This window comes from Capnocytophaga sp. oral taxon 329 str. F0087, from assembly GCF_000213295.2.
GTDB classification, from domain to species: domain Bacteria; phylum Bacteroidota; class Bacteroidia; order Flavobacteriales; family Flavobacteriaceae; genus Capnocytophaga; species Capnocytophaga leadbetteri_A.
In genome coordinates this window covers 4,824-62,494 of record NZ_KN389989.1, presented here as the reverse complement: position 1 = coordinate 62,494, position 57,671 = coordinate 4,824, and the positions used below count along the sequence as shown (strand labels likewise).

General features: G+C 38.6%; 57 protein-coding genes and 1 pseudogene (1 of these 58 only partly in view). 22 read left to right on the top strand and 36 right to left on the bottom strand.

The window, feature by feature from the left end; translation table 11 throughout:
• On the top strand, positions 1–120 hold the 3' portion of the coding sequence (locus HMPREF9074_RS02880; protein ID WP_034539620.1) for an MFS transporter. Its footprint begins 1,005 nt before the window's first position; 120 of the gene's 1,125 nt are visible here — the last part of the coding sequence; the start codon falls outside the window, past its left edge; it ends in the stop codon at positions 118–120.
• Here HMPREF9074_RS02880 and HMPREF9074_RS02875 read toward each other — a convergent pair.
• The 8 genes from HMPREF9074_RS02875 to HMPREF9074_RS02840 form a co-directional block, all read right to left on the bottom strand.
• Positions 79–867: a lysophospholipid acyltransferase family protein gene (locus HMPREF9074_RS02875; protein ID WP_009389814.1), complete on the bottom strand. Its 789-nt coding sequence runs from the start codon at positions 865–867 to the stop codon at positions 79–81. The genes HMPREF9074_RS02880 and HMPREF9074_RS02875 overlap by 42 nt on opposite strands.
• 86 nt (positions 868–953) lie before the next feature.
• Positions 954–1,472 (bottom strand): inorganic diphosphatase, encoded by a 519-nt coding sequence (locus HMPREF9074_RS02870; protein ID WP_009389813.1) that lies wholly within the window; start codon positions 1,470–1,472, stop codon positions 954–956.
• A gap of 70 nt (positions 1,473–1,542) precedes the next feature.
• Positions 1,543–2,922: a cell envelope integrity protein CreD gene (gene creD, locus HMPREF9074_RS02865; protein WP_052141361.1), complete on the bottom strand. Its 1,380-nt coding sequence runs from the start codon at positions 2,920–2,922 to the stop codon at positions 1,543–1,545.
• Between the two features lie 108 nt (positions 2,923–3,030).
• Complete coding sequence (locus HMPREF9074_RS02860) at positions 3,031–3,336, bottom strand: winged helix-turn-helix domain-containing protein (RefSeq protein WP_009389811.1); 306 nt, start codon at positions 3,334–3,336, stop codon at positions 3,031–3,033.
• A gap of 23 nt (positions 3,337–3,359) precedes the next feature.
• Positions 3,360–3,833 carry a hypothetical protein gene (locus tag HMPREF9074_RS02855; protein ID WP_009389810.1) on the bottom strand — a complete coding sequence of 158 codons (474 nt, stop codon included), beginning with the start codon at positions 3,831–3,833 and terminating at the stop codon, positions 3,360–3,362.
• A gap of 14 nt (positions 3,834–3,847) precedes the next feature.
• The gene (locus HMPREF9074_RS02850) at positions 3,848–4,462 is read right to left on the bottom strand and encodes a hypothetical protein (protein ID WP_009389809.1); all 615 of its coding nucleotides are present in this window, start codon (positions 4,460–4,462) and stop codon (positions 3,848–3,850) included.
• Positions 4,463–4,547: 85 nt separating this feature from the next.
• The gene (locus HMPREF9074_RS02845) at positions 4,548–5,279 is read right to left on the bottom strand and encodes a lysophospholipid acyltransferase family protein (protein ID WP_009389808.1); all 732 of its coding nucleotides are present in this window, start codon (positions 5,277–5,279) and stop codon (positions 4,548–4,550) included.
• 70 nt (positions 5,280–5,349) lie between these two features.
• Positions 5,350–5,760: a BrxA/BrxB family bacilliredoxin gene (locus tag HMPREF9074_RS02840; protein WP_009389807.1), complete on the bottom strand. Its 411-nt coding sequence runs from the start codon at positions 5,758–5,760 to the stop codon at positions 5,350–5,352.
• 117 nt (positions 5,761–5,877) lie between these two features.
• Between HMPREF9074_RS02840 and HMPREF9074_RS02835 the strand changes: the two genes are divergently transcribed.
• On the top strand, positions 5,878–7,152 hold the full coding sequence (locus tag HMPREF9074_RS02835; protein WP_009389806.1) for an acetyl-CoA hydrolase/transferase family protein: 1,275 nt from the start codon (positions 5,878–5,880) through the stop codon (positions 7,150–7,152).
• Positions 7,153–7,233: 81 nt separating this feature from the next.
• Here HMPREF9074_RS02835 and HMPREF9074_RS02830 read toward each other — a convergent pair whose 3' ends face one another.
• Positions 7,234–7,830 carry a 50S ribosomal protein L25/general stress protein Ctc gene (locus tag HMPREF9074_RS02830; protein ID WP_009389805.1) on the bottom strand — a complete coding sequence of 199 codons (597 nt, stop codon included), beginning with the start codon at positions 7,828–7,830 and terminating at the stop codon, positions 7,234–7,236.
• An 18-nt stretch (positions 7,831–7,848) separates the two neighbouring features.
• Positions 7,849–8,796: a ribose-phosphate pyrophosphokinase gene (locus tag HMPREF9074_RS02825; RefSeq protein ID WP_009389804.1), complete on the bottom strand. Its 948-nt coding sequence runs from the start codon at positions 8,794–8,796 to the stop codon at positions 7,849–7,851.
• 350 nt (positions 8,797–9,146) lie between these two features.
• Between HMPREF9074_RS02825 and HMPREF9074_RS02820 the strand changes: the two genes are divergently transcribed.
• Both HMPREF9074_RS02820 and HMPREF9074_RS02815 read left to right on the top strand, forming a co-directional pair.
• Positions 9,147–10,280: a trans-sulfuration enzyme family protein gene (locus tag HMPREF9074_RS02820; RefSeq protein ID WP_009389802.1), complete on the top strand. Its 1,134-nt coding sequence runs from the start codon at positions 9,147–9,149 to the stop codon at positions 10,278–10,280.
• Positions 10,281–10,318: 38 nt separating this feature from the next.
• Complete coding sequence (locus HMPREF9074_RS02815) at positions 10,319–11,308, top strand: aspartate-semialdehyde dehydrogenase (protein ID WP_009389801.1); 990 nt, start codon at positions 10,319–10,321, stop codon at positions 11,306–11,308.
• 78 nt (positions 11,309–11,386) lie between these two features.
• On the opposite strand, the gene HMPREF9074_RS02810 is transcribed toward HMPREF9074_RS02815, so the two are convergent.
• The 6 genes from HMPREF9074_RS02810 to HMPREF9074_RS02785 all read right to left on the bottom strand — a co-directional run bounded on the left by HMPREF9074_RS02810 (position 11,387) and on the right by HMPREF9074_RS02785 (position 15,674).
• On the bottom strand, positions 11,387–12,259 hold the full coding sequence (locus HMPREF9074_RS02810; protein ID WP_009389799.1) for an outer membrane beta-barrel protein: 873 nt from the start codon (positions 12,257–12,259) through the stop codon (positions 11,387–11,389).
• Positions 12,260–12,297: 38 nt separating this feature from the next.
• Positions 12,298–12,612, bottom strand: a complete 315-nt coding sequence (gene arsC, locus HMPREF9074_RS02805; protein ID WP_009389797.1) for an arsenate reductase (glutaredoxin) — start codon at positions 12,610–12,612, stop codon at positions 12,298–12,300.
• Positions 12,613–12,642: 30 nt separating this feature from the next.
• Complete coding sequence (locus HMPREF9074_RS02800; RefSeq protein ID WP_009389795.1) at positions 12,643–13,407, bottom strand: DeoR/GlpR family DNA-binding transcription regulator; 765 nt, start codon at positions 13,405–13,407, stop codon at positions 12,643–12,645.
• Between the two features lie 50 nt (positions 13,408–13,457).
• The gene (locus HMPREF9074_RS02795; RefSeq protein WP_034539617.1) at positions 13,458–13,883 is read right to left on the bottom strand and encodes a hypothetical protein; all 426 of its coding nucleotides are present in this window, start codon (positions 13,881–13,883) and stop codon (positions 13,458–13,460) included.
• A 152-nt stretch (positions 13,884–14,035) separates the two neighbouring features.
• Positions 14,036–15,124 (bottom strand): DNA polymerase III subunit gamma/tau, encoded by a 1,089-nt coding sequence (dnaX, locus tag HMPREF9074_RS02790; RefSeq protein ID WP_009389791.1) that lies wholly within the window; start codon positions 15,122–15,124, stop codon positions 14,036–14,038.
• 34 nt (positions 15,125–15,158) lie between these two features.
• Positions 15,159–15,674 carry a hypothetical protein gene (locus tag HMPREF9074_RS02785; RefSeq protein WP_009389788.1) on the bottom strand — a complete coding sequence of 172 codons (516 nt, stop codon included), beginning with the start codon at positions 15,672–15,674 and terminating at the stop codon, positions 15,159–15,161.
• A 258-nt stretch (positions 15,675–15,932) separates the two neighbouring features.
• Here HMPREF9074_RS02785 and HMPREF9074_RS02780 point away from each other — a divergent pair, with 258 nt between their 5' ends.
• Positions 15,933–18,428 carry a TonB-dependent receptor gene (locus tag HMPREF9074_RS02780; RefSeq protein WP_009389786.1) on the top strand — a complete coding sequence of 832 codons (2,496 nt, stop codon included), beginning with the start codon at positions 15,933–15,935 and terminating at the stop codon, positions 18,426–18,428.
• Here the strand turns inward: HMPREF9074_RS02780 and HMPREF9074_RS02775 are convergent.
• Positions 18,425–20,779, bottom strand: coding sequence for a hypothetical protein (locus HMPREF9074_RS02775; protein ID WP_009389785.1), 2,355 nt, complete (start codon positions 20,777–20,779; stop codon positions 18,425–18,427). The two genes, HMPREF9074_RS02780 and HMPREF9074_RS02775, sit on opposite strands and share 4 nt — an antisense overlap.
• Before the next feature lie 104 nt (positions 20,780–20,883).
• Positions 20,884–23,397, bottom strand: coding sequence for a DNA gyrase subunit A (gene gyrA, locus HMPREF9074_RS02770; RefSeq protein WP_009389784.1), 2,514 nt, complete (start codon positions 23,395–23,397; stop codon positions 20,884–20,886).
• 391 nt (positions 23,398–23,788) lie between these two features.
• Here gyrA and HMPREF9074_RS02765 point away from each other — a divergent pair, with 391 nt between their 5' ends.
• From HMPREF9074_RS02765 to HMPREF9074_RS02745, 5 genes are all read left to right on the top strand, one after another.
• Entirely contained in the window at positions 23,789–25,273 is a 1,485-nt protein-coding gene (locus tag HMPREF9074_RS02765; protein WP_009389783.1) for a cellulose synthase family protein, read from the top strand.
• Between the two features lie 231 nt (positions 25,274–25,504).
• Entirely contained in the window at positions 25,505–26,815 is a 1,311-nt protein-coding gene (locus HMPREF9074_RS02760) for a GDSL-type esterase/lipase family protein (protein WP_009389782.1), read from the top strand.
• Between the two features lie 34 nt (positions 26,816–26,849).
• Positions 26,850–28,343 carry a LysM peptidoglycan-binding domain-containing protein gene (locus HMPREF9074_RS02755; RefSeq protein WP_009389781.1) on the top strand — a complete coding sequence of 498 codons (1,494 nt, stop codon included), beginning with the start codon at positions 26,850–26,852 and terminating at the stop codon, positions 28,341–28,343.
• A gap of 6 nt (positions 28,344–28,349) precedes the next feature.
• Positions 28,350–30,035, top strand: coding sequence for an MBOAT family O-acyltransferase (locus HMPREF9074_RS02750; protein WP_009389780.1), 1,686 nt, complete (start codon positions 28,350–28,352; stop codon positions 30,033–30,035).
• 9 nt (positions 30,036–30,044) lie between these two features.
• Entirely contained in the window at positions 30,045–30,782 is a 738-nt protein-coding gene (locus HMPREF9074_RS02745; protein ID WP_009389778.1) for a biotin--[acetyl-CoA-carboxylase] ligase, read from the top strand.
• 4 nt (positions 30,783–30,786) lie between these two features.
• On the opposite strand, the gene HMPREF9074_RS02740 is transcribed toward HMPREF9074_RS02745, so the two are convergent.
• Positions 30,787–31,095 carry a hypothetical protein gene (locus tag HMPREF9074_RS02740; RefSeq protein WP_009389777.1) on the bottom strand — a complete coding sequence of 103 codons (309 nt, stop codon included), beginning with the start codon at positions 31,093–31,095 and terminating at the stop codon, positions 30,787–30,789.
• A 2-nt stretch (positions 31,096–31,097) separates the two neighbouring features.
• Positions 31,098–31,709 (bottom strand): uridine kinase, encoded by a 612-nt coding sequence (gene udk, locus HMPREF9074_RS02735; protein WP_034539628.1) that lies wholly within the window; start codon positions 31,707–31,709, stop codon positions 31,098–31,100.
• Positions 31,710–31,836: 127 nt separating this feature from the next.
• On the opposite strand from udk, the gene HMPREF9074_RS02730 reads away from it, so the two are divergent.
• From HMPREF9074_RS02730 to HMPREF9074_RS02715, 4 genes are read left to right on the top strand one after another with little or no spacing between them, the layout of a single operon-like run.
• The gene (locus HMPREF9074_RS02730; RefSeq protein ID WP_009389774.1) at positions 31,837–32,649 is read left to right on the top strand and encodes a M48 family metallopeptidase; all 813 of its coding nucleotides are present in this window, start codon (positions 31,837–31,839) and stop codon (positions 32,647–32,649) included.
• A 31-nt stretch (positions 32,650–32,680) separates the two neighbouring features.
• Positions 32,681–33,538, top strand: coding sequence for a glycoside hydrolase family 25 protein (locus HMPREF9074_RS02725; RefSeq protein ID WP_009389767.1), 858 nt, complete (start codon positions 32,681–32,683; stop codon positions 33,536–33,538).
• 2 nt (positions 33,539–33,540) lie between these two features.
• Positions 33,541–34,122: a 5-formyltetrahydrofolate cyclo-ligase gene (locus HMPREF9074_RS02720; protein WP_009389765.1), complete on the top strand. Its 582-nt coding sequence runs from the start codon at positions 33,541–33,543 to the stop codon at positions 34,120–34,122.
• A 48-nt stretch (positions 34,123–34,170) separates the two neighbouring features.
• Positions 34,171–35,007, top strand: coding sequence for a hypothetical protein (locus HMPREF9074_RS02715; RefSeq protein WP_009389764.1), 837 nt, complete (start codon positions 34,171–34,173; stop codon positions 35,005–35,007).
• A gap of 78 nt (positions 35,008–35,085) precedes the next feature.
• Here HMPREF9074_RS02715 and HMPREF9074_RS02710 read toward each other — a convergent pair whose 3' ends face one another.
• From HMPREF9074_RS02710 to HMPREF9074_RS02695, 4 genes are all read right to left on the bottom strand, one after another.
• Positions 35,086–35,823, bottom strand: coding sequence for an MlaE family ABC transporter permease (locus HMPREF9074_RS02710; protein WP_009389763.1), 738 nt, complete (start codon positions 35,821–35,823; stop codon positions 35,086–35,088).
• 22 nt (positions 35,824–35,845) lie between these two features.
• Positions 35,846–37,378: a bifunctional phosphoribosylaminoimidazolecarboxamide formyltransferase/IMP cyclohydrolase gene (gene purH, locus HMPREF9074_RS02705; protein ID WP_009389762.1), complete on the bottom strand. Its 1,533-nt coding sequence runs from the start codon at positions 37,376–37,378 to the stop codon at positions 35,846–35,848.
• A gap of 199 nt (positions 37,379–37,577) precedes the next feature.
• Positions 37,578–38,000 carry a hypothetical protein gene (locus tag HMPREF9074_RS02700; protein WP_009389761.1) on the bottom strand — a complete coding sequence of 141 codons (423 nt, stop codon included), beginning with the start codon at positions 37,998–38,000 and terminating at the stop codon, positions 37,578–37,580.
• A 33-nt stretch (positions 38,001–38,033) separates the two neighbouring features.
• Positions 38,034–39,632, bottom strand: a complete 1,599-nt coding sequence (locus tag HMPREF9074_RS02695) for a lipocalin family protein (protein ID WP_009389760.1) — start codon at positions 39,630–39,632, stop codon at positions 38,034–38,036.
• A gap of 290 nt (positions 39,633–39,922) precedes the next feature.
• Between HMPREF9074_RS02695 and HMPREF9074_RS02690 the strand changes: the two genes are divergently transcribed.
• From HMPREF9074_RS02690 to HMPREF9074_RS02665, 6 genes are all read left to right on the top strand, one after another.
• Positions 39,923–40,282 (top strand): helix-turn-helix domain-containing protein, encoded by a 360-nt coding sequence (locus tag HMPREF9074_RS02690; RefSeq protein WP_009389759.1) that lies wholly within the window; start codon positions 39,923–39,925, stop codon positions 40,280–40,282.
• 18 nt (positions 40,283–40,300) lie between these two features.
• A complete protein-coding gene (locus tag HMPREF9074_RS02685) occupies positions 40,301–41,551 on the top strand; it encodes an ABC transporter permease (protein WP_009389758.1) in 1,251 nt (416 codons plus the stop codon).
• 25 nt (positions 41,552–41,576) lie between these two features.
• Entirely contained in the window at positions 41,577–42,320 is a 744-nt protein-coding gene (locus tag HMPREF9074_RS02680) for a shikimate dehydrogenase family protein (RefSeq protein WP_009389757.1), read from the top strand.
• 25 nt (positions 42,321–42,345) lie between these two features.
• On the top strand, positions 42,346–42,948 hold the full coding sequence (locus tag HMPREF9074_RS02675) for a hypothetical protein (protein WP_009389754.1): 603 nt from the start codon (positions 42,346–42,348) through the stop codon (positions 42,946–42,948).
• A 76-nt stretch (positions 42,949–43,024) separates the two neighbouring features.
• The gene (locus HMPREF9074_RS02670) at positions 43,025–44,596 is read left to right on the top strand and encodes a flotillin family protein (protein ID WP_009389753.1); all 1,572 of its coding nucleotides are present in this window, start codon (positions 43,025–43,027) and stop codon (positions 44,594–44,596) included.
• 69 nt (positions 44,597–44,665) lie between these two features.
• Positions 44,666–46,261: a DUF4139 domain-containing protein gene (locus tag HMPREF9074_RS02665; RefSeq protein WP_009389751.1), complete on the top strand. Its 1,596-nt coding sequence runs from the start codon at positions 44,666–44,668 to the stop codon at positions 46,259–46,261.
• Positions 46,262–46,348: 87 nt separating this feature from the next.
• Here the strand turns inward: HMPREF9074_RS02665 and cysK are convergent, their stop codons facing one another.
• The 7 genes and pseudogenes from cysK to HMPREF9074_RS02630 form a co-directional block, all read right to left on the bottom strand.
• A complete protein-coding gene (cysK, locus tag HMPREF9074_RS02660; protein WP_009389750.1) occupies positions 46,349–47,257 on the bottom strand; it encodes a cysteine synthase A in 909 nt (302 codons plus the stop codon).
• 20 nt (positions 47,258–47,277) lie between these two features.
• Positions 47,278–48,120, bottom strand: coding sequence for a serine O-acetyltransferase (locus HMPREF9074_RS02655; protein ID WP_034539614.1), 843 nt, complete (start codon positions 48,118–48,120; stop codon positions 47,278–47,280).
• A gap of 234 nt (positions 48,121–48,354) precedes the next feature.
• Positions 48,355–49,857, bottom strand: a complete 1,503-nt coding sequence (gene gltX / locus HMPREF9074_RS02650) for a glutamate--tRNA ligase (protein WP_009389748.1) — start codon at positions 49,855–49,857, stop codon at positions 48,355–48,357.
• Positions 49,858–49,863: 6 nt separating this feature from the next.
• A complete protein-coding gene (locus HMPREF9074_RS02645; protein WP_009389746.1) occupies positions 49,864–50,523 on the bottom strand; it encodes a hypothetical protein in 660 nt (219 codons plus the stop codon).
• Between the two features lie 90 nt (positions 50,524–50,613).
• A complete protein-coding gene (locus HMPREF9074_RS02640; RefSeq protein ID WP_009389745.1) occupies positions 50,614–50,973 on the bottom strand; it encodes a YraN family protein in 360 nt (119 codons plus the stop codon).
• 21 nt (positions 50,974–50,994) lie between these two features.
• Positions 50,995–52,599, bottom strand: a pseudogene (bshC, locus tag HMPREF9074_RS02635) (bacillithiol biosynthesis cysteine-adding enzyme BshC).
• 18 nt (positions 52,600–52,617) lie between these two features.
• Positions 52,618–52,920: a hypothetical protein gene (locus tag HMPREF9074_RS02630; RefSeq protein WP_009389741.1), complete on the bottom strand. Its 303-nt coding sequence runs from the start codon at positions 52,918–52,920 to the stop codon at positions 52,618–52,620.
• 135 nt (positions 52,921–53,055) lie between these two features.
• Here HMPREF9074_RS02630 and HMPREF9074_RS02625 point away from each other — a divergent pair, with 135 nt between their 5' ends.
• Positions 53,056–53,784: a 16S rRNA (uracil(1498)-N(3))-methyltransferase gene (locus tag HMPREF9074_RS02625; protein WP_009389739.1), complete on the top strand. Its 729-nt coding sequence runs from the start codon at positions 53,056–53,058 to the stop codon at positions 53,782–53,784.
• A 17-nt stretch (positions 53,785–53,801) separates the two neighbouring features.
• Here the strand turns inward: HMPREF9074_RS02625 and HMPREF9074_RS02620 are convergent, their stop codons facing one another.
• The 5 genes from HMPREF9074_RS02620 to HMPREF9074_RS02595 form a co-directional block, all read right to left on the bottom strand.
• Positions 53,802–54,251 (bottom strand): retropepsin-like aspartic protease, encoded by a 450-nt coding sequence (locus tag HMPREF9074_RS02620; RefSeq protein ID WP_009389737.1) that lies wholly within the window; start codon positions 54,249–54,251, stop codon positions 53,802–53,804.
• Positions 54,236–55,309 carry a mannose-1-phosphate guanylyltransferase gene (locus HMPREF9074_RS02615; protein ID WP_034539625.1) on the bottom strand — a complete coding sequence of 358 codons (1,074 nt, stop codon included), beginning with the start codon at positions 55,307–55,309 and terminating at the stop codon, positions 54,236–54,238. The genes HMPREF9074_RS02620 and HMPREF9074_RS02615 overlap by 16 nt, the downstream gene beginning before the upstream one ends.
• 33 nt (positions 55,310–55,342) lie before the next feature.
• The gene (locus HMPREF9074_RS02610; protein ID WP_034539624.1) at positions 55,343–55,942 is read right to left on the bottom strand and encodes a SprT-like domain-containing protein; all 600 of its coding nucleotides are present in this window, start codon (positions 55,940–55,942) and stop codon (positions 55,343–55,345) included.
• A 509-nt stretch (positions 55,943–56,451) separates the two neighbouring features.
• Complete coding sequence (locus tag HMPREF9074_RS02600) at positions 56,452–56,892, bottom strand: hypothetical protein (protein WP_009389733.1); 441 nt, start codon at positions 56,890–56,892, stop codon at positions 56,452–56,454.
• 22 nt (positions 56,893–56,914) lie between these two features.
• Positions 56,915–57,259, bottom strand: a complete 345-nt coding sequence (locus HMPREF9074_RS02595) for a helix-turn-helix domain-containing protein (protein ID WP_009389732.1) — start codon at positions 57,257–57,259, stop codon at positions 56,915–56,917.
• Positions 57,260–57,478: 219 nt separating this feature from the next.
• Between HMPREF9074_RS02595 and HMPREF9074_RS02590 the strand changes: the two genes are divergently transcribed.
• Positions 57,479–57,671, top strand: a 193-nt coding sequence (locus HMPREF9074_RS02590) for a hypothetical protein (RefSeq protein ID WP_198133039.1), incomplete at its 3' end; no start/stop codon positions are given.

Genomic DNA, 57,671 nt, shown 5'->3' with positions numbered 1-57,671 from the left:
GTAGGTGGCTTGCCTTTGCTCTATGGACTCAGTACTAACTATCCTTCACTAATGGGAGCAGGATTAGCCTTTATGGGGTTACTGCTTACTTTCTACTTGAAGCGCATTATCAGATTCTAATTTTCTTACCTTTAAGAACGATTCGTGCTGCTCAATAGCCATTTCTATTTGGGCAACAATTTGTTCTACAGTATCATTCTCATAATCTATCTGCAAAGGAGGTTTAATAATCATTGATTGTTGAACCCCTTTCTTTTTAATATTGATACCCTTCTTATCAAACGAGCGCCTAAAACCGTCTATCACTATAGGCACCACTATCGGTTTATATTGCTTGATAAGATGAGCCGTGCCTTTTCGAATAGGCTTCCAAGGTGAGGTTGTTCCCTGCGGAAAGGTTATTACCCAGCCATCAGCAAGCGCAACACCTATATTTTCTACATCACTTTGGCGCACCTCTCGGTGTATTTCCTTCCCTTTCTCACGCCACGTTCTATTCACAGGTATAGCCCCTGCATAACCCAATATTTTAGGTAATATACCTGATTTCATCGTCTCTGATGCAGCTACGTAGTAAATATTCAGTTTAGGGTTCCAAAGATACCCCACATTATCTAAGGTATCTTTACGTCCTTTTAGGCTAGCATTAAATACGTGATACATAGCCGTAACATCAGCAAAATACGTTTGGTGGTTAGAGATAAACAACACATTCTGAGGTGGCAAAGAGCGTATAATATCCGAGCCCTCAATCTTCAACTGATTAAAGCCGTCATAACGACTGTGCGTGATAAGTCCAAATACGCGGATAAGCCAACGTTTGATGAAAAGGGTATGTCCGAAAGGGTCTTTTTTAAATAAAGCCATTGGTCAAGTATCATTAGTAAGTTAATAAAAATGCCAATGAATCAATTAAGCTTATAACTAATTGACTCATTGGCAAATTTTGTTCGTTAGTTGATTGAAAAATTCTTACGACTACCTATATAACGCTCTTTGCATTCGTGGTATATTCTCACCGCTTCCTCTACATTGCCCCAACCATTAATAGCTACTTTTTTCTTCTCTAAGTCCTTATATACGCTAAAGAAGTGCTCAATTTCTTTGATAAGGTGTGAGTTTAGGTCGCTCAGGTCATTCATTTTATTCCAAACAGGGTCTGATACAGGTACACAAATCACTTTTTCATCAGGCCCTTTTTCATCAGCCATATGGAAAACCCCTATAGGTTTTACTTCCATCACGCAACCTGGGAAAGTAGGTTCAGTAACCAATACCAACACATCTAAAGGGTCTGAGTCTAACGCTAATGATTCTGGTACAAATCCATAATCAGCAGGATACATCATCGAAGAGAAAATCATACGATCGTAACGCACCTTGCGCAAAATAAAATCATACTCATACTTGTTACGACTCCCTTTAGGAATTTCTATCAATACATCAAAAGATAGTTCTTTTTTTTCTGACATTTTTTTTCTTAATTAGTGTTTAGAAAAGCAAAAGTAATAAAAATTTCTAAAAGTAAAAACTTTTTCACTATCAATTTTCATCTTTAGGCTCCTCTACCCTTTCCACTTCAGTAGCCGACCATTCTACCTTGCGCGAAACGTACATCACCACTGCCAATATAGCAAACAGCCCAATGCTTCCTACTAAAAGGGCATAATTCTCAAGCTGAATAATCACATATATAAAACCGTATAGAGCAGCCAAAGAAGCACAAATAAAGGCTGGAAACTTCTTGTTTTTCAGTATTGAAATAGAATATAGACTGATAAGCCCTACCGTCATCAGCGAAGCTATAAAATAGGCAAATGAAAAACTACTATGCTCAGTGATAGAAATAAGCAAGGTGTAAAACAATACAAGAGCTAAACCTATCATTGTATATTGGAATATATGTATTTTTATCTTGCTAATACTTTGAATAAGGAAGAATATCAAGAAAGTAAGCCCTATAACCAAAAAGCCATACTTGGCAGCACGCTCATTCTGTTGATATTCATCTACAGGGATAATAAAATCTACGTCATAAGTATATTGCGAGATATTAGGCAATGCTCCAAACGACTGTTGAGAAAACGGACGATTGATGTGTAGCACACGCCACGATGCGTTAAACCCACTGGTATTAATCTGTTTTTCGTAAGGCAAAAAGTTACCCATAAAACTAGGATTAGCCCAGTTAGAGGTCAGTGTGCTTTCAGTAGTCTTACCGATAGGTACTATCGCTATTTTCCTACTACCATCATACTGTACTGACAGCTGAAAAGAAGGATCGGTGAGAAACTCCTGATAATTGATAAAACCTGTTTCAAGCGATGCTACCTCTATAGATGTGCTACTATTGCCGTCGTAATAGCTAGCATTATCAGTAGATTGCTCATAGATTGGCTCAAAATTATAGCTTTTACCACCTATCTTAATAGCTACACTGTTCTTAATACTCGCAAGATTAGTAGTGCGAATAAGAATAGTAGCTCTCCCCCACTCTATATCGTCATTAGCAATCCCTCTTTGCGAGAAATCAGGAGTTATATAGCTACCATTAAAGTCCATTGTAGCATTAAACACTACTGATTCATAATTATTACGCTTTTTCACCTCTGTTTTTACATTCGAAGTATTCTTAAGCTCCTCTGGGAAGAAATAAGCATACTGAGTCTCGTATGCGTTTTTTTCTTTATTAGTATAAACTTTATAAGGAATTTTAAGAATAGGACCATAAAAGAAGACTTCTCGTCCCCATTTACTGTCGATTTCGTCTATAACCGACTGCTGCCTATCTTTTCGTTCCTCAATGAGGTTCTGTACTAATAGCAAAGGAATGAGCAATATTAAAGTAAGTGCCCCAATAAGCATCAAACGAAATGTGTTTGACTGAAATAGATTAGATGTTGATGATTTTTGTGAATACATAATATAATAATTTACAATTAATAACTAATAAAAGTGCTTTGTATTTCAAAGTGTATAGCTAAAAAAGAAAAGGGAACTCCCTTCTTATATGCTAATTAACAAATCTACTCATCGGCTAATCGACAAGTTTGCTAATTTCTCCAATGCATTTAAATGCTCTTGAAACGCTTCTCGTCCTTTTTTAGTAGCCTTATATGAAGTATTTGTTTTCCGTCCTACAAACGATTTTTCTATAACGATATATTCTTCAGCTTCAAGTGCACGAGTATGACTTGCCAGATTACCATCAGTTACTCCTAAAAGTTCTTTAAGTGTATTAAAATCAGCACTTTCATTGACCATTAGCACCGACATTATCGCCAAGCGAATGCGGTGATCAAAGGCTTTATTAATATTTTCTAAAAGAGACTTCAAGATTATTATAGGCTACTACAAAACTACCTTTTCTTATTTTGTTTTTTAGGTTTATAAAAATTCTTATCGCTTAAAATGTTTGTAATCATATAATTTCCCTGACTATCTTTCTTCAATTGATAATCTACACAAGCTGCCTTCTTTTCCCAGTCTGATAACAAAAAACACGCTCTATACTTATCTTTACCTAAAGATGTTATTTTTAAACTGCGATTGATAGCCGCTCCTTCATAGTCTTGAGCTTGTATAAAAGGGTCATAGCCTAATGAATCGTCTTCATAATCTGGTGATCCTTCAAATACTTTTAAGAAAAGCTCCTTAGATAAATACTTTTCAAATATATTACTTTTCCAATCAGAAGCATCATCGTATGCTACGGCATAAAATTCTTTCAGCATAGCAATAGCCTTTTCTGTATCAGCTTCTTTGTTTTGAGCCCTTAAAGCAGTCCCTCCCATTAAGAGAAATAGCATTATAATAAAAATCTTTGTCTTCATAGTATCAAACAATATTACTTTCGTTCGTATTTAAAGTGCATCACGCCACCGTAAAGAATATGGCAAACGCCAAAACCTAAAACCCAGAACAACAAACCATAACCCGAAAATTGCACTGCCAACAGCCCTAATATTATCTCTGTAATACCGAGGTAATGCACATCGCCAAAAGTGTATTTGCTCACATTCACACACGCCAATCCATAAAAAATAAGCGTCATTGGCGCAAGCAAACCATAGTGCCCATTATTGATAAGCAGTATACACAGTGCTCCACCAGTAAGCAGCGGCAAAGCAAAGTTATAAAATGCTCTTTTAGCAGTAGGGGTTATTAATTTTTCACCATTGCGTTTAGCTTTGCGCATCGAAAACAGATAAGCAGTCAGCACAGAGGCTACGAGTACTAATAGCGCAACAGCTATAATAGCTTTAAAAGTTTTACTTTCTATAATCACATAAGGATAATAGAGGTAATGATGTTGCAGTAACTTATATACCACTGCCGCCCCTATTAGGGCATACACCCCTGCTAATACCCCCGAAAGACCGCTGAGCGAAAGAAATAAGGTAGACTTACGCATCATCTGGCGTATCTCGTGTAGGTCGTCTAAATATTTGTTATCTTGCATACCGAAGCACTTTGTGATGCAAAGTAAAGAAGAAATATCATAACCGCCAAATACTTTAACAAATATTTAACACACTCCCTTGTTATTACTTAATTCCTGCCTTTACAATAGCTTCCACCTCTGCTATCTGTTCCTCTATTCTATTAGGGTCTATCTTGATAGCTTTGTGTACAGAAAAACTCACCGTATTGAAGATACCCAAAGGAAAATGCCCATAACGCAATATTTTCCACGAGTTATTGATAGTAATAGGCACTACATACCCCTCTGGCATCTGCTCCATAATAGTATGCAAGCCTTTAGTTTTAAAAGGGCGCGGCACCCCATTACGGCTGCGAGTGCCTTCTGGGAAGATAAGTCCTGCTTCTTTTTTAGCTGCTAAATCCTTACCAAAAGCCTCCAACTGCGGTACAGCATCTTGCGGACGACTACGGTCTATCAGTACCGAACCATTATTGCGCAGGTTGATAGTAATGCTCGGTATACCTCCCCCTAACTCCTTTTTGCCTACAAAACGCACACTATAATGGCGCAAATACCATATTAACGGCGGAATATCGTACAAACTTTGATGATTTGGCACAAATATGATAGGTGCATTCTTAGGTAAAGGAGCTTCAATCGAAAAACGCACCCAATTACCACTTACTAACAGTATTTTAGTAAGCATAAGCGTCAGAAAATCGACGACTGCTTTGTGAGCTTTACGCCCTATAAAGTGAATACACACCCATTGTATAGGGTGAAAAATAAGCAATAAAAAGCCGTAAAGCAAGTAATGAAGTACACTAAGAGGGTAAGATAGTATTTTCATCATAAAAGTATTGAAATAAAAAACTTTGCCAAAGTAGCTATACCTTAGCAAAGTGTAATGTAGAAAAAAGTTATTAACAATATTCGTTATAAGCCTGCTGAAGATTTTCTGCTATTACTTCAGCCATACGTCCTTCTATGTGATGGCGCTCTAACATATGCACCAATTCGCCGTCTTTGAAAAGGGCAATACTAGGCGATGATGGCGGAAAAGGCAACATATATTGGCGAGCTTCCTCAGTAGCCTCTCTATCTACCCCTGCAAATACAGTGGTCAGATGGTCTGGTTTCTTTGCGTTTTGCAAACTATAGATTACCGCAGGACGAGCATTGCGGGCAGCACAACCGCATACCGAGTTCACTACTACCAAAGTAGTGCCTTCTTGCTCAATAGCTTGTTTTACAGCTGCTGCCGTTTTTAACTCTTCAAAACCAACCGAAGTCAGTTCTTCTATCATAGGTTTTACCAATTCTGGTGGATACATAATATTTCGCTTTTTTTAATTTGCGGCAAAGATAGTAAAAAAAATTATATTACGAAACATTTTGTCAATTGGTTTTTATGTAGTATCTTTGAGCCGCTAACTGAAATTGATAATATAATGACAAAAATTACAACGGCTGAAGAGGCTTTAAAGGTAGTCAAAAGTGGCGATTTTGTCTATATACAGGGGGGAGCTGCAGTTCCCGAAATATTAGTGGATGCCCTCGTTAAAAGGGCTCCTGAGCTCCGCAATGTTACCATAGGGCATATCCATATCGAGGGTGATGCCCCTTTCGCCGACCCCAAATACAAAGATAGTTTCTACGTCAATTCCTTCTTCCTTTCGCGCAATGTACGGCATATCATCAAGGCGGGCAACGGTTCGTATACCCCTATTTTCTTGAGCGATATGCCTTTGCTTTTTGATAGAAAACACATAAAAGTAGATGTTGTTCTCATACAAGTTTCTCCCCCTGATAAATTCGGTTTTTGTTCTATGGGTGTAAGTGTCGAGGCTTCAAAATCTGCTATCCGAAACGCCAAATACGTAATTGCCAAAGTCAATAGGCAGATGCCGCGCACCTATGGTGATGCCCTTTTGCACGTAGATGAAATAGACTTTCTCGTAGAGCACGATGCACCTATTTTCTCGCTACACCTTACCGAACCCAACGCTATCGAAACCCAAATAGCCCGCCATATAGTGCCGCTTATCGAAGACGGTAGTACCCTACAGCTGGGTATTGGCAATATCCCCAATGCCACATTGGCCGAAATGGGGCACCTCAAAAACTTAGGTATCCACACCGAACTGCTAACCGAAGGGGTACTCGACTTAGTGAAAAAAGGAGTTATCAACGGCTACGAAAAGAAGATAGACAAAGGAAAAATCATAGCCTCTTTTGCTATGGGCACACAAGAGTTGTATGACTTTATCGACCATAACCCTTCTGTTGAAATGACAGAAGCCTCGTATTCTAATGAAGTTTCAGTGATTAGGCAGAACCCTAAAATGATTTCTATTAACTCTGCTATCGAAGTGGATATTACCGGACAAGTATGTGCCGACTCTATAGGTACAACTATCTTTTCTGGCTTTGGCGGTCAAATAGATTTCGTACGAGGAGCAATGCTCAGCGAGGGCGGTAAGTCTATCATTGCATTTCCATCGGTTACCAATAAAGGGGAAAGTAAGATTGTTCCTTTCTTAAAGCAAGGAGCTGGAGTGGTAACCACCCGTGCACACGTACAATATATCGTAACCGAATATGGGGTAGCCGAGCTTTTCAGCAAGAGCCTACAAGAGCGAGCCAAAGCCCTTATCGCTATCGCCCACCCCGACCACCGCGAAGCCTTAGAGAGAGCAGCCCATGATATTGTCTTTCTTCATTAAATTAAGCAGCATCAAACACCACAATAAAAAAACCATAACAAATTTGTTATGGTTTTTCTTTTATTTACCCTAAAAATAAGATTATTTTTTCTTACCTTTTTCAGCTTTAGCAGCATCTTGAGCGGCTTTCATAGCAGCACGAGATACTCTTATCTGGCAAACTACAGTGTTATCTGGGTGCATAATCTTGTAGTTTTCTTGAGGCAACTTGGTGATGTACAAACGGTTACCCATTTCAAGAGCTGAAATATCTACTGGAATAAAGTCAGGAAGATTGTCTGGTAAAGCTTTAATTTTTAGCTTACGATTTACCACACGTAGAGTACCCCCTGCCATAACACCAGGCGAAGTACCTTGTATTTGGATTGGCACTTCTATAGTGATTTCTTTGTTTTTGTTAAGTTGATAGAAATCAATGTGAATGATTTTGTCAGTTACAGGGTCAAACTGAATGTCTTGCAGAATGGCAGTATAACTCTTACCATTTACTTCAATCGTAGCTGTATACACGTTAGGAGTGTACACGATGCCAGCGAATGCTAATTCTGGTGCTGAAAAATGCAGAACATCGTCTCCTCCGTATAATACGCAAGGTACCTGTCCAGCATTACGTAAGGCTTTGCTTGCTGCTTTGCCCACGCTTTCTCTTTGAGATCCTTTGATTGTAATTGATTGCATTTATTTATAAATATTAAGTTACATAATAAATTTCGAACTAATCGCCTCATTGTGATGCACTTTATACATTACATCAGCAAAAAGTTCTGCACAAGAGAGTACTCTTATCTTCTTCGATGGCTGTTTCAGAGGGATAGAATCCGTTACTATCAGTTCCTCCAAAGCCGAATTTTCTATCCGTTCATAAGCATTCCCGCTAAGGATAGGGTGTGTAGCTACCGCCCTCACACTCACAGCACCTCTTTCTTTCATCAGTTGCGCTGCTTTCACCAGTGTGCCAGCTGTATCTACCATATCATCTACTAACACCACATTTCTTCCCTCTACATCGCCTATAAGCTCCATCGTTTCAATAACATTAGCTTGTTTTCTTTGCTTGTAGCAGATTACCACTTCGCTTTTCAAGAATTTAGAGTAAGCATAAGCTCTTTTAGAACCTCCCATATCGGGCGAAGCAATACATAGTTTGTCTAAGTTCAGACTTTCGAGGTAAGGTAGAAAAATACTCGAAGCAAAAAGGTGATCTACAGGGCGTTCAAAAAAACCTTGTATTTGGTCAGCGTGCAAATCCATCGTCATTATGCGGGTAGCACCTGCGGCTTGCAATAAGTTAGCCACCAATTTAGCCCCTATAGGCACACGCGGTTTATCTTTTCTATCTTGGCGTGCCCAACCGAAGTAAGGCATAACCGCTGTGATGTGTCTAGCCGAAGCGCGTTTAGCCGCATCAAGCATCAGCAAAAGCTCCATTAGGTTGTCAGCGTTAGGAAAAGTAGAGCATACTAAAAAAACTCTCGTTCCGCGTATCGACTCTTCAAATGAAGGCTGAAATTCACCATCGCTGTAGTAAGACAGTTTCACTTCGCCAAGAGTAGTACCGTATTTTTCTGCAATTTTTTCAGCCAGCTCTACACTTTTTGAGCAAGCGAAAATCTTAGATGATTTGGGGGCAGGTTCACTAAACATTTTGATTATAAATATTAAAGTGGTAAAACTTCTAATGTTTCAGGCTGCAAAGTTACAAAATAAATAATACACTGCAACACTTTAGCATATTTTTTTTCAAAATTATCATTAGTCCTATACATAAACAAAACAGAAAAATTTTCTTTCATAGGCTTCCCTATACAAAGGATATACGATGAATACAGGAAGAGCGAAGGATAAACGAAGGCTTAGCGTAAAATAAACAACCAATAATCGACCCTAAAACAGAAAAATATACTACCTCCCCTAATTTTAGTAAAATAAATTTGGTAGATAACAGAAAATGTACTACTTTTGTCGCTCTAAGAATTATTATTATTATCACTAATATGAAGTTTGAAACAAAAGCCATACACGGCGTAAGAAACAATGATAAGGGAGAAAACTGGGGAAGCACTATTAATATGGCTTCTACTTTCCCTATCAAAGAATATGGAGCGGAACAAGAGTTTGAATACGGACGCGTATCAAGTCCCACTCGTAAAGATTTTGAAACCCTCATTGCCAAATTAGAAAATGGCAAACACGGCTTCGGTTTTTCTTCTGGTATGGCGGCTACCTCATCTGTCTTCACTATGTTCAAAGCAGGCGACCACTTTATCTTTGGGCTTGACATTTATGGGGGTACCTACCGCATTATGCACGACATTTTCAATAAGTTTGGCTTCGAATCTACTTTCGTTGATACCACCGACCTTAGCCAGATAGAAGCTGCTGTGCGCCCCAATACCAAAGCTATCTTTGTTGAATCACCCTCTAACCCGCTGTTAGATGTAACCGACATACGCGGAGTGGTAGCCATTGCCAAAGCACATAATCTCCTCACCATTGTTGATAATACTTTCTTATCGCCAGTGCTCCAACGTCCTTTAGAGTTGGGAGCTGACATAGTACTACATAGCGCTACTAAGTTCTTAGGTGGCCACAACGACCTTATTGCAGGGGCAGCCGTAGTCAATAGCGATGAGTTAGCAGAAAAGATACTCTTTGCTCAAATAGCTTTGGGCGCTTTAGTCTCTCCTTTTGATAGCTGGCTATTGTTGCGCAGTATGAAAACCCTTAAACTAAGAGTAGAAAAAGCACAAGAAAACGCAATAAAACTCCTCGCTTTCCTCAAAACACACCCCGAGGTAGAAAAAGTATATTACCCTACTGAAGCCCATAACAAAGGCAAAGCCATTCAAGAAGCACAAGCCTCAGGCGGTGGTTCAGTATTCTCTTTTACTGTGAAGAGTGAAACCAAAGCCAAATCTTTCTTAGAGAGTCTAAAAGTAGCACTTTTTGCGGTGAGCCTTGGCGGAGTTGAAACCTTAGTTACTCACCCTAGTTCGCTTACTCATACCGAGTTCCCCGAAGAGGAAAAAGTAGCTCGTGGGGTAACTCGCACACTTATCAGAGTAGCCGTAGGTATTGAAGATGCCGACGACCTTATAGCTGATTTCAAACAAGCCTTAGAACAATAATTTAAGAATTAAACAATAATAAGAACTAATAACTAAATATGAGAGTAGCAGTAGTAGGCGTTACCGGAATGGTAGGTAACGTAATGTTAGAAGTACTAAAAGAACACAATTTTCCTGTAACTGAGCTTATACCTGTAGCTTCTGAAAAGTCTATAGGAAAGAAAATTAATTTCAAAGGGAAAGAATATTCTGTAATTGGCTTAGAGCAAGCCGTATCTCTAAAACCCGATGTAGCCCTATTTTCAGCGGGTGCTTCTGTTTCTAAAGAATGGGCACCGCGCTTTGCTCAAGTAGGCACTACCGTAGTTGATAACTCTTCGGCTTGGCGTATGGACGAGACCAAAAAGCTCGTAATTCCTGAAATCAATGCTGATGTACTTACCAAAGACGACAAGATTATCGCTAACCCTAACTGTTCTACTATACAGATGTTGGTAGCTTTAGCACCATTGCAAGCCAAGTATGGTATCAAACGTATTGTAGTTTCTACCTACCAATCAATTACAGGTACAGGGGTAAAAGCGGTACGCCAATTAGAAAACGAATACAAGGGCGAAAAAGGCGAGATGGCTTATCATTACCCAATTCACCGCAATGCTATTCCTCACTGCGATGTATTTGAAGAAAATGGATATACTAAAGAAGAAATGAAGTTAGTACGCGAGACCAAAAAAATATTACGCGACGATACTATAGCCGTTACAGCTACTGCGGTACGCATACCGGTAGTAGGCGGACATAGTGAGTCAATAAATGTAGAGCTAAAAACCGACTTCTCTATTGACGAAGTACGTGCCCTTCTCGCTAAATCAGCAGGTATAAAGGTACAAGACAATACCGACACTAACACCTATCCTATGCCTATCTACGCGCACGGCAAAGATGAGGTTTTTGTAGGGCGTATCCGCCGTGATGAGTCGCAAGCCAATACACTTAACTTATGGGTAGTAGCCGATAACCTCCGCAAAGGGGCTGCTACTAATACTATACAAATAGCTGAGTACCTCATCGCTCATAAACTACTATAATCTACAAAATGAAATACTCAAAAAAAATAGGCTGCTGATTACATTTCAGCAGCCTATTTTTCATTATTTTATTGCAAATTATAATTTGTAAGTCACTCCAAAGTGGAACCCTATAGACGAATAAGGTGCATCAGGAGCTCCTTTGCCCTCCCAGCTATATTCATCTTCTAAAAGGGGCGAAATCTGATTCGCTAATTGTTTCAATCTTTCTGTTTGAGGAAGAGAAGGTGCTCTTTTAAGCATCTCCATATATCCTTTAAATTCTTGCAATTTCAATTCAGTAGTTGCACCACCTATAGTACGAGAAGCTGAAAAGCTTTCTAACTTTGAAGTCTTGCGAGGCACATTGATATTGAGGTATTCACCTTCTACAAACAAACTTATCTTATCCGTTACATTAAAGCGATACCCTATCCCACCAATAAAGCCAAAAGGTATCTTACCGTGAAAGTTCGTCTGGAAATCAGCTTTCATATTTACAACATCGGTTGGAGAAGCCAACGGATTAAATACACGTAGTGGCAAGTTAGCGTTTAGCTTAGTAGTACTCTCAGTCTTCCCTCCTATTTTGGTTACAGCCCCCGCACGTACATACAGATTATCTGTAATGTTAAACACTGCTGAAAGCGATGCTCCGAAAGCACGCCCGTGAGCAGTCATATCAAGGATTTGGTTTTTGTTAGTGGCTATATCTCCACCGTGTAGATAGCCTAACGCTAGTTCAGCTCCCAAACGTTTAGTGAAGAAATATCCTCCACGCAATTGTGCTTGGTAGCCTTCACCATAACTTCCTTTTAGGTCGCTAACGGCAGCTATATTAGTAGCATCTCTACCTACCACTTTCTGGTTTGACTGAAATCCATACCCACCACTTAGCGATACGTATGCTTGTCCGTGCATTGCTGCGATACCCAATACTACTGCAGCTACACTCAATAACTTTTTTTTCATTCTTATATTTATTACTTATTTACAATTTAACAAATCAGCTATCGCTCAATACGCGCTTTATCTCCCTCTACAACTATAGGACGTTGTATGAGTTGAGGGTGTGCCACCATAGCGGCTATTACTTCTTCATCTGTCAGAGTCTTACCTTGATAAAGCTCTTTCCAGATAGCTTCTTTAGTGCGCACCAAATCTATAGGCTGCATTTGCAGCTTATTAAGCAGTGACTTCAGTTCGTCTGTGGTTACACCTTTTTTAAGGTAATCAATTACCTCGTATTCTTTGTCTGTATTCTTTAAATGCTCCAAAGCACATCGCGACTTGGAGCATTTAGGATTGTGATATATTTGTATCATATTTTAATGTTACTATAATAGTATAATCAATTAGCAAATAACTACCTCCACACCGCGTTTTTCAAGTTCTTCTACAAACTCTGGGTCGGCATTGCTATCAGTGATAAGCATATCAATCTTTTCTACATAGCAAATAAACCCAAATCCGCGTTTGTGTATTTTTGATGAATCGGCAAGGACAATAGTCTTATCTACACGCTCCATCATCTTCTTGTTTAAGTGAGCTTCACCTACGTTAGTAGAGCTTAATCCGTAATCTAAATCGATGCCCTCAATACCCAAGAATAAAGTGGTACAAGAGAAATTACTTAAGGTTTCTTCTGCTAATACCCCAACTGTAGAGGTAGAGTTCTTGCGCACCTCGCCCCCTAAGTGAATTGTATTTACATTAGGATTCTTGCATACCTCTAAAGCAACTCGTAACGAAGGAGTTAATACTGTTAGGTTGCGCAACCCATAAAGCTTCTGTGCCAATAGATGAGCAGTAGACCCTGATGAAAGAATAATAAACTCATTTTCCTTGATATAATCTAAAGCTTTATCAATGATGCGCGTTTTTTCTTCTACATTTAGCGTTTCTTTCTCACTCACTGTTTGATCAAATACATAGCGCATTTGCTTACTTGCTCCCCCGTGTGTGCGGTGTAAATAGCCTTCTTGTTCTAAGAGAGTTAAGTCTTTTCGGATAGTTACTACCGAAACTTTTAGCTTATCGCTTAGCTCACTTACGCTAATATATCTTTTAGTCTCTAAACTCTCTAAAATCTTAGCCTGACGTTCATTTAGTACTCTCATATCTTATCTAATTTTATTATTTTTTCAAAATATCTTTTCTTCAATCATTATTAGCTTATCGCTAAACTAAATGCATTTCTAAAATCTTGTAGTAGTGGGTTGAGCTGTAGCAACCTATTGTATTTCTCTTCAGGAGTTACCAATATACGCTTACTAATCTCTTCATTTACTTGTATTTCTATCTTCAGGTCATAATTGCGCAATTGTTTATGCAAATAAGCTAATAGCTTTGGCTCCATCTCTATTACGTCTGTTTTAGCCGTTTGAGTACCTACCTCTAAGTGTAGTACGGTGCCCTCTAATTGCTTATTGGCTATCTGCAAAATAGATGCCTGCAAGCGTTCGCCTCTGCTCAATAAGTGTTGTATATAGGCTTGCCAATACTGCTGAAAAGCCTCTGAGGTAAAAGGTTCACGAGGTAGCGAATTGGGGTCTATTGTATCTTCTTTTGCCTGCCTTTGGTGCTCAGTCTTCAAGTGTACACTTTTTATTGAAAAGCCCGACACCACTCCCGAACGCTGTGCCTTAGTAATACTAGGGACACTAACTACCGGTGTAGGTGCTGGAGCTGGGGGTGGAGACTGTGCAGCAACAGGAGCAACTTCAACATTAAATAAATAAGCCGGTATTATGAAGCGTCCATCATTTTTTTTTTATCCCCCTCATAGGTCAGTGATGCTAATTGCATCAAGGCGATTTCTACCAATAAACGTTGGTTTTTGCTGTTTCGATAGCTCAAATCGCAATCATTAGCGATGCGTATAGCCTCCATTAAGAATGGCACTGTAGCACGCTCACTCTGCTCTGTATATTTTTTTCGAGTCTCTTCGCCTACCTCCATTAAGCTAATAGTCGCCTGATTTTTGCACACCATCAAATCTCTAAAGTGGCTTGCCAAGCCTGCTATAAAGTGATTACCATCAAAACCTTGCGCTATAACCGTATTGAGCTCAAGCAGTAAATCTGGCAACTTATTATCTAAAATAAGGTCTGTTACCTTAAAATAAACCTCATAGTCTAACACATTCAGTATTTCGGAAGTGGCTTGACGGGTAATCTTATCACCTGAAAAACTCACTACACGGTCGAAAATAGAGAGGGCATCGCGCATAGCTCCGTCAGCCTTTTGGGCAATGATTTGCAGCGCCTCATCTTCAGCCTCAATACCTTGTTGTTCTGCTATATATTTCAAATATTCGCGTATATCACTTATTGTAATACGCTTAAAATCAAATATCTGGCAACGAGACAAGATAGTAGGGATAATCTTATGCTTTTCAGTAGTCGCTAAGATAAAAATAGCGTGCTTGGGGGGCTCTTCTAACGTTTTTAGGAAAGCATTGAAAGCCGCTGTAGAGAGCATATGCACCTCATCGATGATATACACTTTGTAGTTGCCTACTTGGGGAGGGATGCGCACTTGCTCTATGAGCTTTCGTATGTCGTCTACACTATTATTAGAAGCAGCATCGAGTTCAAACACATTGAAAGCAAAGTCGTTATCATCTGTTACCCCACTTTGTTCGTTTATTTTTTTGGCAAGGATACGTGCACAAGTGGTCTTACCCACTCCACGAGGCCCTGTAAATAGGAGCGCTTGTGCTAAGTGGTTGTTTTCGATAGCGTTGAGCAGTGTATTGGTAATAGCCTGCTGCCCCACGACATCTCTAAATGATTGTGGGCGATATTTCCGTGCCGAAACTACAAATTGACTCATTAGTATAAAGTTGTACTAAGGTGAAAAATACGATTTATTTTCTCGTTTGGTAAGTACCAAAAATAAAGTTTGAATCTACTACTTTGTTGCCTTGCCTATTTATTAACACCAAATCATTGATACGGATAAGGTGGTCATAACGCAGCAAGGTATGAGTATTTTCATCATAAATAGCCCTTGTGGTGATAGATACTGTGCCTCCTGTTGCTTCTATCTGAGTAGTTACTATAGGAGAAGCAGGCGGAAAATCTGCACAGAAATAAGAGGTAGTAGGGGCTTGGTCGAACGTACGGTAATACAATTTATAACTATCAGGTATTGAACCACTTACGGTCTTTTCTTTATTTTCGAGTACATTAGCGGGCAACTTAAGTATAAGTGCCTGTTTTTGACTATATTTAAACAAAAAAGACACAGCTGTATCATTGCTAGAGCAAGAAAGTACATCAGAATTATCAAACGAAATAGTTTCAACTTCTAAATCACCATCATTGCAAGCTACTAAGCAAAACCCTATCAGCAGCCCTAATAAAAGTATTTTTCTACTCATTAATCTCAATATTTTTGCAAAGGTACAAAAAAAGATAGAAAAGAAAAGAAAAAAGTGAAAAAAGTTAAATCTTCGCTTATCCTTCGCTTATCCTTCGCTCATCGTTCGCTTTGAATAGCTTGTTCTTATACTACTTTTATAAGGTAAATAGGTATAGCTTCAGCTAATGATTAACTACTAAAAAATTGCTTTTTATAATGATTTTATTATTTTTGCAGCCCGAAATAAACAAGAAACATTTTAAATAAAATAATCTATATGAAAAAACTCTTTTCTTTGCTGATGTTTTGTTGCTTCAACTTTACTACTTTTGCCCAGCAAACTACTGAAGTGCGCGGTCGGGTAACCGACGAAAATAAACAACCTCTTATAGGGGTAGATGTCGTACTGGAAGGCACTTCTATAGGAATTAGCACCAACGACAAAGGTTTTTACGAGCTTCATAATGTGCCTGTAGGCAAACAGACTATAGTGTTTAGCTACCTCGGTTTTAAAACTTTAAAAATACGCACCGATGTAGCTCCTAACCCCAGCGGTACCCACACGCACTTAGATGTACAACTCTCTGAAGAACTGACCGCGCTGCAAGAAGTAGAGGTTATCGGGCGCAAAGAGAGTAGTTATAAAAACACTAACTCTTTTATCGGTACCAAAACAGCCTCTGCGCTGAAAGAAGTGCCTCAATCGGTAGGGTACGTTACCAAAGAGCTCATCTTAGACCAAGGGGCTACTACCGTAAATGAGGTGGTGAAAAACATTAGCGGGGTAAACCAAAACTCTTCGTACAACGACTTTTCTATTCGTGGTTTTCGCGCTACAGGCAACCGCAATTCGGGCAACCTGCTAAACGGTATGCGTGCCCAAACGAGCTTGTGGAAACAGTCTTCGCTTGCTAATATTGAGCGTGTAGAGGTTATCAAAGGCCCTGCCTCTGCTCTTTTTGGCAATGCTGCCCCAGGAGGAGTTATCAACCGCGTAACTAAGAAACCGTTGTTTGAAAACAAAAATAGCATCACCGTGGGGGTAGGTAGCTGGAATACCCTCAAAACTTACGGCGACTTCACTGGCCCTCTAAACCCTAAGAAAACATTACTTTACCGCCTAAACTTAGGTTATGAGAAAACTGACTCTTTCCGCGACTTGCAAGGCTCTGAAAGCATTATTGCTGCCCCTTCGTTCTCTTATATCCCTAACGAGAAAACGCATATCAACGTTGATTTTGTGTATCAGAACTTTAACGGCAAAATAGACCGCGGACAGTCTGTACCTGCTGATGGCAATGTATACTCTACCCCTATCAGCCGCTCGCTAAGTGCTGCTAATGATTTCCTAAAAGAAAACACTCTCAATACTACCATAGCCCTCACTCATAAATTCTCTGACCATATTTCGTTAAACGCTATTTACCTTAACTCTTCTTACAGCGAAGATATGTTAGAGCACACCCAAGCTAACTTATACTACAAGCAAATAGGCAATGGGGCTAACGCTTTTCGCTATGCTGACCCTAACAAAGTGATGATGACTGCTAATCAACGCAAACGGTATTTTGCTAACAATAGCTTCAACACTTACTTCAACTTCAACTTCAATACTGGTATATTGAAGCACAAGCTATTAGTAGGTTATGACTATTTTATTTCAGAACAAAAAGCAGGTTCATCTTCTATTTCGGCACAAGGTTATTTGAGCAAGGATAAAACTAAAGTCGTAAACACCTATACTACTACTGCCAATGTATTGGCAGGCTCAGTATTGACTCCTACTACTAACGTACCTGTATTTGACCTATACGACCCTATAGCAGGCAATGCGTATAAAGACATTAGCAAATACATCTGGAAACAAAACACGCTAAACCCTTATGAGGAATACTCTCACGGGGTATATGTGCAAGAGCAGATAGACATCAGTATTGTGAAGCTACTTGTTGGATTACGCCAAGAGTGGTTCACCGAAACACTAAACAAGGAGACTACTAAAGAGATTAGTCGCCAGACAAGTGCTTTTATACCTCGTGTGGGATTGGTAGTAGAGGCATCGGAGAACATCAATCTTTATTCGACTTGGGTTAAAGGATTTCAGCCACAAGGGGCTAATATACAATCTGACCCTGACCGCTATGGAGGGCCTTTTGATTATATCAAGAGTGAATTATACGAGGTTGGATTGAAGACCGAATGGTTTAACAAACGCCTAAGTGCCACACTAGCCATATTTAAGATTACGCAAGAGAACTCTTTAGAGCAAAGTCCGAAAGCAGGTAAAGCTGATTGGCGCGTGCCAGTAGATGAAGAATCTAATGGATTTGAATTAGACGTAGCTGGACAGATATTGCCTAACTTTAGTGTGGTAGCGAACTATGCTTATACTGATGCTCGTATCGTGAAACTAAAAGAAGAAGGAGCTATTAAAGACCTAAACGTACAACGCCCCAGCACTCCCCGCCACGCGGCTAACCTCTGGACGAAGTATATCTTTGAAAATGGTAGTTTAAAAGGACTCGGAGCAGGTATAGGGGTTAGCTACGCCAGCGAACGCCTAGGACAGGTAGGACGCCGTGCTACCGCTGCTTCTTACCCTGATTATACACTACTCAATGCGGTACTTTATTATAAGGTGAAAGATGTACAGCTACAGCTAAACGTAAATAATGTGCTAAATCGTACTTATTGGATAAGCGGTTATGACAACTTACGCAACTTCCCTGGAGCTCCACGCAACATAAATGCTAGTGTAACTTATAGATTTTAAAAGAAAAAAGCACTCACATTACCCTGAGCTACCCATTGCCTATCATATACCTCATCGGCAAAAGCTTTATCATTAACTACCTGCAACCCTTGAGCTCCGGCTTTAAGGGTTAGCAGGTTGCCGATAGTGGTTTTAGCACTCAACTTGCTTAACAAGGCTTTTACTGTACTTAAAGATAAGTCATTGGCTACTTGCCCTTGAAAAGGCACTTCTAACCATATTATTTCTTTCTTCTCTACATCTAAAACTCCAAACAGCAATCCTTTTTGCAACGGCTGAGTAATACGCACCTGATGGATAACCGTAGAAGGGTCGTAAGCTACCCCCGTGCGCTCAGATACTTTCATCTTATGTTTACTATCCATCCAGCCTACTACTAAATTAGGTGATAGTGCCCCATTAGAATAAGCATTGCACACAAAAGTTACGTACTTAGCTTTCTTTCGGCGCAAGATATTTACATCGATATTGATATACTCGGCAGTACCTACTTTATTAGGAATACTGCGAATATCACCACTATGTTGGCAACCCGTAGCGGTAAGTCTGCCATAATAGCATATATCATTTTTCATTTTGCTTCCTTCTTCAAAGATGATATGGCACGACAAGTCCATATCAAGATGCTGCGCAGGTAGGTCTTTACCCCATTGCATAAAGAGGCGTACCTCATTACCTTCTAAAGGGAATTTAGTGCCCATTAAGGTCGCGTTAAAGTCGTGTATAGTAGTACTTCTATCGCCTATAGGCAAAGGAAAGTGATACAGTTGTTCGTCTATAAATATCGTTTTATGGGGATTGGGGTATGCTGCGAACTTTCGACGTATTACCCACAAGCAAAGCTCTTCTATCGCTGTTTTCATCTGGGCTAATTGTTCCTCGTTATAGCCTAAATTTACCCATTGGTTTTTAGGCACCTCTACATAATCACCCGTAATGATTTTCACAGAACGCGTACCGTGTGGTGTAAAATAAAGATCGGCGTAATTATTGAGGGTAAAAAGCAAGCGCATAGGCACTTGGTCTATTACCTCTTTGAAAGCTGTGATAGTAGCTTCAGTACCTACCCATAACATTGTAGCGAATAGTGAGCGCGCAAACTGAGAAGGACGTTCTTTTAGATACCCCAAAACAGTATCTGTATCTACATTTAGGTAAGCCTGTTGTACCTTGCCTTGCCATACCTCATATTTCTGATGATAGAAAATATCTAACAGCATAGCGAGCTTTTCAAAGCCTTTTTTCTTGCTGTACTCAGCCAAGCGCAAGGCGCGAATAAAGCGTACCCACATCTCGCGCTTGGGGTGCATCAGTTCGCAAGCTTTTTCTGCAGAGAGAGGCAAAGTATTGAGCCAACGCGCCACTCTTGCACATTCTTTACGCGAGTATTTCAAGCGAAGTTCTTCTTTTGCTTCTATCTTTGCTTCTTCATTCTTATTTAAAGGGTAAACAATATGACTGTAGTTTTTAGCATTTTTAGCAATAATTGTTTTAGGAGGTAATAGCTGCAAGAACCTCGTCTTCTTATACCACAAATAACGTAGAATATCGGTAGGAGTGCGAAAACAAGTCCCTGCTGCTACTTCATTGCCTTCTGAAAGAAGATAACTATCCACTACTAAGATAAGGGTTTCTTTCATTTCGATAGTAGTTTTTTTATCTACAGAAAAGTAAGGCAACAAACGTTTGAGCGAATCTACTTGAGTAGCATCTAAAGCTGTTTTAGAAGCCAATAGGTTTTGGTAATAAGCATTTGCGTCTTGTTCGCGCCAAAGGTCGAGGATTTTGAGTTTGCTACCCTGCTCGGTACACTCTATCTTACCTAACTGAAAAGGCGTACCACAAAAAGGACAACCATTATAACGCCACAGCGGAAATGTACCATAAGGAATATAGTGCCCACAAGCTAAAAAGCGCTCGTGTTTAGGCGTAAAATATTCTCTATTATAGTTTTTAATATCGTTTGCCTCATAATAATCATCGTAATCATACCAATAACAAATATAATCATCATTCTTTACCAAATCAGGAAATTGGTTGTAGAAAGCAGTAATGATATGATCTATCGCACTCTCTCCTGTAGGCACTTCCCAATTCTTGATAAGCGGTGCCCAGTTGAGTTTTACATTAAGTATTTGCTTAATAGTGCGCACTACCAATTGGCGATACTCGTTATTAGTACCGTTGATAGCGTGCAAGAGGTCTTCGGTAACACCAAAGCCGTGTTGGCGCAAAGCAGCTACCAATTCCAATGTTCCTGGCTGTATAGCTCTTTGTGCGACCATACTATCAGGTATATAAAGCGCATTTTGCCTAAGCGCAACTTTTAGTAAAGCGGTTGTTTTTTCCATAGTATAAAATAAAAAAGAAAGGTAATCACGGAAGTAATTCTTACCTAAAGAGAAATGAAGTAACTTCCGTTTGACCTTTCTTTATTAATTATAAACACAGATTTTTATTCTTCAGTAGAAACTTCTACTTCTTCAGTAGCGTTATTATCATCGTCATCTTCTTTCATCACTTTGGTAACAGCGGCAATAGAGTCTTTGCCTTTGATATTGATGAGTTTTACGCCTTGGGTAGCACGTCCTGAAATGCGTAAGGTATCAATTGAGAGACGTATCGCAATACCAGACTTATTGATAATCATTAAGTCTTCGCCTTCGGCTACACTCTTAATAGCTACTAACTGCCCTGTCTTATCAGTAATAGAAATGGTTTTTACCCCTTTTCCTCCACGGTTAGTAATACGATATACTGCCTCGTGAGTTTCAGGATCGTCTATATATGAGCGCTTACCATATCCGTTTTCTGATACTACCAATACAGTCTCTTCAAGTGGATTTTCGATAGCTATCATACCTACTACTTCATCGGTTTCGGTGTCGAGGTCGATACCACGTACTCCTTGTGAGTTACGCCCTACCGCACGTACTTTATCTTCACCAAAACGAATTGCACGACCAGACTTCACAGCTAACATCAGCTGACTGCTGCCTGAGGTTAGTTTTGCTTCTATCAGTTCGTCTCCCTCCTTAATAGTAATAGCGTTAATACCATTCTGACGCGGACGAGAGTACTCTTTGAGTAACGTTTTCTTTACAATACCTTGTTTAGTAGCCATAATTAGGTAGTTGCTGCTGATATAGTCCTCATCTTTGAGATTTTGCACACTCACGAAAGCCTTAATCTTGTCGTCTTGCTCTATATTGATAAGGTTCTGTACAGCACGCCCTTTGGCAGTCTTGCTACCTTCTGGTATTTCGTACACGCGCATCCAGAAGCATTTACCTTTTTGGGTAAAGAATAATAGGTATTGGTGATTAGAACTTACAAATAGGTGTTCTAAGAAATCTTGGTCGCGAGTGGTAGAGGCTTTTTGTCCTACCCCTCCCCTGCTTTGTGTTTTATACTCGCTTAGTGGGGTGCGCTTGATGTAGCCTGCGTGCGAAATGGTAATCACCATTTTGTCATCAGGTATCATATCTTCTACGCTAAACTCACCACCAGCATACTCAATAACAGAGCGGCGCTCATCACCATATTTTTCTTTTATTTCTAATAACTCTTGTTTGATAATCTCGACACGGCGCTCTTTGCGTGCTAAAATATCTTCGAGGTCTCGTATTTCGGCTAACTTCTGTTCGTATTCCTCTTTGGTTTGCAAAATGAGGGCTTTGTTGATACGACGTAGTGCTAATGCCAAAATAGCTTCGGCTTGTACATCAGTAAGGTCGAACTCAGCTATCAAATCTTCTTTTGGCTTATCGTGAAAACGAATAATCTCAATAGCTTTGCCCATTGTATCTTCAGTAGCCATCACCTTCATAAACCCTTCCAAAATATGGATACGTTCTTTGGCTTTTCGCAATTCGAAATCAGTACGGCGATACACCACCTCGTGACGGTGCTCTACAAAGTGATAAATAAGGTCTTTGAGGTTTAACAGCTCTGGGCGACCTTTTACTAAAGCGATATTATTGACACTGAAAGAAGTTTGTAGTTCTGTGTGCTTAAAAAGATTGTTCAGCACCACATTAGGCACTGCATCTCGTTTTAGGAAGTAGACGATGCGTATTTTGCCACGTGCTGACTCATCGCGTACATCGGTAATCCCCTCAAGCTTACCTTCTTTTACCAAGTCTGAAGTTTTCTTAAGCAATACAGATGTATCTACTTGATAAGGCACCTCTGTAACGACTATACATTCCTTGCCTTTTACTTCTTGGAACTCGGTTTTAGCACGAACAATCACACGACCACGACCGGTTTTGAAGGCCTCTTTTACGCCCTCGTAGCCGTAGATAATTCCTCCTGTAGGGAAATCAGGTGCTTTAATATATTTGATAAGTTCGTCAATTTCTATATCATTATTATCAATATAAGCTATAGTACCATCGATGACCTCAGAAAGATTATGAGGCGCCATATTAGTAGCCATACCCACGGCAATACCTGCTGAACCATTTACTAATAGGTTAGGGATACGAGTAGGAAGTACGGTAGGCTCTTCGCGTGAGTCATCGTAAGTAAGCTGGTGATCCACTGTTTCTTTGTCGATATCACTGAGCATATCTTCAGAGAACTTGCGCATACGTGCTTCAGTATAACGCATAGCCGCGGGAGAGTCGCCCCCCATAGAGCCAAAGTTACCTTGCCCGTCTACGAGCATATAGCGTAGGCTCCAATATTGTGCCATACGCACCATAGTGTCATAGACAGCGGTATCGCCGTGTGGGTGGTATTTACCGAGCACCTCACCCACGATAGCGGCTGATTTCTTATAGGCTCTACTGCTAAGTACGCCCATATCATACATACCATACAATACGCGGCGGTGTACGGGTTTGAGACCATCACGCACATCGGGTAGGGCACGCGAAACGATTACGGACATCGAATAGTCGATATACGCAGATTTCATCTCATCGCTGATATCTACAGGAATTAGTTTTTCTCCTTCTGTCATAATTAATTTACTCTTTGAAAGTAAGGGTTTTTATTACAATTTAGCGCGCTAAGATACAATGTTTTATTAGAATAGCCAAAGAAAAAGCAATAATTTTTAAACAAGAACGTTTAACTTATTGGTTATCAGAAGTTAGTAATAAAGTAATCTATACGAAGATTGTATGAGATAAGGCTGCATAAGGCTCGCTTATTTTTCGTTTATTGTTCGCTTATCCTTCGCTCATCCTATAGGTAAATTGCCTCTTGCCGCTATGCATAATTGAAGAAAAACATAATTAGCTAATTAACAATGTATTACCGTTTTTTATTCAAAAAAATATTTCTTTTTTCTTGGCAGTAATAAAAAAACACGTACTTTTGCAAAATGAAAGAACATAAAACAATAATTTATGGCAACATTTATTAATTACGCAATTATTATTATTTATTGCACTGCTTTGATAGGCATCTTTTTGTATAGCCTTTCAATGCTTAGTTTGCTGCTGAATTATCTGAAGCATCGCAAACAAAATGACGAGTCTCCTAAGTTCAATCTACTTGACCCGAGGGAGATACCCTACGTGACCATTCAGCTACCACTTTATAACGAAAAGTACGTAGTACCTCGTCTGCTTGAAAACATTGCCAAACTTGAGTACCCACGCACTAAGCTCGAAATTCAGGTGCTTGATGACTCTACTGACGAATCGGTAGCAGAAACAGCTGAAATCATCAAAAAACTACAGGCTACAGGCTTAGACATTCAACACATACGCCGCGAGAACCGCCAAGGATTTAAGGCTGGTGCGCTAAAAGAAGGATTGGCTGTAGCTAAAGGTGATTTTATAGCTATTTTTGACGCTGACTTTTTGCCTCAACCTGATTGGCTTAAACGCACCGTTATTTACTTCAAAGACCCTGAAATAGGGGTGGTACAAACTCGTTGGGGACATATCAACCGCAATTATTCTATCCTTACTAAAATACAAGCACTTGCTTTAGACGTACACTTCACTCTTGAACAAGTTGGGCGTAACTCTAAAGGTTACTTCATCAACTTTAACGGTACTGCTGGCATCTGGCGCAAAGCGTGCATTTACGATGCAGGAAACTGGGAAGGTGATACTCTAACTGAAGACCTTGACCTTAGCTATCGCGCACAATTAAAGAATTGGAAGTTTAAATATTTGGAAGATGTAGAAACTCCTGCTGAGCTTCCTGTAGTTATCTCGGCAGCACGCTCTCAACAATTCCGTTGGAACAAGGGAGGGGCTGAAAACTTCCGCAAGACAGTAGGTCGCTTGCTCGCTGCTAAAAATATTGGTTGGAAGACTAAATTCCACGGGGTAATGCACCTTTTGAACAGCTCGATGTTCTTATGGGTATTTATTACCGCTATCTTTAGTATACCGATGTTGTACCTTAAAAATCAGTACGGACATTTGGGCTGGATATTCCACTTTACAAGCTTTTTTATCACTAGTACTATTATCTTGTTTATCTGTTACTGGTTTACCTATAAGAACTTACAAGGGAAGACTTTTGATGACTTCTTGAACTATGTGAAGTTGTTCTTTACTTTCTTCTCGGTAGCTTTAGGATTTTCATTCCACAATACTATTGCCGTACTTGAAGGACATAGCGGCAAACGAAGTGAATTTGTGCGTACACCTAAATTTAACATCAGTTCGCTAAGTGATAGCTGGAAAAATAATAAGTATATCAACACCAAACTATCGCCTAATATGATAGTAGAATTTTTGCTAATGCTGTACTTTGCTTTTGGGTTGTATAGTGCTGTAAAGCTAAACGACTTTGGTATGTTTCCTTTCCACTGTATGCTTACTTTAGGCTTTGGATTTGTATTCTTTAAGTCGCTTACTTCAAAAGCATAAGACGATTTGGCAATTTGGCAATTTGCTGATTTGACAATTTGGAAATTATAGATATAAAAAAAACCGCTAAGTGTTTTACTTAGCGGTTTTTTGCAATTCATAATTCGTAATTCAAAATTATTTTTTATCTTTGCCCCCTGAAAAGAACTAAACATAATAGCAACTCAGTTTGTGAAAACATCTTATTTTAAACAATCTTTTTTCACCCTTATATTAGCAACTGCCATTTTTATGGCTTTCAAAGAGTGGCTACCTGCACGTATCTTTCCTGAAAGCAAGGTAGAAAATGCTGTGATTGATAGTCTTATGCTTGAGGCTATCTCAGGTAAAGAAATAGAAAAAGTACTTAATCAGGCTAATGATTCATTGGCTAAAAAGAAACAATTGAAGAAAACTGACCAGTATTTGTTGGCTTTCTTCAAAAAACTACAACATTTAGAAACCACCAAAGAAGGAAAAATACGAATAGGCTATTATGGCGACTCGATGACAGACGGCGACCTAATAGTACAAGATTTGCGCTTGCTCTTTCAAGATGCTTTTGGGGGTATGGGAATCGGCTTTCTACCTATTACCTCAGAGTCTGCTAAATCGCGTGCAAGTGTATGGCATACCTATTCTAACACTTGGCGTACACAATCGTATGTGAATGTGAAACGCCCTACACGTCCGTTTGGGGTATGTGGGCAGGTGTTTTTCACTCAAGGCAATGGTACTTGGGTACAATACAAATCATCTAATCAGCAGCATATCAGCAGTTTATATGCTCCTGCACTCTATTATGGACGCTCTGGCAACAAGGAGGCTAAGGTAGAGATTACCTACAACGATACTGTAAAAGTAGTAAAGCCTCTGAATACTGATAAACTGCTAAACGTATTGCCGCTAACTGATGGACAAAACACTAAAGCTGTGCGGATTAGCTTTTACAAAACTGACTCTATTCCGTTTTACGGCATCAGTTCTACTAACACGCAAGGTGTGTATGTAGATAACTTTTCGAGCCGAGGCAATTCGGGTTTGCCTTTATCGCTCTTTAACACTGACCTAATGAACCAGTTTGACGAGCATTTGCACTATGACCTTATCGTATTGCACTTTGGGGCTAATGTGCTAAACTACGGTACTTTAGATTATTCATGGTACGAGCGCGGTATGACTAAGGTAGTAAATCAGCTTAGGGCTTGCTTCCCTGATACATCTATTCTTATCATCTCGACTGCTGACAAATCGACTAAGGTAAATATGGAGATGAAGACCGATAAGGCTGTAGTGCCTTTGGCTAAAGCTCAACAGCAATACGCTCACGACACTCATTCAGGCTTTATCAATCTATACGAGCTAATGGGCGGTGAAGGCACAATGAAGCAATGGGTAGAGGCTACCCCTTCGTTGGCAAGCAAAGATTACACCCACTTCAATGCTCGCGGGGCTAAAAAGGTAGCTCACCTTATCTATAACAAGCTAATGGATGAGTATGCGCAATACAAAAAGCCTAAGAATACCCCTAAGCCTGCGACAGAAAGCACTTTACACCCGTAAACACACATCTTTTTCACTATAAACAACAATAGCAATGAACAAACACATCAAATTTATCAAGAAACTCATCACCACAGCATTATTTATCGTCACGGTACTTCTGTATCTGAGCGTGAATTACACTACGGCAGTGAACCTATCATCTATAAAAAGACCTTTAGGCGATAAGCCTACCACAGCTGCTAAAAAAGCTACTAAGAAAAAAGTACCTATTGAGGAGGCCGGTAGCAATATGTACAATGTTACTGCCTTATACCCTTTCTTTGAGAAATTAGTCGCTTTAGACACTTTTCACGACCGCAAGCTTAACATAGTACACATAGGAGACTCGCACATACAAGCTGATGTAATGACCAACATAGTGAGAGGAAAATTACAGGAGGCTTTTGGCAATGGCGGGTTGGGATTGGTATTCCCTTATTCGCTGCTGAAGACTAACGGTGGGCGCAATGTGTCGTTTTCGTCAAACATTGTATGGAATGGTGAAAAGAGCTCAGACCTATCAGGCATCAGCGGTTATGCCCTTTCGACTAATAAGAAGGACTTTGTGATAGAGCTCAATCTGAAGAATAAAGACTACGCTTTCAACACACTGAAAATCATCACTCCTAACAACCAACGTTTTTTTGAGTTAGCTACTAATGTAGGTAAACTGACTCCGATGAAACTTTCAGCCCCAAAATCTATTACCCACAAGGTAGTTAGAGGTGAGACTCTTTACTCTATCTCGAGAAAATATCATACTACTGTAGCCCAGCTACAAAAAGCTAATAGAATAAAAAACAACAATATACGCGTAGGACAAGTGCTAAATGTAGGCACTAAAGCAGCTGCTACTCCTGCTGCTACTCAAGTAGATATGAGTAATGCCACTATACTAAATGGCAATACCCTTTACAGCTATTACGCCTATGATAATCTGAACGTATCAGACAAAATATACCTAACTCCTAACACTGAAAGTAGTTCTTTCACGCTAAACGGTATCGTATTAGAAAACGACCAAAACGGTATTATTTACCACTCTATAGGGGTGAATGGAGCTCATTTTTCAGACTATAATAAGTCACCGCGCTTTTTTGAACAGATAAAAGCCTTAGCTCCTGACCTTATCATCATTTCATTGGGCACTAACGAAACCTTTGGACGTATGTCGCCAGAACGCTATGAAGACGAGGTAAACAAGTTTATCAGTGCTATCCGTAGCCAGTACGGACAATGCCCTATATTACTGACTACGCCTCCACCTTCTCTCTACAAAAGGAAAAATCCTAACCCTTTGTGTATGGAGTATGCTAATACTTTGATAGACAACTCGGTAAAAGACAACTATAGTGTATTTGACCTTTATCGTGCTGTAGGTGGTTGTGAGGCTATGCAACGCTTTATAGACGAAAACCTAATAGCAGGCGACCGTGTGCACTACACCCGCGACGGGTATATAGAGCAAGGGGACTTACTATACGACGCCTTTATGAGCAATTATTTAAACTATAAAAAACAGTCTAAACTTTCATTAAAAAACTAATTTGAATTGAACACATCAGCCTTAGCTCAGTGGTTTATTAACAACTTTTCATTCACAACAGAACAAATAAAACAGTGGTTTACTTTTGATGCCCAACACCCAATGCTTTTTAATAGCAGTTTGTTTTTAGGGCTTTTCTTAGTATTCTACTGCGTGTATATCATCACTAAGAAATACGCCCATTTTCGCACCATATATGTTACCCTGTTTTCGCTGTTTTTTTACTACAAGGCAGGAGGTAACTATTTTGTATTGCTTATCTTATCGTCGCTGATGGACTACTATTTCGCAGGGCGCATACATCGAAGTCAGCATCCTGCTACCCGCAAGTTATTCTTGGCAATAAGTATGGTGAGCAACCTTGGTATATTAGGCTATTTCAAATACACCAACTTTTTAATAGATAGTTTTAATGCTGTACTACATAGCAATTTTGCTCTGCAAGATATCTTTTTGCCGGTAGGTATTTCGTTCTATACTTTTCAGACGATGAGTTATACTATAGACGTATATCGCCGCGAGATTGAACCTGCTAAGTCTTTTTTGGATTTTGCTTTCTTCGTATGCTTTTTCCCTCAATTAGTAGCAGGCCCCATAGTGCGTGCTAAAGACTTTATTCCGCAGATTTACCAAAAGATACAGCTCACTAAAGAAGAAACTTCATTAGCTCTCTTCCTCATCATTGGAGGGCTACTGAAGAAAGCTGTTATTTCTGACTATATATCGCTGAACTTTGTAGATAGGGTATTTGATGCCCCCAACAGCTACACCGCTATTGAAAACCTAATGGCTGTGTATGGTTATACATTGCAGATATACTGCGATTTTTCAGGCTATTCGGATATGGCAATAGGCTTAGCACTACTGATGGGCTTTACTCTACCCGTGAACTTCCGCACGCCTTATCAATCGAAGAACATTACTGAGTTTTGGAGGCGTTGGCATATATCGCTCTCTACTTGGTTAAAAGACTATTTGTATTTTTCGGTAGGAGGCAACCGCAAGGGTACTTTTTTGGGGTACTTCTTCCCTACTCTATTCTTTGGAGCAACCCTTGTGTGGGCTATAAACATACGCACGCATACAATGCTGCCTTTATACATCACTTGTGGGGCAATAGGATTATTCGTTCTTGCTATTTTGGTATCAAAAGACCGGAAGAAATCAGTAAGAAGCCATTTTAACCAAATGACCACTATGCTATTGGGAGGACTTTGGCACGGAGCAAACTTACGCTTTATCATCTGGGGAGCGCTACACGGCTTAGCATTGGCTATACACAAAACTTTTGCTGAGTACTTTCCTACTGCTACTGACGGCAAACGCAGTATTATAAGCCGGATAACAAGTCCGCTCTTTCTACTGATTACCTTTCACTTTGTAGCTTTTTGCTGGATATTCTTCCGTTCGCGCGATTTTGATATTGCCTTGACTATCATTCACAATATAGGCGATCTCTCATTTAATTGGCAGCAGTGGCACACCATTATTATGGGGTATAAAAATGTATTCCTGCTAATGGCAATAGGCTATGTATGGCATTTCTTCCCTCAGAATATGAACGAACAACTGAAGAATTTCTTTGGTAGTATGCCTATACTTTTTAAAGCTGTTATTATAGCACTTACTTTTTGGGTGGTGTACGCTACTGCTTCAAGTGGTGCTCAGCCTTTTATCTATTTCCAATTCTAACTATCCGCTATGAAGCTCATCACCCTGCCTACTACCAACTCTACCAATCGCTATTTGAAAGATTTAGTGCATAGCGAGGCAGTACTGCCTAATTACCTAACTGTATTTACCCCGGTGCAAACAGCAGGTGTAGGGCAATATGGAGCTAAATGGCAAAGCGAACCCAATACAAACCTAACATTTAGTACTCTTTTTATACCTAAAAACCTAACTATAGAAAGAGCCTTTATACTAAATATGTTAGTACCATTAGCAGTAGTGAAGGTTCTAAAAGCACAAAATATAGTAGCAGAAATCAAAATTAAATGGCCTAATGATATTATTATTGAGCGCAAAAAAGTAGGTGGAATCCTCATAGAAAATATAGTACAAGGGCAACAAATAGTAAAGAGTGTGATAGGAATAGGGCTGAATGTAAATCAACATGATTTTAGCGGACTACCAAAAGCCTCATCATTAGCCAATATAACAGGAAGAGTATTTAAGGTAAAAAAGCTACTAAAAGAAGTGATGAACGCATTGGAAGAGATGTTGGAAGAGGTATCAGCTACATCCTTTGAGCGGGTATATGAAGAGTACCAAGTGTATCTATTTCAGAAAGGAAAAGTAGCAGCCTTTCGACCAAAAACGGGGAAAGACTTTATGGGAATTATCAGAGGAGTAACCCCTAATGGAGCTTTAATAGTTGCGACAGAAACAGAAGAAGTAAAGCAATTCCAACTAAAAGAAGTAGAATTGCTTTATTGATTTGCTAATTAATAGTATCATATTCGATGATAAACACTTCTTCATCATCGTGTTTGAGGTAATATACCTCTCTACCTAATTTTTCCTTACCCTCTTCGGTATAGAGTTCTTGCAATTCCTTTTTATCTTTCTCTATTTCGCGAGATAAAAATTGCTTTTGTTTGTTGAGTTTTTCCATTTCTTTGCTCAACTCTCTATGGGTAAGCATTGAAGCACTATCAAAAAACAACATCCATATCGCAAAAACAGCTGATATGGCAAGATAAAGACGGCGGCCTTTTAATAGCGAGAGATATTCGAATACTTTTTTCATTACTATTGAAAGATACGATTATGCACTATAGTTTTGATAATATCAATAGCTACAGTATTACGTCTGTTGTTAGGGATAATAATATCGGCAAACTCTTTAGCAGGTTCTATAAATTCTAAATGCATTGGTTTGAGGGTAGTCTGATAGCGATTAAGCACTTCGTTTACATCGCGGCCTCGCTCAGTAGTATCGCGCTTGATACGGCGAATAAGTCGCTCATCAGAATCAGCGTGTACAAATATTTTAATATCGAAAAGAGAGCGGATATCAGGATGCGAAAAGATGAGGATACCTTCTACAATTACCACTTTAGTAGGTTTTACTAACACCGTTTCTTTAGTACGGTTATGTTCTACAAAAGAGTAAGTAGGGCTCTGAATTGTTTCGCCTGCTTTTAGCTTTAGCAAGTGCTGCTTTAGTAGTTCAAAATCAATAGAATTCGGATGGTCAAAATTATTTTTAGTGCGCTCTTCAAAAGAAAGATGACTCAAATCTTTATAGTAAGAATCTTGCGAAATAACGGTTACTTCTTCGCCTGAAAGTTCTTTAATAATCTGATTTACAACGGTTGTCTTACCACAACCTGTACCTCCTGTAATTCCTATAATTAGCATTTTCATAAAATTTTCGGCAAATGTAAGAAAAAAACAGCAGCACACCAAAAATAAAAATCAGCAAACATTTTGATATTCTGCATAAAATCGCTACATTTGTCGCATCAATCTTAAAAAAGAACAAAAGATGAAAAAAATGATGCTTACAGTAGCTCTCTTTGTAGCTACTTTTTCAGCCGTTGAGGCTCAAAAAATCAATTTAGGGAAAGCGGTAAGTGCTGCTAGCAAAGGAGCGCAAGCCTTAGCTTTCAGCAATGAAGACGCTAAAAAACTATCGAAAGAATCGGTAGAATGGATGGACAAGCATAACCCTGTAACCGACAGTAAGAGTGCTTATACTAAACGTTTAAATCGCTTATTTGGCAAACACAAGAGCGAAGACGGTCTCGACCTAAACTATAAAGTATACCACGTAGTAGACATCAACGCTTTTGCTTGTGCTGATGGTAGCGTACGCGTATTTTCTTCATTAATGGACTTGATGACAGACGATGAGCTTTTGGCTATTATCGGACACGAAATTGGGCACGTAAAGAATGAAGACACTAAAGACGCTATTAAGTCAGCCTACCTACGCGCGGCAGCACAAGATGCAGCAGGAGCTGCCTCTGGAGCGGTAAGAGCCTTAAGCGATAGCGAACTCGGAGAAATGGCAAATGCTATGCTTGATGCTAAACACAGCAAAAAACAAGAGTCTCAAGCTGACGAGTATGCCTATAACTTTATGAAGAAACACGGGTATAATGTGGTAGCCGTTTACACTGCTTTTAAGAAAATGGCACTATTATCAGGAGGGGATAATCAAAGTAAATTCCAAAAAATGATGAGTTCACACCCTGATAGCGAAAAACGTGCTGAAGCAGCTAAAAAACGTGCTATCAAAGACGGTCTATGGAAAGACCCAGGAGAGGTAACCCTACCTACTACCCCTATAAAATAATCTCTTATTTTAGCTGTATTCATATCAAAGAATGAGAAAAAAACAACAAAAAACTCCCCGTACCCCTAAAAAAAAGAAATTTACCGTTGGACGCTTTTTAGCATTCATCTGTATTTTTGCTATTTTGGCAGGTGTAGGGGGAGTTTTTTATCTTAGAAATTACTACCCTGGTATCTACCAGAAAATACTCAATCGAATATCATCAAGAAAGATAAACAGTGCTTACGAAAGCCAACGTATAGAGCGCATCCTCAGTCTCTATAAAGGCAAAGTATTTGGCTGCGACCTATCTCACTACCAAGAGCGTGAAGAGATAGAGTGGGATAGTCTATACATACAAAACAAGCAACTGAAATTCCCTATAAAATTCACTATCTTCAGAGCTACTATGGGCAATGAGGCTACTGACAAGAATTTCAACCATTTCTGGCAAGAGGCAAAAAGGCAAAATCTTATCAGAGGGGCTTATCATTACTACCGCCCCGATGAAGACCCCAAGCTACAAGCTGCCTCATATTTAAGAAACACTAATCTACAAAAAGGGGATTTTCTTCCTATCCTCGATGTAGAAAAACTGCCTAAACAAAAGTCTTTAGAGCAATTTATTGCTGATATACAGACTTGGATGGACATAGTAGAGAAAAAATACAAGCGAAAACCTATCTTATATACCTATATTAGTTTTTACGAGGACTATCTATATTACCATTTCAAAGAGTATCCTCTATGGGTAGCTAACTATAACAATGTAGCGGTACCTACCTCTCTTTTCGACTGGAAGATGTGGCAATTCACCGAAAATGGTATTACTGCGGGCGCTAAAGTAAAGATAGATTTCAATGTATTCAATGGTGATGAAAATGACCTAAAAGAACTCTTAATAGACTAACTATGACCAAAAAAGAAATTCGCACCCTCTACAAACAAAAACGTAGCGAACTAACTGCAGCAGAGCGCGACACTATGAGTATGCAGATAGCCAATCAGTTACTGCAATTGCCTATATGGCACCACCATACCTACCACCTATTTTTATCAATAGAAAAACTGTGCGAAATTAATACCGAATACATTCTATATATACTTTATGGTAAAGATAAACAGATAGTAGTACCTAAAATGAACCCCGAAACGAAAACCCTCACAAGCATTGCTCTGACTGATGATACCCTTTTGTGTACTAACCATTGGGGAATAGCAGAGCCTGAAAATGGTACTATTATACCTCCTGATAAAATAGAAGTAGTATTCGTACCCCTCCTTGCTTACGACTTTTATGGCAACAGAATAGGCTACGGAGGCGGTTATTACGACCGTTTTTTAGCTGAATGCCCTGCTAATACACTAAAAATAGGACTCTCCTACTTCGCTCCTGCTTCAGATTTCAGCAATCTATGTCATCTGACTGACTTTCCTTTAGATCTAACCGTTACCCCTACTTCAGTTTATCATTTCAGTAATTTGCTAATTTAAAATTAATTAGTACTTTTGCGCCTTTAATAATTAAAAAAGTACTGATTAATGAAAAAAATCTTTATCACTATGTTGTTAGGGGTTACTTCCCTAACTATAGGGGCGCAAGAGACTGCCCCTGCGCGTTATACCGCTCATAACAAAGGCAAATTCTTCTTCTTTTGGGGTGGCAACCGCGATTATTATACCAATTCAGATATTACTTTCTCTGGAAATGGTTATAACTTCACTATCAAAGACGTAGAGGCTGTGGATAAGCCGAAAGGTTGGCACATCGACTACATCAACCCACTACGTATGACTATCCCCCAAACTAACTTCCACATTGGTTATTACCTAAACGACCATTATACTATTTCAGCTGGTGTAGACCATATGAAGTATGTAATGAAAAACGGACAAACGGTGAAGATGAGCGGTTATATAAACGGTTCAGGCACTTCACACGATGGCATTTATAATAATGTAGATAAGGTGCTTACTGAAGACTTCCTAACTTTCGAGCACACTGACGGACTAAACTATGTAGTAGTAGAAGGAGCGCGTATCGACGACATTTCTCGCCTATTCGGTATCCGTAATACTGACATTCTACAAGTAAATCTAACTGAAGGAATAGGTTTTGGTGCGGTATACCCAAAATCAAACACCAAACTGATGAACAAAGAGCGCTATGATGAGTTTCATATAGCAGGGGTAGGAGTAAATGCCAAAGCTGGCTTACACCTTACCTTCCTAAAATACTTCTTGATAGTAGGCGAGCTAAAAGGAGGCTATATCAATATGTATGATGTACGCACTACTTACGACATAGCCGACAAAGCTAAACACGATTTCTTCTTCTTTGAAACCGTATTAGGTATAGGAGGTACATTTAGATTTTAAACCTTATTGCTCCTAATAAAACAAAAAGCCGTCTGAGATTTGTAATCTCAGACGGCTTTTTGTTTATCATCTATTTCTTTAAGCATAAAACAGTTGCGTAATCACCGAGTTAGTAAGGATAATTACAATACTTGTCCAAACGAATGACACTGTACTAGCTTTTCCGACGTCCAGAGCGCCTCCTTTCATATAATAACCGTGATAAGAAGGTATCGTTGCTAAGAAAAACGCAAAAACTACCGTCTTAGTAAAAGCATATACCATACTATAGGGCTTAAAATCGTATTGTACCCCTTGTATAAACTCACTCGAGGTAGTATAACCGCTCATCACTGCCGAAGCCCAGCCTCCTAATACCCCTAAATACATACCCATAGCAATAAGAAAAGGCATTAGCATTAGAGCAACTATTTTAGGGAATACCAAGTAGTTTACCGAGTTCACCCCCATAATATCAAGCGCATCTATCTGCTCCGTTACCCGCATCGTACCTATACTAGAAGTGATAAACGAACCTACCTTACCTGCCAAAATAATAGCTGTAAAAGTAGGAGCAAACTCAAGCACGATAGACTGACGGGTAGCAAAACCTATCAGGTATTTAGGAATAAAAGGACTGTCAATATTCAGAGCCGTCTGTACTGCCACTACTCCCCCTACAAAGAAAGAAATAAAAGCCACAATACCGATAGAACCAAATATCAAGTCATCAATCTCGCGCAAAATTAAGTCTTTGGTGATAGACCAACGCGTACGTTTGCGAAAGATGTCGTAGAGCATTATAAAATAACCTCCTATAGCAGCTATGTGTTTCATACGTTTTTTAAATAGCGTTTAATTAGTGTTTAAAATGTCTTATTCCTGTAAAGACCATTCCCATTTGGTGAGCATCGCAGTAGTCTATGCTCGCTTGGTCTTTGATAGAACCACCAGGTTGTATTACCGAGCGAATACCTTCATTATGAGCGATTTCCACACAGTCAGGGAAAGGGAAGAAAGCATCACTTGCCATTACAGCATCATTCAGGTCAAACTTAAATTCCTTAGCTTTTTCAATAGCCTGTTTAAGCGCATCTACCCTACTGGTTTGCCCCGTACCACTGGCTATCAACTGTTTGTTTTTAGCTAACACTATGGTATTAGACTTAGTATTTTTGCATATCTTAGAAGCAAAGAAAAGATCTTCTAACACCTCAGCCGAAGGCTTAACCGCTGTAACGTACTGCACATCTGCAAGGCTATCTGTTTTAAGGTCTTTATCCTGAGCCAAATAACCGTTTAGGCAAGAGCGTACGCTGGTAGTAGGCAACTGACTTTTCTTTTGTACCAAAATAATCCTGTTCTTCTTTTGTTCAAGGATTTTCAAAGCCTCATCGCTGTATGAAGGGGCGATAATCACCTCGAAGAAAAGACTGTGGATAGCTTCAGCCGTAGCCGAATCAATCTTAGTATTAGCGATTAATATACCTCCAAAAGCCGATACTGGGTCTCCTGCCAAAGCATCTTTATAGGCTTCACAAATAGTTTTGCGAGTAGCCACCCCACAAGCATTGTTGTGTTTAAGAATAGCAAAAGTAGGGTCGTCATTAGCAAATTCAGCCATTAAGTTTACGGCAGCATCCACATCTAAAAGATTGTTGTACGAAAGCTCTTTGCCGTGTAGTTTATCAAAAAGAGCCTCAAAATCACCATAAAAACGACCTTTTTGATGAGGGTTTTCACCATAGCGCAATACCTCTCCTTTAAGTTCGTTTATCGCTAAAGTAGGTATTTCTTCTGTTTGATTGAAGTAGTTAAAGATAGCTGTATCGTAGTGCGAAGACACTCTAAAGGCTTGAGCCGCAAAGTGTTTGCGTTGCTCCAAAGTAGTGCTGCCGTGTTGCTCGTCTAAAATGTGTAATAGGTCAGCGTATTGGTCTACCGAAGCCACACATAGCACATCTTTAAAGTTTTTAGCGGCAGCGCGGATAAGCGAGATGCCTCCTATATCTATTTTTTCAATAATATCTTCATCAGATGCCCCACTGGCTACTGTTTTTTCAAAAGGATACAAATCAACAATTACAATATCAATTTGAGGGATAGAGTATTGTTTCATTTCGGCAATGTCCTGCGCATTGTCTTGACGGTTAAGAATCCCACCGAAAATTTTAGGGTGCAAAGTCTTCACCCTTCCGCCAAAAATAGACGGATAATCAGTAATAGTTTCTACCGGAATCACCTCTACACCTAGTTTTTTGATAAAGGTCTCAGTCCCTCCTGTTGAGTAGATAGTGATGCCTAAAGTTTTCATTCTGTGAATGATAGGTTCTAATCCTGTTTTATCGAAAACAGAAATCAATGCAGATTTTGCTTGCTTTGCAGTGCTCATTTGAAAAAAAATGTTTGTATTTTTGTGCTGCAAAGATAGTAATTAATTGAGAATTGACAATTGATAATTAACAAATCTTTTTTGTTTATCTTTCGGGGAAGGTTTGGTAATAGATTGGTGGAGGAGAATCTGACTAATATAAAAAAAGAGCCTGTCAGAAAAGTTTAGTTTAAACTTTTAAAGGACAGGCTCTTTTATTTTAGTTGAGTACCAACTTTTCAGTTTTATTATCTCCTTTTTTCAGAGTAATAGAAACTCTTTTAGTTTTACTATTATTATTAAGTGTATAATGTGCTGAGAAAGTAAAGGTATTGGTTTGATTATTAAGTGTTGTGAATTGCGTTCCTTTATCAAGATTGGTAAAGGTAGCATTACCTGCGTTATCAGAAACTACTTGAAAACTGGCGTGTAGAGGGATATCTCCTATTACCTCCCAAGTTGCCTCATCATAGGCATATACTCTTATGCCTTTTATAGGTTTGCCTAAAAGATCTCTTAATTGAATGGTTACAGATGTTGTAACTTTAGAGTTTTCATCTTTATCGTCTTTATCTTTACTACAAGCAAATGTGGTGATTGCTGTAAGCAATAAGACTGCTGTGTACATTAAAAATTTCTTCATTAGTTTATAAAAATTAATTAGTTACAAAATTAATTAGGGAAAGCTGATCGTTATACTCTTTCTGTTGCTACTAAATTCAGCTGTTGTGGAGCCTTCAGTAGGATAAAACATATAACCACTGTTTTGTTTCCAACTTACGGTATAAGTCTCTAATGCTACTTCTAAAGTTTCAGTACTTTTCCCTTCCATTACAAAAGTACGGTTACCTACTTTTACTGTATAGGGGTTTGAAGAAGTATTTTTGAGTGTAAGTGTACCTTTACTATTACAGTTTTCAGCACTTGTAAGGGTTACCATTACCATATTAGTAATATGAGGATTAGTGGTATAACTGCCTGTTTTAGTCTGGCTGCAAGGCGTTTTTACTGTGTAGTTAATCTGAGTGTTTACTGGGGCTTGTATATCTACCAATCCTGAATGGTTGGTTGTACCTACTTCAGTTCCTACGGTTACTTTAGCATCTTTTACGGCTTTATTATTTGCGTCTTTTACATAGAAAGTAACCGGTACTTTTCTTTCTTGAGTTTGGCTGTCGCTAAGGGTAATAGTTGCCTCTTGAGCGGTACCGTCCATAGTACGCTCTACTTTTTGGTAATAAGGTTCTAATGAGGTAACCACAAAAAAGGTATAGCCGTTTAGATTAGAAGCTTCGGGTTTGAGGTTTTCGAACACTGCTATTCCTTCAGCATTTGTGTTTACTGCTGCTTTTATATTATTCGCTGGTATTTGCTCTGCATTCCCTTTACTCATTATAAGTAAAGCTTGTATACCCAAAAAATAAACATTTGTTGTAGCGTACACTTTTTTATTGTTAACAGGAGTACCATTGCTTAATACTTTTATTTTTGCAGTATAGCTCTTTGCTACAGCGATTAGGGTTATAGCATTATCGCCTTCAGTAATAGTTTTAGCTACTTCTGTAGAAAGGTATTCATTATCTTTTCTTACAATGAAATAAAGTTTTTTACCTATATAGCCTGATACATCGATACTCGCTTTGCCATTGACTACAGTAGCACTTTCTAAGAGAAAAACGCTCCCTCTGAAAGGAGTTTCAGCTACCCATACCTTCACCCCATCAGTAACCCCTGATACTATAATTTGAGCGGTCGCTGTTTCAGCGGTATTGTTGTTATTGTTGTCGTTGTTACTATTATTGTTGCCACCATTATTTGCAACTTTTCTAAACGTATATTTTTGAGTTTTACCATTATTGTCTTTTGTAATAGTGCTCAAATAGTCTCCTTCTTTAGCAATATCTACAACAGTACGACCTTCTGTATCAACAAGTATTAGCTTATTCTTGTTGATTGAGTAGGTGAAAGCACCTATATTGCGGACACACCTATCATTATCGACATCGAATTGAGAAGCTGCGATAGAAAGCTGTGTTTTGGTAAAAGTGTAAACCGTCTGCTTAAGACAGTTCCATTGCTTTTGGTAGCTTGGGTTATTAGAGATTTTCAGCCCGTCAATTTCAAATTCTATAGGCTGCCAATTTCCTACTAAGAAATCGGTTGTAATAGCATTGTCCGATGAATCGTTATTGTTCTTTTCATCTTGTTTGGAACAAGCTACAATACTGAGAGCTATAAGACATAGCGCTGCAAAAATTGATAATAATTTCTTCATTGTTATAAAAATTAAATTAAACGCTGCAAAGGTATGGCAACACAAAATACTACACAATCTTTATTTCTTCTTATTATGAATATATTTTTCTTATTATGAACTTTTATCACACAAAAATAAGATGCTCTGAGTAAGCTTCGTTAACGCTTATCCTTCGCTTATCCTTCGCTCAAGGTTCGGTAAACCTATACTCAAAACAAGGAGGTACTAAAAACAAAATTTTTAATTCATAATTTATAATTCAAATTTATTTTGTACATTTGCTGCATTCAAAACTAAACACTATCAAAATGATTGAGAATCCAGAAGTAAAAATTAAGCAAGCACGTGAAGTGAAAAGAATTTCACAAGATTTTGTAGCTACTAAATTAGGCATCTCTACACGTGCTTATTCTAAAATAGAAACCGGTGAAACACAGCTGACTATCTCACGTTTAAACGAAATATGTACTATTTTGGAAGTAGACCCTATGAAAGTATTAGGTTTTGATGACAAAAAAGTATTCAATATCAATAATAACTCTACCGGCATCTGCAATGGGGAATACCACCTCAGTCAAATTCCTGAAAAATTATTGCTACAATACGAAGAAACTATACAAGCCCTGAAAGAACAAATAACACTGCTGAAAGCAATGATACATAAATAATAGTCTTTGATTCTAACTATGCTTATCTATTTACAATTATTAAAAGAGAGTTTCAATTTTGCTATCAAATCGCTGCGAGACAACAAACTCCGTACTTTCCTATCACTCTTAGGCGTTACGGTGGGTATCTTCTCTATTATCTCTGTTTTAGCAGCGGTCGATTCGCTAAACCGCAGTATCCAAGAAAACCTTGCCGGCTTAGATAAGAATATGATTAACATCTCTAAATTTTCTTTTGCCCCTACCGACGTACCTCGCTGGCAACGACTCAATTTTCCACAAATTTCTTACCAAGATTTCGAGTTTATGAAGCGCGAAATACCAAATACCGAAGCAGTGGTTTTTGAACTATACGGAGTGAATTCGCCTATAAAATACAACGGAAAAACAATGCCTTCTACCACCATACAGGCTACCTCTGCAGGCGTGGAGCAAATTAGTGATATACGGATAGAAAAAGGCAGGCTTTACACTGAAGCTGAAGCCAATGCAGGAGCCGCGGTGGTGATATTGGGGCATAATCTTGCTGAACAGCTCTTTGGCGAAGAAGACCCTATTGATAAAGAGGTGCGCATTTTTGGCAGACGACTAAACGTTATCGGAGTGCTCAAAAAATATGGCGAGGGACTGGGCGGCGGGCCTGACGACAATGCCTTTGCCCCTGCTAACTTTATAAGAGGATTTATGAATACTGGACCTCAAGGATTACCTACTGGAGTAGTGCTAAAGCCTAAAAAAGGGGTGGATATAGCTGAATTTGAAGCGGTATTGCGCCAGAAGTTTCGCGCTTATCGCGGACTAAAACCTGATGATATCGATAACTTTTTCATCAATAAAATGTCTTCATTTACAGAGATGATTGATGAAACTATCAGTATGATGAACCTTGTGGGCTGGATTGTCGGGGGCTTCTCTATTTTGGTAGGGGGTTTTGGCATCGCCAATATAATGTTCGTCAGCGTGAAAGAGCGCACCAGCTTGATAGGGGTACAAAAGTCCTTAGGAGCTAAAAACCAGTTTATTCTTTTCCAATTTTTGTTTGAAGCAGTACTTTTAGCGATTATTGGCGGTCTATTCGGACTTATTTTTGTATGGCTTACTACCTTTGCGGTCAATGCCGCTACCGACGAATTTAACTTTGTCTTATCACTAAAGAATGTCGTTATAGGTTTAGGTATTTCATTTGTGGTAGGCTTGCTTTCAGGTATTATTCCTGCCTCGTCTGCTGCCAACCTCAATCCGGTAGAAGCAATCAGAACAGGGCAATAATCATTCACCATTCATACTTCTTACAATGAACACATACGCTCTTATTGGCAAAAACATCGACTATTCTTTCTCTCGACAGTATTTTACTGAAAAGTTTAAACGCGAGGGCATTGCTGATTGTCAGTATATCAATTTCGACATACAATCGCTTGATGAGCTGCCTGCTCTCTTAGCTTCGACTCCTAATGTAAAGGGTATGAATGTTACCATTCCGTACAAACGCGACATTAGGCAGTTGCTCTCCGCTGTTGATACTACTGCCCACCAGATAGGAGCTGTAAATACTATCAAGGTTACCCCCATCGGACTCATAGGCTACAACACTGATTATTATGGGTTTGCAGAGTCATTACGCCCTCTTTTGCGCCCTGAACACACCCACGCCCTTATCTTAGGCACAGGGGGGGCTTCAAGTGCAGTAGCTTACGCCCTCAGTCAGTTGGGTATAGGCTACCGTTTTGTGTCGCGCACCCCTGCCATAGGTCAGTTTGCCTACACCGACCTTACCCACTCGCTATTGCAAAAATACCTACTCATTATCAACTGCACTCCTTTGGGCACCTTTCCTAACATTAGCGACTGTCCCCCTCTACCCTACCCGCACCTCAACGCTTCGCATTTGCTGTACGACCTTATTTACAATCCTGCTGAAACTACTTTTTTAGCCAAAGGTAAAAAGCAAGGTGCCACCACCTGCAACGGACAGCATATGTTAGAGCTACAAGCCGAAAAAGCATGGCAGATTTGGCAACAAGAAGCAGACAATTAATTCTCCTCAAAATAAAATACAACAAATGAAACATCTTCTTATAACACTCGCCTTACTATACATAAATACCCTTTTTGGGCAGGAACTCATCGGGAAAGATTGGAAGATAGACAGCTTTTTAGCTCTATACCCTGAGGTCACCGATGTGTATTTCTTAACGGACTCTGAAATGAAAAAATGCCAAGTAGGGCGCGATAGTATCCCTATAAACCTCGATATAGATTCGGGTACTTACTACCTACATAAAATATCTAAAAACGAGATACATCTTATAAAAAGTAAGGGCAAGCGTTCTGCGGACAAACAGCGAGCAAAAGACGCCAAAGCCTTAGCCCACTTCTATAAGCATTTTAAGGTTGAAAGTCACTCACCTAATCCCTCTTTTAGTCTAAAAAGTGACGTGCCAAAAGAGGAACGCATCGGCAAATTTGCACGCAAGTACTTTCACCTAACAAACTACACTATCCTCAAAGGTTTTTCTGACAACTTCACTACTTATTATTTAGTTAAAGACCTCAAAACCAACACCAAGTACTACCTACGCGAAGAGTACTTCAACGGAAAAGTAACGCTGTATTATTACACTGAAAAGGATATAAAGAAGCTCATTAAAGAGAAGAAAAAATAATTTTGGTAAATCATAAATTATTTACTATCTTTGTCCCTACAATTAAGTGCTAACAATTTTAAAACAATTATATTCAATGGAAACACTTACTTCCCCTGTAGGACTGATTGTTATTTTAGCTATCGTCCTTTTCGTTACTATCTCGTCATTAGTGGCGCGCTACAAACGCTGCCCTTCTGACAAAATTCTTGTTATTTATGGTAAAACAGGGGGTACTTCTGCTAAATGTATTCACGGTGGGGGTGCCTTCGTATGGCCTGTTATTCAAGACTTTGCTTACTTAGACCTGCGTCCGCTATCTATCGAGGCAAACCTTACTAACGCCCTGAGCCGTCAGAACATACGCGTAGACGTGCCTTGCCGCTTTACCATAGCTATTTCTACCGAAGCTGAGAATATGAATGCAGCTGCCGAGCGCCTTTTGGGTATTTCACCTGAGCAGATACAAGAGCTGGCTAAGGATATTCTATTCGGTCAGTTGCGTTTAGTAATCGCTACGATGACCATTGAGGAAATCAACTCAGACCGCGATAAGTTCCTCGAAAACATCTCTAAAAACGTCGATAGCGAGCTTAAAAAGATTGGTTTGAAACTCATCAACGTAAACGTAACCGATATTAAAGATGAGTCAGGCTATATAGAAGCGCTTGGTAAAGAAGCAGCAGCCAAAGCGATAAACGAAGCCAAAATAAGCGTGGCTGAACAAGAGAAAATAGGGGAAACTGGTAAAGCACTTGCTGACCGAGAGAAAGATACCCAAATAGCTGAAACACACCGTGATAGAGATGTGAAGATCGCTATTACCCAAAAAGATAAAGAGATTAGCATAGCTGAAGCTAAGAAAGACGAAACGGTAGGTATCGCCGAAGCTAAGAAATTTGAATCTATTGGTAAAGCCGAAGCCGATCGCGATAGCCGTATCAAGATTTCAGAAGCCAATGCGGTAGCTATCAAAGGGGAAAACGAGGCAAAAATAGCCATTGCTAACTCTGAAGCCCTGCGCCGCGAAAAAGAAGCTGAATCATTGCGTATAGCTATTTCAGCAGAAAAAGTACAACAAGCAAAAGCCCTCGAAGAAGCGTATTCTGCTGAACAAAAAGCCGAATCAGCTCGTTCTGAACGCGAGCGCGCTACTCAAGTAGCCAACATCATCGTACCTGCTGAAATCGATAAGCAACGTGCTATTATCGAGGCGCAAGCCGAAGCTGAACGCCTTCGCGAGAAAGCTAAAGGGGAAGCAGATGCTATCTATGCAAAAATGGAAGCTGAGGCGAAAGGTTTATTCCAAATTCTCACCAAGCAAGCCGAAGGATACAAAGATGTGGTGGGGGCTGCTGGTGGCGATCCTACCAAGGCATTCCAACTCCTCCTTATCGAAAAACTTCCTGAATTGGTTAAAACACAAGTAGAAGCTGTTAAGAACATCAAGATTGACAAAATCACTGTTTGGGATTCTGGCAAAGGCGAAGATGGCAACAACTCTACCGCTAATTTCGTATCAGGAATGATGAAAACTGTACCTCCGCTCAACGACCTCTTCAATATGGCTGGTTTAAACCTCCCTACTTACCTTGTCAAAGACGGCAATGTCAATAACAAATTGTCAGAGGCGAATGAAAATACCAAAGACGAAGTACAAAAATCATAAAACAAATAACTAACAACTGACTTTGGCAAAGTTTGATACTTTGCCAAAGTCTTTTTTTACTAATAGCTAATGAAACACCTTATTACCTATCTTTTATTGTTTAGTTCAGCAATTATGCTGGCACAGAAGCCTCAATTTACTAATGCTAAACTTGATGCTGCAACTGTATATTTTAATGCGGCTGAACTTACTCACAGTCTAAGTGCCAACCTCAGCAAAGGAACTAATGAAATAGTAGTAAAAAATGTAGCTAACAACCTAAATGAAAGTACACTCCGTATTTTAGCTCCAAAGAATGTAACAGTACTTTCTGCTCAGTTTACTACTGATAACTATACTGACAATTTACAACCTAAAAACAAGCAAATAAAAGACAGTATAGCATTGCTCAGCAGTCAAATAGACAAACTAAACAACCAAATAACAGCCGAAAAGCAAATAATAGAGTTTATCAAGGAAAATAAAAAGGTTTTAGGGAGCAATACATCTCTAAATGTAGCTGAATACACCAAGTTTATCAACTATTCCAAGGAAGAATTAATATCTTCTCTTGATAGAGTAGATGTTTATACCGAAAAGCAAAACAAATTACGCACACTTCAATACAAATTAGAGCAGCGTCTGAAAGGAGAAGTGAGCAAGGAAGAAACTCTTTCTAATGGCAAAATTGTATTGCAAGTAATGAGCGAAATGCCCCAAAAAGCTGATTTTGTGGTTAGCTACATCACACCAAACGCCACTTGGACTCCTTTTTATGATCTTCGTGCAGAGAATATCAACAGTCCATTAAACTTAGTGTACAAAGCCCAAATAAGACAGAATACAGGGGTGGACTGGAAACATATCAAGCTGAGCCTATCAAGTGGCAACCCTAATGAGCAGAACGAAATTACCTTATTGCATGCTTGGTATCTTCGTTTTGGCAGTCGTTATACTGAACGGCAAACGGCTTATATTGCCAATTCTCTTTCTTATAAAAAAGAAGTTAAAGATACTGAAAAGAATGTAATGAATGAGGTTAGTATGGATAGATATACTGAAGTAAATGAAAGTCAGCTCAACACCTCATTTGATATAAATACGCCTTATGATATTCTTTCCAACGGCAAAGAACATAGCGTATCACTTAAAGAACTCAAGATTAAAGCTAAATACGAGTATTATGCAGCTCCACGCGTAGATAATGGCATATATTTGATAGCCTTAGTTGATGATTATTCCCAGTACAATCTGCTTGCCGGTGAAGCTAACATCATCTTTGAAGATATGTATGTAGGTAAAACGATGATTAATCCACATCAGACTACCGAGAGTATGCAGCTAACGATGGGCAATGACAAGAAAATAAGTGTAAAACGCGAAAAAGTAGTTGATAAGTCCGAAACTAAGTTCATTTCTAGTAATAAAGAGCAGACTTTTACGTATGAAATAACAGTAAAGAACAACAAAAAAGAGGCTATCGACCTAATAAAACTAAAAGATCAATACCCTCTTAGCTCTGATGAGAAAATACAAATAGAGCTTTTAGAGTCATCAAAAGCTGAAATCAACACAGAAACAGGCATTCTTACGTGGAATACAAACTTAAAAGCAGGAGAAAGCAAGAAGTTCCGCATCAGTTATAAGGTAAAATACCCTAAGAATGAAATAATAAGTAATTTATAAATATTAAATCATTAGTGATTAGCCATAAAAAAAGCAGTTGGAAAATATCCAACTGCTTTTTTATAACTAATAGCTAAAGACTATGTACTAATAAAGTCCTTCTACAGACCAGTAGCGTTCGCCGGTATCATAGTTTACGGTTAGGATACGAGCGTTAGGATGTTTTTCAAGCACTTTGGCTACTGCTGCCAAGGCTGCCCCTGTAGAAATACCTGCCAAAATACCTTCTTGTTTAGCAAGGCGACGTGCATAGTCATATGCTTCTTCTTTTGAGATAGCAATAACTTCATCTACTACCGCAGGATTATAGTTATCAGGTATAAAGCCTGTACCTAAGCCTTGCAAGGCGTGAGGACCTGGTTTACCTCCACTTAGCACCGCTGATTGGTCAGGCTCTACTGCTACTGTTTTAAGGTTAGGGAAATGTTGCTTAAGTACTTTTGATATTCCAGAAATGTGACCTCCTGTACCTACTCCTGTTACAAAATAGTCAAACCCTTCTGGGAATGATTGTAAGATTTCTTGTGCTGTTGTAGCTTCGTGTACCGCAGGATTTGCAGGATTTTGGAACTGCTGAGGCACCCAATAGTTAGGATGTTCAGCCGCAAGCTCAAGTGCTTTAGCTACTGCTCCGCCAGTACCTTTTTCTTTAGGAGTAAGAACCACTTCAGCTCCGTAAGCAGCCACTAATCTACGGCGTTCTATACTCATCGATTCTGGCATTACTACTATCAGCTTATAGCCTTTTACAGCTGCTACAAGTGCCAATCCCACCCCTGTATTGCCTGAGGTAGGCTCAACTATTACGGTATCTTTTTTAAGGACACCTTTAGCTTCAGCATCTTCTATCATTGCGAGCGCGATACGGTCTTTGATACTCCCACCAGGGTTCAAACGCTCCAATTTAATAAATACGTTGGCTTTTTCGCCAAACAATCTGTTGATTTTCACTTCGGGTGTATGCCCGATAAGTTCTAAAACATTTTTGTACGCCATTATATAAAATATTAAAATTATTAAATTACAAAATTAATTGGTTCTTCATACACTTCATTGTCTTTCACTATTATCTGTCCTTTATGAAAAACCTTAGTAAAAGGCTCTATACTGCTGGTTAGCCATACATTACCCCCTATAATACTATCGTGTCCTATAACAGTTTCGCCACCCAGAATAGTAGCCCCTGAGTAAATCACCACATTGTTGCCTATAGTAGGGTGACGCTTAGTATGAGCTTTTTCTACCGATACTGAAAGTGCCCCCAAGGTTACACTTTGATATATCTTTACATAGTCGCCTATTACAGTTGTTTCTCCGATTACGGTACCTGTACCGTGGTCTATCATAAAAGGTACTCCTATCTGTGCTCCTGGGTGAATATCAATACCTGTTTTGCTATGAGCGTATTCAGTAAGTATACGTGGCAAAAGTGGTATATGTCGTTGCCATAGTTCGTGAGCAATGCGGTACACCATTATAGCAAAGAAACCGGGATAAGTAATTTGCACCTCGCGTAGTGAAGCTGCTGCAGGGTCGCTCTCTATAAAATACTGAGCATCTTCTTTAAGTTTATTATATATATCAGGCAAAATACAGTCGTAATAATCACCCACTTGCTGCTTTTGATATTCTTCCACTATAAAATCATCTACTATAGTAATAAAATCGTATTTCAAGTTGTGATAGCGCGCCTCTATATTAGCCTTAGATAAACAAGTTCGTTCATCTATCAAAAACAAGAATTGAAATAGTTCTTCTACAAAAGTAGTAATATTCTGTTTGCTCACGTGATGTTGGAGCGTTTGGCTTTCTTTATAGAGAGCTTCTATAAAACTATCAGCACAATTCACTTTTGTCATATCTAAAAAAATAAACCCCACTAACTTTTAAAGCAGTGGGGTATGTTAATAATTCTTATAAAAATATCACTATTTCTAAGAAATGACCAACAAGGCACTGCCTTTTTGTAGGGTGCAACACATTGTCATCATCATATAAATAGCTAATTTCATTTTTGTTCTTTATTCTATTTAACGGGGCAAAGGTAAGAATAATTTTCTAATATACAAATAAAAAGTAAAAAAATATTTATTTTATTTTATAAAAGAAAGAATAGTCTCTAAACGACGTAGAGTTTCTTCTTTGCCAATAAGTTCTATAATATCAAACACGTGAGGGCCTTTTAGTTCGCCTACCAATGCTAATCGCAGAGGAGGCATCACTTGTCCAAAACCTAACTGTTTGGTTTCCATATAGTTTTTAACAGCTTCCTCTAAGGCTACAGAATTAAAGTCTGAGGTGTTTTGCAACACTTCTATAACTTCTCTCACTATGGTAGGGGTGTTTTCTTTCCATTGTTTCTTCACAGCCTTTTCATCATATTTTTTTGGAGCTTCAAAGAAAAATTTACTAAGTTCCCAGAAATCTGCCACAAAAGTAGCGCGCTCTTTAATGAGAGAAACTATCTTTTCTACTTTGGTAGAAGCTACTTCTATGCCTTTAGCTATTAATTCCTTCTGAAAAGTTGCTGCTAATTCAGCATCAGATTTCTTTTGTAGATATTGGTGATTAAACCATTTTATTTTCTCAGGATCGAAGCGAGCTCCTGCCTTGTGTACTTTCTCTAAATCAAACAGCTGTATGAGTTCATCCATACTAAAAATCTCTTCGTCATTCCCTGGATTCCATCCTAGAAGTGCTAAGAAATTAATGAGAGCTTCAGGAAAATACCCTTCACCACTAAAACCTTTTAGTGTTTCGCCATTTTCTGTCCAATCCATTGGAAAAACAGGGAAACCAAGTTTAATACCATCACGCTTACTCAACTTACCATTACCTACAGGCTTAAGAATAAGAGGTAAATGAGCAAAAGCAGGAGCTTGCCAACCAAAAGCACGGTATAACAATAAGTGTAATGGCATAGAGGGTAACCATTCTTCTCCTCTTATGACGTGGGTAATTTCCATTAGGTGATCATCTACTATATTAGCTAAGTGGTAAGTAGGCATACCATCACTTTTGAAGAGTACCTTATCATCTAAAGTGCTAGTATCTATCGTCACTTCGCCACGTATCATATCACTCATTTTAAGTATCTCTTTTTCAGGCATCTTAAAACGAACTACATAAGCATCGCCTTGTGTTAATCGTTGTTGTACCTCTTCAGAAGTTAGTGACAACGAGTTTTCTAAAGTATTACGAGTAGCCCAATTATATATAAAAGTATCTCCTTTTTCTTCACATTCTTGACGTGCTTTCTCAAGGGCTTCAGCTGTATCAAAAGCATAGTACGCCCAACCATTATTTATCAGGGTATCAGCGTATTGTTTATATAGAGGCTTACGCTCACTTTGGCGATAAGGAGCGTGTTTTCCTTCTTTTCCTACTCCTTCATCATAAGTAAGCCCTAACCAGTTCAGCGAATTAATAATATATTGTTCAGCCCCCTCTACATACCTATTTTGGTCGGTATCTTCTATTCGAAGCAAGAAATCACCGCCGTGTTTTTTAGCAAATAAATAATTAAACAGAGCCGTACGTACGCCTCCAATATGCAATGCCCCTGTAGGACTTGGGGCAAACCTTACTCTAACCATTTTTTTCTATAATAATTTTAAATCTTTAATCACTCTAAAAGCTACATTTACGTGTTCTTCTGGCATCACTATTGTAAATTCATTAGTCGTAGAAATTACCTCATTTAAAGTAACACCCTCCCACGCTAAACGCTGAAAAATGAAATAATAAATACCTGGCACAGACACATTTTCTTCAGGCAACTTCACACTTATTGACCCCAATTCAGGAAATTTGTACAAGCAGCGTTCTTTTCTAAAAATATCTTCTACCAACTTTTCCATCGTATTACTGATAATAAGGCTGGTTTCGTTTATACCACGTGTAGTAGCATAAAATATTTCTCTATCTTGCATTCTGCTCATTAACTCTGCTTGGCAGTTCATTAGGGTTTGCGAGGCTAAATAAGTGTAGTCTGTTAGATTAGAACGCACAGTTATATCACCTATATTCTTGAGCACCTTCACAATACGATGGGTAGACCTAAACTCCATATCTACTGATAATCGCTTGAGTGCCATCACTATAGCACCATTTCGTACCTCGCGATTACTATTTTCTTCTTGAATCTCCTTCCGAATAATTCGTGCTAACGAAGTAAGGTTAATAATACCCTGCGAAAGGGCTGTCTGCAAGAATGGTTTGGTTTTAATATAATGCTCTACTGAAGCTGCCACGGTTTTCATAATAGTCTGATTTATAAAATTGTTACAAAGGTATCAAAAAAAATCTATTTAGCAAACAAGGAAGAATTTTTGTGTCTATTTTAACACTTTTCAAAAAGGATAAAAAGCATCCTCTATATAATTAATATTGTATTCTACGTTATTTTTTACTATCGAAATAATATCAAACTGTACCTCTACATCTAAATCTTTTCGTCGTACATAATAGTTGGCTGATTTGACTAATAGGTCTATTTTGCGTTGATCTACAAACGATTCAGGCTCACCGTATGCGGTTGAACTACGGGTCTTTACCTCTACAATGTGCAAAATATTACCTTTTTGTGAGATAATATCAATCTCTGCATGACCATACCTAAAGTTACACTCCAAAATAGTATGCCCTTCTTTTGTCAGAAAATCTACAGCTTCTCTCTCTCCTTCTTTGCCAAAATCATTATGCGCTGCCATTGTCTTTATCTAAGATATAAATTAATCTATTACTACTATTACAAAACGATAATCAAAAGGGTTGAAGTCTGATACTAACTCAGAAATAAGTGTTTTACCTTTAAGAAGATAAAAATCACTAAAGTTAGAAAAGCGTTCTTGTAATATTCCATTCGGGAAAAGTTCACTTTGCAAATGAATAACACGCTCTAATTCCTCTAAGAACTTGCGTTTTTGAGCCTTTAAAAGTCTTTTTTCAAGCTTATCTAAACCTTTTAGTTGCCGTACTTCTTGTGCTTTTACTGCATTTTCAAAGGTAATATCTGTTTTTTTTGCCAACAGATGCAAATCTGCAAATTGTTGAAGTAAAACGGCTTTTTGAGCAGAAAAATCTATAGGAAACTCACTTAGCTGCTGTACCTTTAGATTCTTTAAATCCTCTGGTTTTAAAAACAAATCAACAGGATGAAGTTTTAGTTTTTCTATTCTCTCATACTGTCTTTTTGATACTAACATAGCTGAGTTACGCAGCATCAGCATAGGAAAAGGTACTTCTTGCTTATTGAAAAATCGTTTTAGCTCTAACCAATACGCTATTTCTCCGCTTCCTCCGATATAAGCCAAATTAGGTAGTATTACCTCCTGATACAAAGGGCGCAATATCACATTAGGAGAAAAACGTTCAGGATAACTATTCAACTCTTCTAAAATAGAGGCTTCAGTAAATTTTATATCAGTATTTAGCACTTCAAAGCCTTCAGAGGTACGCACTATCCTATTTCTACCTCCTTTAGTTAGATAAAACATATTTATCTCGCGCGGATTGACTTGTATAGGATAAGCTGCATCTAACGCTTGCAGATCTGCTATCGTTTTTTCTACTTCTTTTTATGCCGTATGATTGAACAAATCTTCCTTAATATAAGGAATAAACAGTTGTTTCAAATCTTTATCATTACCATCAATCACTACTACCCCGTATTCTTCAAAAAGTGCATTCACTAAATAGCGAGTAGCTTCGGCCAAATTATGATGCTTCAAATAACTATCGCGGAACAGAGTCTTTAATTCTTCAGCATTTTTACCCAAGCCTATTGCTTTATCAAAAGTTTGAAAAACAGCATCAAGAGTATCAGTAGCAAAGTTACCAGTAGCTCCTGTCTGCTCACTATTCCAACAAATTGTTCTATTATTTAAATGAAAATGGTTTATTTCATCAAAATCGTGATCTTCAGTTGCCATCCAATAGATGGGCACAAAGTGAAAATCGGTATAAAACTCTGAAAGTCTTTTAGCAGTATTGATAACCGAAATAATTTTGAAAATGAAGTACAGATGCCCCGTAAATAAACTTAACTGATGCCCTGTAGTAATAGTAAAAGTGTTCTTTTTAGCTAAAAGCTCTATATTTCTTAATACTTTGGGTGATGTTTTCACCTCAGCATATTGTGCTTTTAGGCTTTTTACTAATACGGCACGAGTATCAGCTGAAAAATAAAATTCTTTTTCATCTATCTGTTTTCTAAACTGAAACAATTCAGGGAAATTGTTATAAAAAGAACGTACCTTTTCCTCTTCACCTAAATAATCGGTGATGAGTTTTGAGAAGAATCGTATTTCTTGGTAAGGAATATGTGCCGTAATCATACTTTTTCTATCTAAGGGTTAATCATCATCTAAAGATGAATCATCAGGAATATCTAAAGAACTGACTCCTATTTCGTCTTCTTCATTATTCATAAAGTCATCATCCTCATCAAAATTTTCCATAGTATCTGCCAAACGTGTACTCACCTTCACTAAATAAATAGTATCTTCAGTGCGTACTTCTAAGGCGTCAACTGTTTCGTTTTTAGCGTTTTTAAAACGAATAACATCTGCATCAGTATATCCTTCAGGATACTTCTCTACCAACATTGATAAGATTTCATTGGTAAGTTTATTGTAATCAACTATAATTCGCTTCATAATTAATATTATCTTTTTCGGCGGCTAATGTAAGGCATTTTTTATAATTACAAAATAAAAAACGTACTTTTTTTTATTTTGTATTATCTTTGCCCCGACAAAAGTCTTATATTCACTATATTAATCATAAAAGATATGCAGTTATTCTATCACCCAAACATTGATAAAAATACCTCTAATTGCTTTTTCGACAAAGAAGAAAGCCAGCATATAGCAAAAGTCTTGCGCAAAAAACAAGGCGATACTCTTCATATCACTAATGGTAAAGGATTCCTTTTTGAGGGACAGCTTAGCTTTGCTTCGCCAAAACAATGCGAGGTTAGTATACTAAAATGCCAAGAGCAGATACATCGTCCTTATCACCTGCATTTAGTTGTAGCTCCTACTAAAATGAACGAGCGCTACGAATGGTTCTTAGAAAAAGCGACTGAAATAGGTATCGACGAAATTACCCCTATCATCTGCCAACATTCTGAACGTACTTCGTTGAAGTTAGAACGCTTTGAAAAAATCATTCTTTCTGCTATGAAACAGTCCTTGCAATGCTACCTACCCACACTTAATTCTCCTATAACATCAGCTGCTTTTTTTAAACAAATGATGACAGATACATCGGATAAATATATAGCACACTGCCAAGAAAATGAAAAAATATTGCTTTCAAACGCTCTCACCCCATTGAGTGAGCGGATTACGATACTTATAGGTCCTGAAGGAGACTTCTCTGAAGAAGAGATTAGTACGGCTATCGCACAAGGTTTCCGCCCTATTTCATTAGGAGATACTCGCCTGCGTACTGAAACAGCTGCCATAGTGGCCTGCCATACTGTACTAACAGTTAACGAACTGAGAAATAAGTTATAATCTAATCTTATGACCAATTAGCGGCGTTGTAAGTAAAGCTGTGATTGAGCATAGTCAATCACAGCTTTTTTCTTTAATAGTATATCAGCTCCTATAATTCCTTGTACAGGTTCTGCTCCAAACTCGGCAAGAGCCCTATTGATGTGTGATAAATCAAAAATCAATAAAGGTTGTTTCTTAATAATTACATCGCCTATCTGCAGCAAGTTGCCAACTGAAGTTTGCGTTTTGAGTGTGTCAGTCCCTGCGCCTGTCGCTCTTATTTCAGACCTTTCAGCTATCAACTCGAAATAATCAGCCCAATTCTCGCCTATACATGTATTAGAAGCTCCTGTATCTAAAATAAATCGACCGCTTTTGCCGTTCACTCTCGCATATAAAATAAAATGTAAAGTGTCAATACTCTCTAAAGACACTGACACATAGCCTTTTTTCTTTATGAGAAACTTCTTTAATGTATGCCCCATTTATTTTTTACTTCTGTCACTACCTCTTTAATATTTTGCTCTTTAGCCTTAGGATAAATAAGCAAAACATCCTCTCTGTCTACAATGATGTAATCTTTTAGTCCGTCAATTATTACATATTTTGAACTTTCAGTACGAACAATATTATTTTCAGCATCTCTGAGTAGGGTTTGCGCATTGATAACTGCATTTTTTTGTTCATCTTTTAAAGTTTTTTCATACAAAGAGCCCCAAGTGCCTAAATCATTCCAATCAAAATGAGCTGGAAGCACATAGATATTAGTAGAAGGTTCTAGAATAGCGTAATCTACCGATATATTTTCAGCCAAACCGTATGCACTAGCAATAAAATCTACCTCATCTTCTGTATTATATACATTTTCGCCTCTTGTAAATAGCTCATACATCTCTGGTTGATATTTTTTATAGGCAGTTAGTACTGTATCGGCTGTCCATATAAAAATACCAGCATTCCACAAGAAATTGCCTTGCTTAAGAAACTCTTTAGCAGTAGCATAATCAGGTTTTTCTCGAAACTGACTCACCTTTTTGATAGCTATCTCTTCGTTTTTTTCATATTGTATATAACCATAGCCGGTATTAGGGAAAGTAGGCACTATACCCAAAGTAAGTATATTATCAGCACGTTGTGCAGCATTAAAACAAGAAATCACATCATGCATAAAGGCTTTTTCATCTTCTATCCAAGCATCGCTAGGGGCTACAATCATTACTGCCTTGGGATTGCGTTTGTTTATTTTCATCGCTGCATATAATATACAAGGAGCCGTATTGCGCATACAAGGCTCTAACACGAGGTTTCGAGGCAATATATTAGGTATTTGTTCTTCTACTATACTTTTGTATCTTTCATTAGTGAGTATCAGTATATTCTCTTGAGGAATAAACTTCTGAAAACGCGCATAAGTACGTTGCAAAAGTGTCTGCCCTGTACCCAACATATCGTGAAATTGTTTAGGATATTCGGTAGTACTCACAGGCCAAAAGCGTGAGCCAACCCCTCCTGCCATTATCACTGCATAATAATTATTTACCACATTGGTAATGTTTGCCATAGTATTGTTTGTTAATTAATTTTTTATTAGTTCTACTTCAGCATGAGGTTGAAAAATATATTTCTTCCCCGTACTTAATTCTATACAATCGTAACATTTCACACGACGTTGCCCTTTTCTGAACACACGTCCGTCTTTTATTCTAAAAGTGCTTCCTATAGGCAACTGATAGATAAAATTTACTGTTTCGCCACTATCATACTGCTTGAGTGCAATAGCTAAAACAGGGTCTATATCACTGCTCGACATAGGGTTAAGAAAATGTCGGAGCAGTACACTGAGTAACTGCTGAGGAAATATTTCAGGTATAATAAAAGGCTTCATCAGCTGTTGAAAAGTATATTTCCATTCTATTCCGTGAGGTTTTATTAACTTACCATATTTTTCAAACGCCAACAAGTGGGCTACTTCGTGTATAAAAGTAATCAAAAAACGATATTTATTAGCAGTAGCATTCATTGTTATGAGATGTTGCCCGTCTGGAAGTTGCCTATAATCCCCATGCCTTGTTTTTCGCTCATTTACTATTTTCAAATATATTTTATTTGCTTTAATCAGTTCAAAACAAGGAGTTACTGCATTTTCAGGCAAATATTTTGCAAGTATCTCTTTCATCTTATTACACATATTTATGTGCAGCATCGTATTGTATTTCAGTAAGTTACGGACTACTTAGTACCGTTATTTTACTATTTTTTGACACACTGCCGACACAGTGTTTTGCATTGTTTCCTGTTTATTTACAAGTGTTTTGCGGGGCTCTCCCCTCTTCCCTCGCAGCTTAAAAGCCTTTCGCAGCGCGAGCGCAGCTCGCCACAACAAACCGTTGGGCGCAGCCCAACACCTTATTTCTTATGTTCTTTTGGGGGGCAACTCTTTTCACCTCCCCTATTCACCCCCTCTTTAAGTTTTAAAAAATGTTGCAACTTAGACAACCAAACGAACGGGGCGTATATTTCTATTATTTTATTTTCTCTTATAACTTACTATATATCAATACATTATAAAGAGAAAAAGAATAAAGAATACAGTAAAAAAGCGGTTGCAAGAATGGTTGTAAGATTGGTTGCAACTTTTTTTACGGTTGCAAGAATTCTTGCAACCTTCTTTACTTACTTTATCGGTTAATCATCATTTTCTTGTCTATCAATACTTTCAAACAGTTCATCTAAAGTATGAAGAAACGTATCTATAGCACCCTCTTTGTTATACAGCTCTTTTTCTATGTCTATTTCATTTAAGCTATACATTCCATTTATGTTATGGGTGAGTTCTAATTTCAAAAAACCACGTTCTTGCCTTATCTCTAATAGATAACCGGAACCCAAATTTTCGTCTTCAGGTTCATCTGTAAGGAATATTTCTATTTTTCCTTGCTCTTTTATTTCATAGCGTGAAAACACACCCTCATCTTCCCCAATTTTTATAGCAGGATAGACAACAGAATTATAAACACCCTCTTCTATAAAGTATATTTTATTAATCTCATCAATACGCCTTTGTTCAGCTTCTTTTTCTTGAGCAGCTAATATATTACTTCTGTTTTTCAAATACTCTAAACTCATTCTATTACCAGTTTTGCGTTTTTTACTTCTCTCCCATTACTAATTTCAATAAATGTTCACGCTTATCTGCCGATATTTCAAAGGTAACAGACACCTTATCGGCATTACCGACCACAGTTTCACTATCCACATACTTTTTAGGATAGGTAAATATATCCGCCACTTCCATTTGCAAGTTACTTGCAATATTTGAAAGTTGCCATAAACTTAACTGCAGGCTTCCGTTGAATATCTTACTCATCTGAGTATCTCCAGTCTCCGCATATTCCGCTATCGCTTTTTGTGTTAAGTGCCTATCTCTCATTATAAGCCGCAACTTTTCTACAACAGGGTGGATTTCCTTTATTTCTGTCTCTTTATCTTTCATAGCACTACAAAGTTAAGAATTGAAAATCATATAGTTATAAAAATAATTGCAATATATTTTCACTTTTTGAACAAAAAACTTGCAAATATTGAAATAATATGTCTATATTTGCAGCCGTAAGTGAATACCAAAAGAGCCGACTAAAATAGACGCCTCTTTTGGCGACAAATATACGAACTATTTTCGACAATTAAAACAGAAACCAAAAAAAGAAACGCTATGAACCAAGAGAGACCTCAAAAAGACACCATCGAAACACCCCTAACCATCGACATTCGCACTTGTAGCTACAACCCCGAAGTACGCGCCGGCAAAGCCCCCATTACTGCATTCGATGTACTACAATGGCTGCACGCTAATACAGACAGTGGCATAACCCCCAATATCACCGCTGACGGCTCTATATGTCTTA

Coding starts and splice junctions, on each gene's coding strand:
- HMPREF9074_RS02875 (WP_009389814.1), bottom strand. CDS start 867: ATGGCTTTATTTAAAAAAGACCCTTTCGGACATACCCTTTTCATCAAA.
- HMPREF9074_RS02870 (WP_009389813.1), bottom strand. CDS start 1,472: ATGTCAGAAAAAAAAGAACTATCTTTTGATGTATTGATAGAAATTCCT.
- creD (WP_052141361.1), bottom strand. CDS start 2,922: ATGTATTCACAAAAATCATCAACATCTAATCTATTTCAGTCAAACACA.
- HMPREF9074_RS02855 (WP_009389810.1), bottom strand. CDS start 3,833: ATGAAGACAAAGATTTTTATTATAATGCTATTTCTCTTAATGGGAGGG.
- HMPREF9074_RS02850 (WP_009389809.1), bottom strand. CDS start 4,462: ATGCAAGATAACAAATATTTAGACGACCTACACGAGATACGCCAGATG.
- HMPREF9074_RS02845 (WP_009389808.1), bottom strand. CDS start 5,279: ATGATGAAAATACTATCTTACCCTCTTAGTGTACTTCATTACTTGCTT.
- HMPREF9074_RS02840 (WP_009389807.1), bottom strand. CDS start 5,760: ATGTATCCACCAGAATTGGTAAAACCTATGATAGAAGAACTGACTTCG.
- HMPREF9074_RS02835 (WP_009389806.1), top strand. CDS start 5,878: ATGACAAAAATTACAACGGCTGAAGAGGCTTTAAAGGTAGTCAAAAGT.
- HMPREF9074_RS02830 (WP_009389805.1), bottom strand. CDS start 7,830: ATGCAATCAATTACAATCAAAGGATCTCAAAGAGAAAGCGTGGGCAAA.
- HMPREF9074_RS02825 (WP_009389804.1), bottom strand. CDS start 8,796: ATGTTTAGTGAACCTGCCCCCAAATCATCTAAGATTTTCGCTTGCTCA.
- HMPREF9074_RS02820 (WP_009389802.1), top strand. CDS start 9,147: ATGAAGTTTGAAACAAAAGCCATACACGGCGTAAGAAACAATGATAAG.
- HMPREF9074_RS02815 (WP_009389801.1), top strand. CDS start 10,319: ATGAGAGTAGCAGTAGTAGGCGTTACCGGAATGGTAGGTAACGTAATG.
- HMPREF9074_RS02810 (WP_009389799.1), bottom strand. CDS start 12,259: ATGAAAAAAAAGTTATTGAGTGTAGCTGCAGTAGTATTGGGTATCGCA.
- arsC (WP_009389797.1), bottom strand. CDS start 12,612: ATGATACAAATATATCACAATCCTAAATGCTCCAAGTCGCGATGTGCT.
- HMPREF9074_RS02800 (WP_009389795.1), bottom strand. CDS start 13,407: ATGAGAGTACTAAATGAACGTCAGGCTAAGATTTTAGAGAGTTTAGAG.
- dnaX (WP_009389791.1), bottom strand. CDS start 15,124: ATGAGTCAATTTGTAGTTTCGGCACGGAAATATCGCCCACAATCATTT.
- HMPREF9074_RS02785 (WP_009389788.1), bottom strand. CDS start 15,674: ATGAGTAGAAAAATACTTTTATTAGGGCTGCTGATAGGGTTTTGCTTA.
- HMPREF9074_RS02780 (WP_009389786.1), top strand. CDS start 15,933: ATGAAAAAACTCTTTTCTTTGCTGATGTTTTGTTGCTTCAACTTTACT.
- HMPREF9074_RS02775 (WP_009389785.1), bottom strand. CDS start 20,779: ATGGAAAAAACAACCGCTTTACTAAAAGTTGCGCTTAGGCAAAATGCG.
- gyrA (WP_009389784.1), bottom strand. CDS start 23,397: ATGACAGAAGGAGAAAAACTAATTCCTGTAGATATCAGCGATGAGATG.
- HMPREF9074_RS02765 (WP_009389783.1), top strand. CDS start 23,789: ATGGCAACATTTATTAATTACGCAATTATTATTATTTATTGCACTGCT.
- HMPREF9074_RS02760 (WP_009389782.1), top strand. CDS start 25,505: ATGGCTTTCAAAGAGTGGCTACCTGCACGTATCTTTCCTGAAAGCAAG.
- HMPREF9074_RS02755 (WP_009389781.1), top strand. CDS start 26,850: ATGAACAAACACATCAAATTTATCAAGAAACTCATCACCACAGCATTA.
- HMPREF9074_RS02745 (WP_009389778.1), top strand. CDS start 30,045: ATGAAGCTCATCACCCTGCCTACTACCAACTCTACCAATCGCTATTTG.
- HMPREF9074_RS02740 (WP_009389777.1), bottom strand. CDS start 31,095: ATGAAAAAAGTATTCGAATATCTCTCGCTATTAAAAGGCCGCCGTCTT.
- udk (WP_034539628.1), bottom strand. CDS start 31,709: ATGCTAATTATAGGAATTACAGGAGGTACAGGTTGTGGTAAGACAACC.
- HMPREF9074_RS02730 (WP_009389774.1), top strand. CDS start 31,837: ATGAAAAAAATGATGCTTACAGTAGCTCTCTTTGTAGCTACTTTTTCA.
- HMPREF9074_RS02725 (WP_009389767.1), top strand. CDS start 32,681: ATGAGAAAAAAACAACAAAAAACTCCCCGTACCCCTAAAAAAAAGAAA.
- HMPREF9074_RS02720 (WP_009389765.1), top strand. CDS start 33,541: ATGACCAAAAAAGAAATTCGCACCCTCTACAAACAAAAACGTAGCGAA.
- HMPREF9074_RS02715 (WP_009389764.1), top strand. CDS start 34,171: ATGAAAAAAATCTTTATCACTATGTTGTTAGGGGTTACTTCCCTAACT.
- HMPREF9074_RS02710 (WP_009389763.1), bottom strand. CDS start 35,823: ATGAAACACATAGCTGCTATAGGAGGTTATTTTATAATGCTCTACGAC.
- purH (WP_009389762.1), bottom strand. CDS start 37,378: ATGAGCACTGCAAAGCAAGCAAAATCTGCATTGATTTCTGTTTTCGAT.
- HMPREF9074_RS02700 (WP_009389761.1), bottom strand. CDS start 38,000: ATGAAGAAATTTTTAATGTACACAGCAGTCTTATTGCTTACAGCAATC.
- HMPREF9074_RS02695 (WP_009389760.1), bottom strand. CDS start 39,632: ATGAAGAAATTATTATCAATTTTTGCAGCGCTATGTCTTATAGCTCTC.
- HMPREF9074_RS02690 (WP_009389759.1), top strand. CDS start 39,923: ATGATTGAGAATCCAGAAGTAAAAATTAAGCAAGCACGTGAAGTGAAA.
- HMPREF9074_RS02685 (WP_009389758.1), top strand. CDS start 40,301: ATGCTTATCTATTTACAATTATTAAAAGAGAGTTTCAATTTTGCTATC.
- HMPREF9074_RS02680 (WP_009389757.1), top strand. CDS start 41,577: ATGAACACATACGCTCTTATTGGCAAAAACATCGACTATTCTTTCTCT.
- HMPREF9074_RS02675 (WP_009389754.1), top strand. CDS start 42,346: ATGAAACATCTTCTTATAACACTCGCCTTACTATACATAAATACCCTT.
- HMPREF9074_RS02670 (WP_009389753.1), top strand. CDS start 43,025: ATGGAAACACTTACTTCCCCTGTAGGACTGATTGTTATTTTAGCTATC.
- HMPREF9074_RS02665 (WP_009389751.1), top strand. CDS start 44,666: ATGAAACACCTTATTACCTATCTTTTATTGTTTAGTTCAGCAATTATG.
- cysK (WP_009389750.1), bottom strand. CDS start 47,257: ATGGCGTACAAAAATGTTTTAGAACTTATCGGGCATACACCCGAAGTG.
- HMPREF9074_RS02655 (WP_034539614.1), bottom strand. CDS start 48,120: ATGACAAAAGTGAATTGTGCTGATAGTTTTATAGAAGCTCTCTATAAA.
- gltX (WP_009389748.1), bottom strand. CDS start 49,857: ATGGTTAGAGTAAGGTTTGCCCCAAGTCCTACAGGGGCATTGCATATT.
- HMPREF9074_RS02645 (WP_009389746.1), bottom strand. CDS start 50,523: ATGAAAACCGTGGCAGCTTCAGTAGAGCATTATATTAAAACCAAACCA.
- HMPREF9074_RS02640 (WP_009389745.1), bottom strand. CDS start 50,973: ATGGCAGCGCATAATGATTTTGGCAAAGAAGGAGAGAGAGAAGCTGTA.
- HMPREF9074_RS02630 (WP_009389741.1), bottom strand. CDS start 52,920: ATGAAGCGAATTATAGTTGATTACAATAAACTTACCAATGAAATCTTA.
- HMPREF9074_RS02625 (WP_009389739.1), top strand. CDS start 53,056: ATGCAGTTATTCTATCACCCAAACATTGATAAAAATACCTCTAATTGC.
- HMPREF9074_RS02620 (WP_009389737.1), bottom strand. CDS start 54,251: ATGGGGCATACATTAAAGAAGTTTCTCATAAAGAAAAAAGGCTATGTG.
- HMPREF9074_RS02610 (WP_034539624.1), bottom strand. CDS start 55,942: ATGAAAGAGATACTTGCAAAATATTTGCCTGAAAATGCAGTAACTCCT.
- HMPREF9074_RS02600 (WP_009389733.1), bottom strand. CDS start 56,892: ATGAGTTTAGAGTATTTGAAAAACAGAAGTAATATATTAGCTGCTCAA.
- HMPREF9074_RS02595 (WP_009389732.1), bottom strand. CDS start 57,259: ATGAAAGATAAAGAGACAGAAATAAAGGAAATCCACCCTGTTGTAGAA.